We start from the raw sequence: 57,671 nt of genomic DNA, 5'->3' as shown, positions 1-57,671 counted from the left end.
CTGGTGGTGATTTTTGCCCTTGCGCTGTTGGTCAGCCACGACCGCAAACGCATTCGTCCTCGCTTTATTATTCAGCTGCTGATTGTCGAAGCCGCGCTGGGCTGGTTCTTCCTGCACTCGGCCGGCGGCCAATTGGTAGTCACTGCGGTGGGCGGCTTCTTTGAAACCTTATTAACCTACGCCGCGCAAGGAACCAACTTTGTCTTCGGCAATATGGCAGATCAGGGATTAGCCTTTATTTTCCTCGGCGTGCTCTGCCCGATTGTGTTTATTTCCGCACTGATCGGCATTTTGCAGCACTGGCGCATTCTGCCGCTGCTGATTCGCGCCGTAGGCACTCTGTTGTCAAAAGTGAATGGCATGGGCAAGCTGGAGTCGTTTAACGCCGTCAGCACCTTGATTCTCGGCCAGTCTGAAAACTTCATTGCCTATAAAGGCATTCTCGCCGATATTTCCGCGCCACGCATGTACACCATGGCGGCGACGGCGATGTCGACGGTTTCGCTGTCGATTGTTGGCGCGTATATGTCGATGATTGATGCCAAATATGTGGTTGCGGCGCTGCTGCTTAATATGTTCAGCACCTTTATTATCTTGTCGATCATCAATCCCACCCGCCCGGAAAACGAAGAGCAGATTGCGCTGGATAAGCTGCATGAAGATCAGAGCTTCTTTGAGATGCTGGGCGAATACATTCTCGCCGGCTTTAAAGTGGCGATGATCATCATGGCGATGCTGATTGGCTTTATCGCGCTGATTGCGGCGATCAATGCGCTGTTTGCGGCAGTATTTGGTTACAGCTTCCAGCAGCTGCTTGGCTACGTTTTCTATCCGTTTGCATGGCTGGTTGGCATTCCCTCCGCCGATGCTTTGCAGGCGGCGAGTATTATGGCCACCAAACTGGTAGCGAATGAATTTGTTGCGATGATCGAGCTGAAGAAAGTGGCGGCTGAAATGACGCCACGCGGACTGGGGATTCTGTCAGTGTTCCTGGTGTCGTTCGCTAACTTCGCCTCAATCGGCATCGTTGCCGGTGCGATTAAAGGCCTGAACGAGAAACAGGGCAATGTGGTTTCCCGCTTTGGCTGGAAGCTGGTGTATGGCTCCACGCTGGTGAGCTTGCTGTCGGCCGCGTTCGCCGGGCTGTTTATCTGATAACGCATGGCGGCTGCATGGCCGCCATTTTTTAAAACGCCACGCACACCAGTGAATCAACCCGCATCACCGATTCCTGCTCGAAGCGCTGTTTATACACATCACGAAGTTTGTTGATGCTGTCAGAACTCGCCACATCCGGAGTGTGAATCAGCATCAATGCTTTGCTGTTTTCCCGCGCCAGCTTACCGTTCTCGCCCAGCCACTGACCTTTGGCGTCATATACCGATAAACCGTCTTTGAAACGCGGCGTCACATCGTTATCGACAAACTGCTGCCATTCGCTGCTGCTGACGATGCCACCTTTCGGTTTGTTCATGCCAAACCACAACGTTGTTTGCATCATCACGTCACCAGAACCGCATACCGCAACCGGCGCGGTGTTGGGCGGGATCTGATGCGTTTTCGTCGACGGAGCCTGACAGCCAGCGAGCAGTAAGGTTAATAAAGCAGGAAGAGCCAGAGAGCGGAACATCACTTCATCCTTTTAAGCGAACCAGCGCTAAGCATAAGTGTCTGTCGGTAAAAGAGGTAATTTTTTGTTATTCACGCTTAAGTGCGCTTATGCCTGTTAGCGTCGAGGCTGCCTCGCTATACTTCACCCAACATTTCTGAAAAAGAGAAGACGATTATGATCCGCAGTATGACCGCTTACGCCCGCCGCGAAGCCAAAGGCCACTGGGGCAGCGCCGCCTGGGAAATTCGTTCGGTTAACCAGCGCTATCTGGAAACCTATATCCGTCTGCCGGAGCAATTTCGTGGCCTGGAGCCGGTCATCCGCGAGCGCATCCGTAATCGCCTGACGCGCGGTAAAATCGAATGCAACCTGCGTTATGATGCCGATGCCAGCGCACAAGGCGAACTGCAGCTGAATGAATCACTGGCCAAACAGCTGGTGCAGGCCGCCAACTGGGTGAAGATGCAGAGTGATGAAGGCGCGATCAATCCGCTGGATATTCTGCGCTGGCCGGGCGTGATGTCCGCGCAAGAGCAGGATCTCGATGCCATCAACGCCGAACTGCTGGTGGCGCTGGATGGCGCGTTAGATGACTTTATCGAAGCGCGTGAAAGCGAAGGCACCGCGCTGAAAGCGATGATTGAACAGCGTCTGGAAGGCGTATCGCACGAAGTCAGCAAAGTGCGCGCGCAGATGCCAGATGTGATTAAATGGCAGCGCGAGCGTCTGGTCACCAAGCTGGAAGAAGCCGAAGTGCAGCTGGAAAATAATCGCCTGGAGCAAGAGCTGGTGATGATGGCGCAGCGCACCGATGTGTCGGAAGAGCTGGATCGCCTGGATGCGCACGTTAAAGAAACCTACAACATCCTGAAAAAGAAAGAAGCCGTTGGCCGCCGCCTCGACTTTATGATGCAAGAGTTCAACCGCGAGTCGAACACGCTGGCTTCGAAATCAATTAATGCCGAGATCACGACATCAGCGATTGAGCTGAAAGTGTTGATTGAACAGATGCGTGAACAGATTCAGAACATAGAGTAATCACGCACACCATTAATAACGTCAAGTCCGTCATCCTACGGGCTTGACGATTAATGTGGGTTAACGATTTATTGAGCGTGCCATGCGCGTGTAAGTATGTCGGATACCGCGAATGGCAATGCTGTAAGCCATGATATTTTCAGGCAATGCCATCCCGATGTAACCGGTGTCACCAATATGATGAAGATCTGCGCCCGCCATCTTACTCATTAACGCGATTTGACGAATGGTATTCACATCTGCCCCCTCTTGCGATGTCCCGATCGCGGTCATCGCTAAAGCGCCATGCGAATGAATACATTCAATGAGTGAGGCAACTTTCTGCTGACTCATACCCGGTAGTGTGCCGGGTGCAGGCACCAACACCACATCAACCCCTTGCTGCACGAACTCAGCAATATCTTGCTCGGTGAGGATGTCGCTGCCACTCTCCTGAACAATGCCAGCACCATGCATCTTACCGGTGATAATGAGTGCGCTGTTACCAACCGCCTCGCGGATCATTTTCGCCGCTTTAGCCAGCGCACGATTGCTCACACCGTTATTAGGATTGCCCGTGAGAACCAAAATTTTGGCTCCCATTTGCACCAAACGGCAGGCGTTTTCCGCTGTTGCCGCGCGCCCTGGCACCATTTGTAATTCATCAAGATGCGTGGCATCAAAATCAGGATCTACCGCTTCAAGATTGACCCCAATAATACGCCCGGTCAGCCGGCATATTTCATGTAAAGTTTGTTCCGGCGCAATGTTTGCGGGCATGCCATGAATAACAGGGTTTTCACTGTCGAACATGTTGATCAATACAATATCAGCCCCCTGAGAGGCCGCCAATTCGGCGTTAGTAATATTATGCAGCAAGGGTGAAGTCATGCCGATAGTTTCGCTGACTACCACCCGTCCTTCGCTGGCACGCACAGCATATATCAACGCATCTTTATCCATCGGCAGCAGCTCGGAAGCTGAGCAATCCAGCAAACGTTTATGTGTCATAGAATTTATTCTCTTTGGTAAGCATCAGATTAAGATCGGGAAATTATGCATAAAATAACAGTTAGGGATCCAAAAGATATTCGCCCTGATCAACTCTTCGTAAATATCCCCTGTACCAGGTAGCGAAAGCTATACATGAAAAAAATGTTCATCATCAGGCAACGCCTTATTTCATTTTAAATAAGACATTTTCTTTTCCGTGTATAAGAAATGTCTCTAATTTGAAATTTTCTCCTTAATATCTCTAGCACAAAACTTATTAATGCCCTAAGGATGAAAAGAAAAATACCCTGTTTTTCTGAATATTACTTGTGATCGTAATATTTTACTTTTCCTATTAATTTTTTCGAGAAACCTGTCGCCCTTCAATTCGTGCACATGCAATGGATCGTTTAAGGAAAGCGAATTTTATGCTCATCACTGTCGCGGTTCTTTTCCTTTGCGCCTTCAAACACCCATATAGGAACAGGTAAATATTATGAGATTTAACAAGATGTCAGTCGCACTCGGCTTGGGATTGATGATGACCGCCAGCCTGGCTAACGCTGTCAATAGCCAGGGTGCAGGTACTGTCACCATTAAGGGCTCAATTATTGATGCACCTTGTTCAATCAACCCAGGCTCGCAGGATCAAACCATTGATCTGGGTCAGGTATCGAAAAAGCAGTTGGCAGCGGGTGGTAAATCAACACCGGTACCCTTCAACATCAAACTGGAGAATTGCGATTTCACCGCAGGTAAAGATGTGAGTGTGACCTTTACCGGACAGGCCTCTGCTGCCGTACCGACTCTAATTGGCATGACCGGTACCGCTAGCGGTGCCAGCATTGGCCTGACAGATGGCTCAGGCCAGCTAATTAAATTGGGTCAGCCATCAACCATGACTCTGCAGAATGGTAGCAACACTTTGTCGTTCTCTGCATATCTGCAGGGTGATGGTGCCTCTGCAACCATCACACCGGGGGTATTTCAAAGCACCGTCGACTTTAGCCTGGATTATCAGTAATCGTTTTCCACGCTAATTAGAGACATGCGTAATCTGCGCATCTCTTGTTTATTTCAACAGGGTGTTAGTAGTATGTCAGTCCATACCAGGAACTCATTTCCTTTTCAAAATAACTGGCGCTTACGCCCGTTAGTAATTGCTTTATCATTGGCTTTTTTTAGCAGTGCATTAGCAGAGGAAGTTGAGTTTAATCTGGACAACATGGATATTTCCGACCGGGAAAACATTGATATGAGTCAATTTTCCCGGGCAGGTTATATGATGCCTGGTCAATATGACATGGCAATCAAAATTAATGACAATGAATCACCCACCGAGGAGGTTACTTTTTTACCGTCTGAACATGATGAAAACGAAACTGTCGCCTGCTTAACACCAAAAATGATGGCAGGCTTCGGTTTAAAGAAGTCATGGTTAGATAAAGTTACCTACTGGAATAATGAAAAATGTGCCCGGCTTGATATCATGCCGGGTATCATTTTGCGTCCTGATCTCGCGTTATCAACGCTCTACATGAGTGTTCCTCAGGCATATATTGAATATCAAACTGCTAACTGGGATCCCCCTTCACGCTGGGACGAAGGGATTGCTGGATTTATTGCGGATTATAACACCAATTTTAATTACTCCTCCCCGGCACAAGGCAGTGAATCACGCGAATTAAGCGGTAATGGCGTGGTAGGTGTCAACGCCGGTCCCTGGCGTATGCGTGCGTTCTGGAATGGTACTCATTACACTGCCAATAACACTAAAACCTCTACTTTTAACTGGAATCAATATCAGGCATTTAGGGCAATCAAACCTTGGGGCGCAAAATTAATTATTGGTCAAAATGACCTCGCCAGTGATGTGTTTGAAAATGCACGCTATGTTGGCGCCGGCCTTATTAGTGATGATAGCCAGTTACCCCCCAATTTGCGTGGATACGCACCGGAGGTCCGTGGCGTGGCGAAGACCAATGCAAAAGTCACCATTAGTCACGCTGGACGTGTGTTATATGAAAGCCAGGTGGCTCCCGGTCCTTTTATTATTCAGGACTTGAGCGACTCTATTACTGGCACGCTGGATGTCAAAGTTGAAGAGCAAGATGGCAGCATTCAGACCTTTCAGGTCGAAACCGCATCTGTTCCCTATCTTAGTCGCCCTGGACAGGTTCGCTTTAAGGCGGCGGTAGGGCAAACGACAGACGATAGATTTCATCTGCAGAATGAAAGGTTAATGGCAGGGGAATTCTCATGGGGTATTAGTAACGGTTGGTCGCTGCTCGGGGGTGGATTATCCTCTGGAAAATATCATGCCGCGTCGTTGGGTGCAGGGCGTGACCTCTTATCGTTTGGGGCCCTGGCACTCACCGCAACCCAATCTTATGCAAAGCTGCCTAATAACCAAACGCGCTCTGGCGGCTCCTATAGCCTGAGTTATTCTAAACGCTTCGAAAACTATGACACGCAGGTTACCTTCGCAGGTTATCGCTTTACGGAGAAGAGCTATCTTAGTCTAAATCAATATCTTGAGGCGAGCCGTAAGCATTTGGTTATTCGTAATAATGCAGCGAATAAGCAGACCTATACCGTTTCACTTAATAAACAATTCCGTACACTCGGCGTCAGCGCATTTTTAAATTATAACTATCAGACTTACTGGAATCGTCAGGCGACCAGCCGCTGGAATATGTCGTTTGCGCGTTATTTCGATGTGGGAAATTTTAAAAACGTCAGTTTCAATCTCTCCGCCTATCGCGCACAAAATTCAGGTATACAAGATGACGGAGTGTTCTTAAGCCTGAACGTGCCTTTCGGGACCTCATCGGGCTTGAATATCAATGCACAAAATTCAGATGCCGGCCAAATCAATAGCCTGAGTTGGTATAACCGCATGGATGAACGCAACAGTTATCGCTTAGGCGCCAATGTCGATCGCCAACAACGAAGCGCTTATAGTGGCTACTACACCCATACCGGCGATAACACGCTAACGAACTATAGTGCCAGTTATAAACCCGGTCAGTATCGCTCCGCAGCCCTGTCCATGCAGGGAGGATTAACGGCCACAGCACATGGAGCAGCATTACATCGCACCATAATACCTGGAGGCACGCGTCTGATGCTGGATACTGAAGGTATTAGCGATGTGCCCATTAAGTCTTCTGGTGCGGCCACTCATAGCAACAAATTCGGAAAAGCGGTACTGGCGGATGTCAGTAGCTATATACGTAATCAGGCACATCTGGATATCAACCAACTCAACGATGACATTGAAGCGGAGTCGCCCGTTTTGCAATTAACCTTAACCGAAGGCGCCATTGGCTATCGTCGCTTTCGATTAATTAAAGGTCAAAAGCTAATGGCGGTTATTCGCCTAAGTGATGGCAGTTATCCGCCGTTTGGCGCGAGCGTATTAAGTAAAGGGCGTGAGACCGGCATTGTTGATGAGATGGGCAGCGTCTGGCTTAGTGGTGTAAACCCTGAAATGCTGATGGATGTCCGCTGGAACGGCAATATTCAATGCCAAATTACCTTCCCAAAAAGTATTACCCATTGATGAGAGTGGAGAAACAAACCTGCTGCTTCCGTGTACAGAAAAAGAATAATTTTGCGCATTAAAGTTTGTTGAGTATCTGTCGCTCTATTACCCCAGACATATAGAGTGAGTATTAATTTTATGAACCTGAAGGCTTCTCTCGCTACCGTGGCGATGCTGTTTGGCGCTATGATTTTTTCACAAAGCACGCTGGCTGCTGTTGCATTGGATCGCACCCGCGTCATTTATGACGGCGCTGAACGCTCAATCAGTTTGAATATCAGCAATGAAAATAAAGCGCGTCCGTATCTGGCGCAAAGCTGGCTGGAAGATGAGCAAGGAAAAAAAATAAAGTCGCCGCTTATGGCGCTCCCTCCAGTTCAGCGTATTGAGCCGGGTCATAAAAGCGCGATTAAAATCCAATCTTTACCTGCCGCAAAATCATTGCCTCAGGATCGTGAATCTTTGTTTTACTTTAATTTGCGCGAGATTCCGCCACGCAGTGAAAAACAAAACGTATTACAAATTGCGTTACAGACCCGCATCAAACTATTTTATCGTCCAGAAAAATTAATGATCGATCCACGAGCTTCAATCAAACCCGTACAAAATCAACTCACGTTGAAAAAAAACGGTGATCAATACACGGTGATAAATCCTACCGGATATTATGTCACGCTGATTACTGCAGCCAGTCATGTTGATGGTAAAGAAGAAAGTGATTTTAAACCGATCATGATTCCGCCACAAGGCAGTGCCGCTATTAACGTAAAAGCCAGTAAGTTAGGTTCGCATCCGGTATTAAGCTATATCGACGATTTCGGCGGTCGGCCAAAATTGACATTCAGTTGCAAAGCCAATGTGTGCCGTGTCACCGATAGCCGCGAATAAGCATGAACAGCATGAAGTGGCTGGTCATCTTCTTCGCACTGCTGCACTGCAAAATGCTCTTCTCAGCGCCGATCGCGCCGCATGAAGAAATTATCCCCGGCACGAATAGATATCCAATTAATGTGTCGGGGATTATCGTCAGCTCCCAATGTACTTTGAATGGTGATCGAGAAAGTCGTGTTAACTTCGGCGATATCATCATTCAACTAATTGATGGTATCCGGTTCAGTAAATCGGTGCCATTCACCGTCACGTGTCCGGGAGCTTTCAACGGGGAGCAGGAAGTTTTTATCTCAGCTACAGCGGCGGTGTTTGATAAAAATGTCATTTCTACCACCAACAGCAATGTGGGCATCAAATTAATATTAAACGGTAAAGACATCGAAATAAATAAAGCACACAACATTGATTGGCGAATATCAAACACATTGATTGCCGTGCCGGTTAAAAACAAGGCCAAAGTCACAGCGGGTAATTTTACTGCAACCGCCACCATGGTATTGAATGTTCGTTGAGGAGACACGGAATGCAGATTATAAAAATAATGCTCTGTCCACTGATCATTGCATTTGCGTTGCATAGCACGTTGTCTAATGCCAATGCAGGCGTCAACTTTTCAGGAAAGCTGATTAACGTCCCGTGTAAAATTGACAATAATAAAGATATCGATGTCAACTTTGGCGACAGTGTGGATATTAATGAAATAGATGGTCTGAAATACACTGAATTGCTGACGCTGTCGATTAAGTGCGATGAAAACTATTCCGAAAATCTTTACTTCCGTGTATCGGGTAGCGCAGCAACATTTGATAAAGCAGCAATACGCACTAACATCACTAACGTTGGGATAAAATTCATCAATGGTAAAGATGGCACACCACTCGAAATAAACAAAAAATACAATTACGTGCAGACAGGTGATTTTTCTCTAAAGGTGGTTCCTGTTAAAAAATCTGGTTCAATACCCTTGCCAGGTAAGTTAACAATAAGTGCTCAACTGATTGTCGAGCCTCAGTGAATGAAAACTGCAATACTCATACTATCACTCTTTATTTATTGTTGTAATTCACACGCTGTGAAAATAAATTTTTCAGCCACACTGATCAGTATTAATTGCGTAATAAACAATGACAAACCGGCAGACGTTGATTTTGGTGATGCAGTAGGAGTAAATCATGTTGATGGTGTGAGATATCAACAGCGTGTTCCCATCAGTATCGTATGTCGGACCCCGCCGGGAAAACAGCTGGAACTGGCATTTTTGGGCATAACCAGCAATTTTGATGCCAGCGCATTATTCACAGGGATTGATGATTTAGGTATCAGGATAATGCAAAATAATCAACCCATTATAATCAATCAGCGCTTTACGCTTGATGATCTTACGCAGCCAATATTTTATGCCGTTCCGATAAAGCGAGCTGGCAGCGCTTTGAAAAGCGGACGTTTTAAAGCGCTTGCAACGCTTGTTATTAAATACGAGTAATGATTATGCGCTTCCATATTATGTTAATAACTCTGCTATCAACATGTTCTATAAACGCCTTTGCAGCTGCTGACTTTTCTTTTACAGGCGGATTAGTGCAGGAACCCTGCATTCTCGACCCCAACAGCAGTGATATTGTTATTGATTTTGGCAGCGTCATTAATAAATTTCTTTATCGCTATCAACGTACCGCAGGTATTTCCATAACGCTTAATTTACAGGGTTGCGATACCTCAACATCCGATAAACTCTCAATCACCTTTAAGGCAACAGAAGATGTGCAACAAGCGGGCATGATGGCACTTGATCCATCCAGTACCGCAAAAGGCATCGCCATTGGCGTTGAAGAAAAAGGTATTTTTATTCCGATAAACAAAAGCGTCGAGAGGATTTTCCATTCTGGTGACAACAAAATGGTCTATCACTTATTCCTGTCTGCTAATCGTGAAAGCATTAAAAATAACGAATTACATCCCGGTACAATCAATGCCAGCGCAACCGTAGAACTGGAGTATCACTAATGAGCATTTTTAAACTCATCATTTATTTTATTTGCATAATTACTCCTGCATCAGCACAAGCCACAATCATCAGCCATAATGTTTATTTTTCCTGGGTAGGGAAATATACTACCTTTCGTGTTTATGTTGATCACTGGGATGAAGATAGCCCTTTAAAAAATCCGTGTTATAAGCAGCCGGGCTGTAAAATCGCGTCCTTTCCCGAAAATAATAATGTTCCTGCTGACATTCATGCGCCAAATGTTTTATTCGCAGAAAACTATGCAACCATTGGCGAACTGGGAAAAGCGTATAAAGCTAAATATCCCTTATCGACAGAACATACCTTCCAGATAGACGGATGGTCCACTGATTATAATTGTTTCCGACTGGCAACATTTCAAAATGATTGGCATGATGCAACCTTTCTGCCTGATAATATATGTATCAGAGATCATAAATATCCTGTTAGTTGTTCACTTTTGGGTGATACTAATCTCTATCACGGCTATGTTTCTGATAAAAGCATAAACGGTAATACTGCTCAAACGCAGTTAACACTATCCTGTAGCTCAGCGGCAACGGCAAAAATTTACGCGGTAGGGTTTAACACCAATATTGTCTCACTCCGTTCGGATGACAGTTTGCAGACTGAATTAAAAGTCAACGATCAAGATGCTTCTGAAGGCATTGAGATTGAAGTTAATTCAGCCGACTCGCTGGCAACGTTTACGCTTAGCTCAACGCTGCGTACTCATGGAGCAGTCGCACCTGGCGCATTTAATGGTGCCGGCACGCTCATCATTTCCGCTTATTGATTTGAAGAAAAACATGTTTTTTTTCCCTACTTTTCGCAAGCCCCCATTTACTACATTACTTGTGTCATTGGTCGTGGCGAGCGACTTACTATTGATGCTGCAAGTTTACGTTGCCAATATGGGCGGTTCAGGTTTTCGCCTGCCGCAAAATCTTATTACGCTCATTTTTATGGGCATCTGTATTTTTATCGTGGCAATAAAATGCCTCTTTTCGACCCCCTCGACGGACGGGGTGCGAGTGGCAAAGGTGACACCGATATGGCTGCTAGCGTTTCTGATCCTTAGCCAGCCCGTACTCTGTACGTTTTACGGCAATCATGATGTGACCTTACTCCCCCAGTTAACTGCCTATGCTCTGGCAGTGCTGTTTTACCTGGCCATGCTACAAATCCCCCTTTCGCCAAACGTTAAAAGGCTCTGGCTGGTATGCATTATTGCTGCGGCCGTGGCGCAAGCGATGCTGGCGCTATGCCAACTCTTCATGACGGGGGCAAATAACTGGATGGAATTTCCGGCAGATGGCACCCGCATCTATGGCATTTTCCAGCAGGTAAATTTACTGGGTAGTTTTCTGGCTACTGGCTGGACATTAGCCCTGTATTTTAGCTTTAAGGCGCGTCATGGCGGGCTTCGTTTACTATTGGCAGCGATCATGGCTGTATTGCTGGTGATTTTGATGATCATCCAGTCTCGCGTTGCCTGGCTTGGTGCGTCGGCCAGTAGCGCTTTACTTATCTGGACATTCCGCCGGCATCGCCATTGGCGGCAGCACCTCTTGATTGGCTTACCGATTGCATTAGCAATTGTGATAGCTTGCCAGACCCTGCTCGCGTATGCCCCCATGGCGGGATTACAAAAAGTGGATAAAACCCATTCAACGGCAGGCCGTGTGCAGATGATCACGCACAGCCTGCATATGATCGCCGAACGTCCTTTACGTGGTTGGGGTGCCGGTCGTTTTGAGCACGATTATCTGCTGCACGTACGTGAGGAAACGGCGCATCCGTTGAATTCTCGTCCCCCAACGCACCCGCATAATGAAATCCTGTTTCAGTGGGTGGAAAATGGGGTTATTGCGCTGGCGGGAGTGGCACTAATAATTTGGGCGTGGTTCAAGCCCGTCGTAACCGGTAGCCCTTATGCAAGGCGACGCGCCTTTACGTTTTGGACGATGACCTTACCTATCGTGACCCATCTGCTTTTTGAGTATCCACTCTACCAGTCCGCGCCGCATGGTCTGGTATTACTACTGCTGATCCGTCTGATGCAATCTGAGTCAGATCTGCAAAGCCTGACTCTGCGCCCGTTGGCGCATTACGCTGCGGCTGGGTTTGTCACCCTTTTTGCTCTCGCATTGATGGTTTTTGCGGCAACAGGTTTGCACACCAATGCCATCCTGACGCAAATTGAGCGCAACAGGTTTGCTGATTTTTCCCATGCTGAGCAACTTATTAATCCTTACGCCCAATGGGAGCGCTATCAGTTTGATGCAAACCTTCATCGTCTAATGACGTTCAACAGCACAAAAGATGTCGGGCAATTAATCCAATTCAAAGTGTGGGCCAGGGAATACCTGACAAAGCACCATGATGCCAATGTAACCTACTCACTGCTTAAAATTGCCATGTTGCAGGGAGACATGGAATGGCAACAGAGACTGCATCAGCGCGGTCATCAGCTTTTTCCTGAAGACAAACGCTTTAATCTTCCTGAGCAAAGTAAATAAAGCGTAAAGATTAGTGTGTCCTTATTAACAGACAGTTCTTAATCCACTACGTGATGGCTATTTTGACTTCTTTAGGACGAGTTTACCCTGCTGTTTTTAAAGGGAATGAATAAAAGGTGATAGAATGAGGCCGTTCTAACCATGAATGTGCTCAATCCTGAGGATTGCAGAGATTGGGTAACATTGACGGCACTTTTTGCTAAAGTGCTGGTCGTAATCAATACAGTTGTACCGCTCCAGGAACTCAGGGACCCTTTTTCTTCGTGCGATACATTTTTCCCCGACATGAAGGCGTTATGACGAAATCCAGGCAGTTCCGTTCCAAACTTCTGCATCCCCGTTATTGGTTTACCTGGTTTGGGCTAGGTGTGCTGTGGCTGCTGGTGCAACTTCCTTACCCCATTCTGATCCGGCTTGGTGCTGGCGCTGGCAAATTGTCGCGTCACTTCCTGAAGCGCCGCGAACGCATCACCCGTCGCAATATCGAGCTGTGCTTCCCCAATATTAAGGAAGAGAAAATCGAGGCGATGATCGCCGGCAACTTCGAATCGCTAGGAATGGCGCTGGCAGAAACCGGCATTGCCTGGTTCTGGTCTGATGCACGCGTGCGTCGTTACTTCGAAGTGCATGGTCTGGAAAACCTGCAGCACGCACAAAGCCACCAGCGTGGTGTGATGGTCATCGGTGTGCACTTTATGTCGCTGGAACTGGGCGGCCGCATTACCGGTTTATGCCAGCCAATGATGGCGATGTATCGTCCGCACAATAATCAGGCGATGGAGTGGGCACAAACCAAGGGTCGCATGCGTTCGAATAAAGCGATGATCGATCGTCGCGATTTGCGCGGCATGGTGCAGGCGCTAAAAAAAGGCGAAGCGGTCTGGTTCGCACCGGATCAGGATTACGGCCCCAAAGGCAGCGTGTTTGCTCCGCTGTTTGCGGTGAAACAAGCGGCGACCACCAACGGCACCTATGTTTTGTCTCGTCTGGCAAAACCGGCAATGCTGACCATCGTATTGATTCGTAACCAGGATAAGAGCGGTTATCAGCTGATTATTCAGCCTGAACTGGAAAATTATCCGTATGAAGATGAAGCCGCTGCCGCTGCTTACATGAATCGCGTGATTGAGAATGAAATTCTGCGCGCGCCCGACCAATATCTGTGGCTGCATCGTCGCTTCAAAACCCGTCCGCCGGGTGAAGCGTCTCTCTATATCTAATCTCTTGATGCAGCAGGTTTTCACCTGCTGCTCATTTTCTCTGCTCACATTTGACAACCATTCTTAACGAAAAACAGGTTTGTCAAAATCTGCCCCGCCTCTTGTAATGGTCGCCTTCTCCCCTCTTTGACCAGAACCATGACACAGCACTTTCACTGCAAATTTATCGCGCTGGCCGTTGCCACTGCGCTGCTGGCCAGTTGTGCCAATCCACAAGGCTTACACCCCAAAAACACGCTGCTTGATGCTAACGCTCTGCAAGCCAGTCAATCCCTGAAAAACGCGCATTTCAGCGCCGCGAATTGGCCAAAAAGCGCATGGTGGCAAGGTTTTAACGATGCTCAACTCAATCGAATGATTGATGATGCGATGGCATCCAGCCCGGATTTGCAGGTAGTCAACGCGCAAGCGGATAAAGCCAATGCACAAGTGATTGCCGCCGATGCCGAACGCTATCCGGTTGTCGATCTCAACGCGGGCATTACGCGCTCGCGTGTGGCAAAAGTGGATGATCCGCTGCTGGAGGGGAAAAGCTACAGCACGCTGCGCACCGCTAACGTTGGCTTGAGCTACACCTTCGATTTATGGGGCGGCAAAAAAGATGCCGCTGAAGCCGCATTGGGGCAAGCACGTGCCAGCGAGTTGGATCGTCAGGCCAGTCAGTTAACGCTGGCCGCGAACGTGACGCGAGCGTGGAACCACCTTAATCTCGCCTGGAATAATGCCGAACTGGCGCAGCAGAATGCCGAGCGTGCGGCGGGTATCGCCAAAATTCAGCAGCAATATGTCAGCGCTGGACTCACTTCCGATTACCAATATAAGCAGGCGCTGTCGCAGCAGAAAACCGCGCAAGCCGAATTGACGCAAGCTCAACAGCAAGTCACCGATGCCGGTATTCAGCTTTCGACGCTGATAGGTAAAGGCCCGGATTACTGGCACCAGCTAAAACCGGCGCAGATGAATGTGCCGGTCGCCGCCATGCTGCCAAACGCCATTCCGGCCGAACTGCTGGGTCGTCGTCCGGATGTGGTGGCCGCGCGCTGGCGCGTTGAAGCGGCATCGAAACAGATCGCCGCCAGCAAAACCGAGTTCTATCCCAACATCAATTTGGTGGCCGAAGCCGGCACCAAATCACTGCTCGGCGATGCCTTGTTTGGTGCACCAAGCCGCTTCTTTAATGTGGGACCGAGTTTGTCATTGCCAATCTTTGACGCGGGCAAACGTCGCGCCGATTTAGCAGAGAGCGACGCCGATTACGATCTGGCGGTAGCGCAGTACAACAAATTGCTGATTAGTTCACTGGGCAATATCAGCGACACCATTACTCAGTTGCAGTCGATTCAGGATCAGCTGGCGCAACAGGAAAGCGCCAACCAGCTGATTCACAGCGCGTGGGATGATTTGCATCGTGAATACGCAGCGGGCCTGCGTCCTTATCTTGATGTGCTGACAATCCAAAATCAGCTGATCGAATCCGACCAGAAACTGGTGGCGCTGAAGGCGCAGCAGATTAACCTTGCGGTGGTTTTGATAGAAGATTTGGGCGGCGGATTCCAGAGCTCCAACTCTAAAGTTTAAAAAGTCACCATCCATGGCGGCCCTGCGCAGGAATGTGCCGATTTTGTCGGCTGGCATTCTGCCGTGCATTGATGAATCATAGTCCGCACTGTGTAATCACCTGCGGACTATTATGATGGAACAGAATATTGAGGCTGGCTGGTTGCGGCCTCTGATTGCCGACCGACTCACACCTTACCTCGAAATTGATGCAGCGCGCCTGCAACGCAACCTGCAACAGATGCAGCAAAAAGCCGATGCCGCTGGCGTCACGCTACGTCCTCATATCAAAACCCATAAAAGCGTCTGGATTGCTGAGCAGCAGCGAAAGCTCGGCGCGCGCGGCATTACCGTATCAAAACCGAGTGAAGGCATCGCTTTTATTCTCGGTGGCGAACGCGATCTGCTGCTGGCTTACCCCGTAGTGCATGCCGAAACGCTGAAAGAATTTTTGGCGGTGGCCGCACAACATCAGGCGCGCATTACCTGCATTGCGGATTGCACGAATGGCGTGGCGGCAATAGCGGATGCACATCAGCGCCAGCCCGATTGCCAGCTGGCGTTAGCCATCAAAGTGGATGTGGGATTACATCGCATCGGTGTTGATCCGCACGGCGGTGCCGCCGTTACGCTGGCGCAGCAGATACAGGGTGCAGGCCTCACGTTTGCCGGGCTGGTTTCTCATGCCGGTCACGCTTATGGCGCAGGCAACGCCGCAGCGATTGCCGACGTTGCCCTGCAGGAAATCGCATTAATGCGTGATCTGCAGCAGCGCCTGATTGCCGCTGGTTTTGCGCACTGCCCGATTTCAGTCGGTTCAACGCCAACGGCATTGGCGGCACCCGTCGCGCAGGACAGCGATGAAATCCGCCCCGGCAATTACGCGCTGCTCGATCTTACCGCATGGCGTTTAGGTCTTTGCACGCCAGAGGCGTTGGCGCTGAGCGTGGTAACGCGCGTGGTAGCGGTCAATCCGCACTTCGCCATTATTGATGCCGGTTCCAAAATGCTTAGCTCTGACAAAGGGCCGCACGGCACCAATGCCAGCGGATTTGGTATCGCCGTCGATGAGCAAGGCAATCATTATGAAGTGTTGAAGCTGTCGGAGGAGCATGGTTTCCTGCAATATGCTGAACAGGCACCCGCCGTTGGCGCGCTGCTACGCATCTTCCCTAATCACAGCTGCGCGGTAGTTGCGCAGTCCGATCGCTTCGTGCTGCGCCATGCTGATGGTACGGGTGAAGAACAGGCTATTCAGGGACGCGGCAAGTTTATCTGATTACAGCGTTTTCACGGAAACCGCTGCTGACCCACACTTCCATGACCGGGCCGTTTGCAGCCCGGTATCAGCGTGCTTTAATGGCTGTATCACATCAGGAGGTCCCATGCTGCCATCTCAGACCGTCACACTAACGGTTCCACGCAACTGGTTAGATTTGTATGAAACCATCTGGAAACCGGAATGCTTTGCCAAATGGGCTAGCGGACTCAGCGCCAGTACGCTGACGCAGGAAGGGAACAGCTGGAAAGCCAAAGGTCCCGAGGGAACGGTAAAGATTCGCTTTACCCCACACAATCCCTTTGGCGTGATGGATCACTGGATTGATACCGGAACGGGTAAAGAGATTTATATGCCGATGCGGGTGATTGCCAATGAGCAAGGTGCGGAAGTGGTGATGGTGGTTTATCGTCGAGCATTCATGTCTGACGAGAAGTTTGCCGAGGATGTTGCATGGGTAAAACGCGATCTGGAACAGCTTCTTCATCTGTTAACTCATTAGAATCAATGTATTATGCAGAGATAGCCTCTTTAACGCATGCTGGAATCAATCAATAAAAATCGCTGACTTTTTTGCTCAGTAGCGTTTAACTGTTTTGCTCAAGCCTTCACGTATTTATCTGCTAATCACCAGTCTGGCTTAAGCATCCTCAACAGGAAAATTCCTGGTGAGGATGTGCAGAAAAATGCTGAGTGCCTCTGATTTATCAAAGTTTTTTCTATATTTCTTTATCGCCGCTTCATTCAACCGTATGGAATGAAGAAAAGCACTAATAAATAGTAAATCACTCGCCTTATATATTCTGATGCAAATTCTGAAACCATTTATTCCTGCGGTCTATTTATAGGAGTTTTCTGATGGTGTTAAATTAATTAAAACACGGTATAACTCATTTCACACACAGCAGTAACCATAATAACAACAGCAGGGAAATAACATGGATCGCTCAACCTATCCTTTGTTATCAGAAAAAGAATTTGTTGAGATTGCCAGCCGGATGCTGGCCGGGGAATATATAAACTCAAAGGGATTTTATAATGATCTTACGGATTTCCTCCGCACAGGAGGAGATACCATTAAGACAACAACATCATTAAGCGCCAGGGTCATCTTAATAAATTCAGAACATCATTTAATTGAACGCATTTTTACGTGGCAAAACCTGAAAGGTATATCAGGGCTGCGTCAGGATGCGCTGCATTGATGTAAGCTGTGCTTTGGCCTGTGGCCAGAGTAAACCCTTAATTGCACTGGTACATGTACCATAATGAGCAGAATATGGCGATAAGAGAAAAAAATCTGACCAACGCTAAATGGTCAATTTTGTCATCGATTAAAATCGTCGGCATTGGTGTTTTACAACTTTCACTTCTGGCACAAATACTCCAGGCAAACGAGTTAAATTTACTCGCCATTGCTATTGTAATGTTATTGATTATTGACACACTGGCCGATCGCGGATTTGGCAATGCCATTATCAGAACTAAAAACCTGAACAATAGCGATCTCTCAATATTATATTGGGGGAATGTATTAAGCGGACTCGCTATTTTTGCCGCGCTGTTTATTGGTAGCGATATTTCTAGTCGAATGATGAATCAACCCGAAATGGCAATAATGCTGGAAATGATTTCGGTCATCTTCATTATTATTCCGCAGGGACAACATTATCGCGCCATATTACAGCGGGAAAACCAATTTTCACGCATCGCTTTCGCGGAAACATCTTCTGTACTGGTGGGATTAAGCGTCACACTGTTTACCGTGTGGCTGACACCTTCAGTGCTGTGCGCCATCTGGGGCTACCTCGCCATGGTATCCATCAGAATGCTGATCTACTGCTACTACGGTCGCTCCTGGTTCCAGCCAGAATACCGCTTTAGCCTGAAAAGTTTCGCTAACGTGCGAGCAAGAAACGGATAATAAAAACAAGTCTGTATGGTGGGCTCTGGGCATCTGAAAAGATGCGTTCGCGTGCTGGTCGCCAGCACGCTTTTTTCTTTTTAGGCTTCCAGTAACTCTTCCAGTGACTGAAAACTGAGTTCACTTAACTTGCCGTTACGCTGCAAGCGCAGCCAACTCACTATCATGCGTAACTCATCAATCACCATGTAGAGATCGGCCATATCATTCTTGCTTTTGACCTGCAGTCGCGCCAGTGCATTGAGTTTGTGTGCATTCACTGTTTTATGACTGATGCCTAAGCGAATGCCGATGTGCTCAATGCTGTAACCCCACGCCATCATCAGTAGCACCCGTAATTGCCTGTCTGGCAAAAGAATATCCGCACCTTCTACTAACTGAATCTGGGCATTGGCATTGATGCTGGTGAGAAGACGGCTGGAAAGCATCTGACGCGAGGATTTTAAGTCCAACACCGTCAGCGAAGGCAGGTAACGACTGAGCGCATGCATCAGCGGTAACAAACGCCGCGTCAGCACCACAATTTGCATCGCGGGAAACTGCTGCTGTAAGGCGTAAAGCACTTTTAAGGTGCCGGTTAGTGGCATATTTTCATGGAAGATACACACCAGCAAACGCGGTTTCATCTTTTCGCACTTCGCCATGACCGTGCTGAGAGACCATAGCTCATGCAGCTGACACGTAATAGGTAACGAGGACAAAAGACTCTCAAGCCCCAGCGCCGCCAGTTTGTCAGAGGAGAAAAAGAGGATGTCTTCGTTACGAGTTTTCATGCCTGTCCAATAGTTGCTACACGTGATGCCTGAGAGCGAAAAGCCTGCTTTAATTGCCAGTAATCACGTACGACACAAACTGGCTAGAACTTAAGAAGAGAAGATCTGCCCCTCTTCGCATCATTTATACTTATGCGAAAAGGCCAATAACTGCAGATTTATCCCGCCTGCTAAGCCTGTTAGCATGCACGCCATCAAAAAGCCTAATCCGATAACGCTTTATTTAGAAAATCTCAGTGGTCTACACTCTGAGAAATCTTTAGCCTTGCCGCCAATTTACTGGAGTGCTCTATGTTGTTAACCGTTCTCTATATTATTGGTATTACAGCCGAAGCCATGACCGGCGCGCTGGCGGCAGGACGTCGTAAAATGGACCTGTTTGGCGTGATCATCATCGCCTCGGTCACCGCCATTGGCGGCGGTTCGGTGCGTGACATTTTGCTGGGCCACTATCCGCTCAGTTGGGTTAAAAACCCGGAGTACATCATGATCGTGGCTGCGGCTGCGGTTGTGACCACCTTTGTTGCACCGCTAATGACGCACCTGCGCAAAGTGTTTCTGGTGCTGGATGCGCTGGGTTTAGTGGTGTTCTCGATTATTGGCGCCCAGGTTGCACTGGATAGCGGGCACGCCTCCATCATTGCAGCCATCGCCGCCGTGATCACTGGCGTATTCGGCGGAGTGCTGCGCGATATGTTCTGCAACCGTATTCCGCTGGTGTTCCAGAAAGAGCTGTATGCCGGTATCGCTTTCGCCTCGGGCTGGATGTATATCCTGTTGCTGAAAACGCCGCTGGCGCATGAAGCGGTGGTGATCATCACGCTACTGTTCGGCTTCTTCGCCCGCTTGCTGGCGCTGCGTTTCCGCCTCGGTTTGCCGATCTTCAACTATCCCCATCCTGAACATTGAATCAGTTGCAGGAATCTCCTGCTGCTGCAGAAAGTGAATCAACTGCTGCAGGTGCGCATCCTGCAGCATCATCACAATCCGTTGTGCTAACACGCTACCGATACCGGGCAGTTGCTGCCAGCTTTCCGCCGTTCGCGCCAGCAACTGCGACCACTGCGCATCCGGTAAAGCCTGTAACGCTGCACGCGGCAACGGCAAGCCAAGCGCACTCACCCAGCGTCGCAGCGGCTGCTCACGCGTCAGGTTAAAGCGGTGCCAGATAAGTTGCGCGCGAGCCGGCGTGATGCCATTAGCCTGCGCAATCTGATCCGGCGTCAGTGTCAGCCAGGAAAAGAGATGGCTGATAGCGCCGCTATCCAGTAGGCGCTGCCAGCTGCTGCGCTGAACACCCGCAATATCGAGTACCGACTTCTGGCTGAGCCAGCTAAGGCGAGATAAAAACTGCGCCCGGCAGTCGGCGCTAAAGTGCAGACAGGTTAAGCCGTGGAATTCGTCCTCCTGTGGCGACGCTGGATAATCGCGCTGCGCCACACGCCAAATCACGCGCTCCAGTCGCGGAATGCCTAATCCCGCCAGCGTGAGCGTCACCTCATCACCCGCGATCACATCCAGTTCCCGCCAGCGTCGCAGGGAACCAATGTTTACCCGGCGTACCGTTTTGTCCTCCAGTTGCACCGGTATCAGATTTAGCACCACGGCGATCTTGCCCGTGCGGCCCACATTGAAATCCACTGACAGCACTTCGCTGCTGACTTCTGCTGGTTGATACTTCCATGCCGCTGACCAACTGCCCTGGCCGGGCTGCCAATCGCGCCCTGCGCTGACGGGTGATTGATGAATTACCACGCCATCGGTGACAAACGGCAGCGATTCGCGGAACCAGCGATCGCGCCATACCGCGACCTCTTCTTCATTACTCACCTGACGGCTCCAGCTCTGCGCCAGCCCAAATCCCCATTGTGTAAGCTGCGCCAGACGATCGGGCATCGAATTGGGTCCATCCGGCCACGCCCAGATAAATACGCCAAGGCGCTCAAGCAGCGGGCTGGTGTCGTGGCGCATCATCGCTCCCGCCACCTGAGCGCGCGCGTTCTTGCCGCCGTCACGCGCCTGTTGATGATCGGTCATTTGCAGAAACAGCTCACCTTGCAGCACCACTTCCTCACGCAAGGTATCCAGCCGCTGCGGGATGGAGGGAATATGTGCGGATTTGGCCAGCCACTCTTCGCCACGTAAACCATCACCGCGACTGATCAATGAGGCCAACTTACCCTGTCGATATACCAAAGTAACGGCGACGCCATCGACTTTCGGCTGCAGCCACAGCGCAGATTTGTCCTGCATCCAGTACGCCACTGCCAGCTTATCGCGCAGTTTGCGCACGCCGGTATGCGCCACCGGATGATGCGTACTGCCATCGGTGGTGAGTTGTGCATCGTAGGTGGCGTGCGCCGGAGTGAAACAGCGCTGCCACTGCTGTAATCGCAGTTGCAGGCTGTCGTAATCGGCATCGGTCACCAGATTTGTGCCCTGCCGGTAATACGCGTCATCCCACTGTCGTAGCTGGGTTTGCAGCTGTGTGATTTCCTGCCCCGCGCGCACCGGCGACCAATTCGGGCAGAGCGCTTCGGCCCAGCAACCCATACTGAATAAGCAACACAATAGACTCAGGCATCCTTTCATCTTCGCTCTCCTTTTTCGCTATTGGAGCGCGCAGCGCAGGCCTTTACCAGCCATGAAGATTGCGCGCTGGATGCTGATTCCAGAGATTAAATTGCTGTTGCAGCCTGCTACATCAGCCTCTGGCGCGGCTTCACAGAAAAAAGAATTGCCTCAGCCAAGCGGCAAACGCTGCGTGACCACCCCAAGCCGTGTATACTGTGCAGGAAATCGACTCCGCTCTTTACTCAATTCAAGATAACCATGGCTCAAGGCACGCTTTATATAGTTTCCGCCCCCAGCGGCGCGGGTAAATCCAGCCTGATTCAGGCGCTGTTAAAGACACAACCGCTGTACGATACGCAGGTGTCTATTTCTCATACCACCCGTGGCGTGCGTCCCGGTGAAGCTCATGGTGAGCACTACTTTTTCGTCTCTAAGTCCGAGTTCGAGACCATGATTGCCACAGACGACTTCCTCGAACATGCGGAAGTGTTTGGCAATTATTACGGTACGTCACGCGCTGCGATTGAGCAGGTGCTGGCGACCGGCGTGGACGTCTTCCTGGATATCGACTGGCAAGGTGCGCAGCAAATTCGCCAGAAAATGCCTGCTGCACGCAGCATCTTTGTGCTGCCGCCTTCTACCGAAGAGTTGGATCGTCGCCTGCGTGGCCGCGGTCAGGACAGCGAAGAGGTGATTGCCCGTCGTATGCAACAGGCCGTGGCGGAAATGAGCCACTACGCCGAATATGACTATTTAATTGTTAATGATGATTTCGATCTGGCGCTGTCAGATCTGAAAACCATTATTCGCGCAGAACGTCTGCGTATGGGTCGCCAAAAATCGCGACATGATGCTTTAATCAGCAAACTATTGGCAGTCTGAATTCACTTTCAGTATTATGCCCAGTCATTTCTTCATCATCTGTGGAGTAGCACACCTATGGCACGCGTAACCGTTCAGGACGCAGTAGAGAAAGTTGGTAACCGTTTTGACCTGGTGTTGGTCGCTGCACGTCGTGCACGTCAGATGCAGGTAGGCGGTAAAGATGCGCTGGTTCCGGAAGAGAACGATAAGCCAACCGTTATCGCCCTGCGCGAAATCGAAGAAGGTTTGATCACTACCCAGATTCTGGATGTCCGTGATCGTCAGGAACAGCATGAGCAGGAAGCCGCTGAGTTACAAGCCGTTACCGCTATCGCTGAAGGTCGTCGTTAACAGCACTTCGCAGGTCGCCCTTGTATCTGTTTGAAAGCCTCAATCAACTGATTGAAAAATACTTGCCTGAGGAGCAAATTAAGCGCCTCAAGCAAGCTTATCTAGTCGCGCGTGATGCCCACGAGGGTCAAACACGCTCCAGCGGCGAGCCTTATATCACCCATCCTGTTGCTGTCGCCTGCATTCTGGCCGAGATGAAACTCGACCATGAAACGCTAATGGCGGCGCTGCTGCATGATGTGATCGAAGATACGCCCGCCACTTACCAGGATATGGAACAGCTGTTTGGTAAAAGCGTTGCCGAACTAGTAGAAGGTGTATCCAAGCTCGATAAGCTGAAGTTCCGCGACAAGAAAGAAGCGCAGGCTGAAAACTTCCGCAAAATGATCATGGCGATGGTGCAGGATATCCGCGTCATCTTGATCAAACTGGCTGACCGCACGCACAACATGCGCACGCTCGGCGCGTTACGTCCGGATAAAAAACGCCGTATCGCGCTGGAAACGCTGGAGATTTACAGTCCTCTGGCGCACCGCCTTGGTATTCATCACCTGAAAACAGAACTGGAAGAGCTCGGCTTTGAAGCGCTCTACCCGAACCGTTTCCGCGTGATTAAAGAGGTGGTGAAAGCGGCGCGCGGTAACCGTAAAGAGATGATTCAGAAGATCCTTGCTGAAATCGACGGTCGCTTACAGGAAGCAGGTATTCCCTGCCGCGTAAGTGGACGCGAAAAACATCTTTACTCGATCTACCGCAAAATGCACCTGAAAGAGCAGCGTTTTCACTCGATCATGGATATCTATGCCTTCCGCGTCATCGTGAAAGATCTGGATACCTGTTATCGCGTGCTCGGACAGATGCATAGCTTGTACAAACCGCGTCCCGGACGCGTAAAAGATTACATCGCCATTCCCAAGGCCAACGGCTATCAATCGCTGCATACTTCAATGATCGGCCCACACGGCGTACCGGTTGAAGTGCAGATCCGTACTGAAGATATGGATCAGATGGCAGAAATGGGTGTGGCAGCACACTGGGCGTATAAAGAGAGCGGCGAAGTCAGCGGTACTACCGCGCAGATTCGTGCTCAGCGCTGGTTACAAAGCCTGCTGGAGCTGCAACAAAGCGCCGGTAGCTCATTTGAATTTATCGAAAGCGTGAAATCCGATCTCTTCCCGGATGAGATCTACGTGTTCACGCCGGAAGGCCGCATCGTCGAATTGCCGGCTGGCGCCACGCCGGTCGATTTCGCCTATGCGGTGCATACCGATATCGGTCATGCCTGCGTCGGCGCACGCGTCGATCGCCAGCCTTACCCGCTGTCACAATCGCTGACCAGCGGTCAAACCATTGAAATCATCACCGCGCCGGGCGCTCGTCCGAACGCTGCCTGGCTCAATTTCGTCGTCAGCTCGAAAGCGCGCGCCAAAATCCGTCAGCTGCTGAAAAACCTCAAACGTGAAGACTCCGTCAACCTGGGTCGTCGTCTGTTGAGCCACGCGCTCGGCGGCAGCAAGAAGCTGGCAGAGATTCCGGTTGAGAACATTCAGCACGAACTTGAGCGCATGAAGCTGACCGCCATCGATGATTTGCTGGCAGAAATCGGCCTGGGCAACGCCATGAGCGTGGTGGTGGCAAAGAACTTGCTGCAGTCAGGCAGTGAAGAGCCGCAGAGCAACAGCAAACGCAAAAAGCTGCCGATCAAAGGCGCGGATGGCGTGCTGATTACCTTTGCCAAATGCTGCCGTCCAATTCCTGGTGACCCGATTGTGGCGCACGTTAGTCCCGGCAAAGGTTTGGTGGTGCATCACGAATCCTGCCGTAACATCCGTGGCTACCAAAAAGAGCCTGAAAAGTTCATGCCGGTTGAGTGGGATAAAGTGACCGACCAGGAATTTGTCGCAGAGATTAAAGTCGACATGTTCAATCATCAGGGCGCACTGGCGAATCTGACCGCTGCAATCAACACTGCCAGTTCCAATATTCAGAGCCTGAATACCGAAGAGCGTGATGGTCGCGTGTATAGCGCCTTTATCCGCCTCACCGCGAACGATCGCGTCCATCTGGCGAATATTATGCGCAAAATTCGCGTAATGCCGGACGTGATCAAAGTTCACCGCAACCGTAACTAGCCCATGAACGCTCAACGTTTTGCCCGAATTCAGGAGATGCTGGCCCTGCGCCAGCACGATCTCACCGTCTGCATGGAACAGGTGCATAAACCGCATAACGTCTCGGCAGTGATCCGTACCGCCGATGCGGTGGGCATTCATGAAGTGCACGCCGTCTGGCCAAGCGTGCGTATGCGCACCATGGTTTCCGCTTCGGCCGGCAGCAACAGTTGGGTGAAGGTTAAAACGCATCAGCATATTGCAGATGCAGTGCGTCATCTGAAGAATGAAGGCATGCAGGTGCTGGCGACCAATCTGTCCGCCAAAGCGGTAGATTTTCGCGACATCGATTACACCAAACCGACCTGCATTCTGATGGGTCAGGAAAAAACAGGTATTACCGCTGAAGCGCTGGCGCTGGCCGATCAGGACATCGTTGTGCCGATGGTGGGCATGGTGCAGTCGCTCAATGTCTCGGTGGCTTCCGCGCTGATTTTGTATGAAGCGCAACGTCAGCGACAGAATGCCGGTATGTATCAGCGCACCTACAGCCTGCTGGATGAAGATGAGCAGCAGCGTTTGCTATTCGAAGGCGGTTATCCGGTGCTGGCACGCGTCGCCAAGCAGAAAGGCCTGCCGTATCCGCACATCAATGGTCAGGGCGAAGTAGAAGCCGACGCCGAGTGGTGGGCCACCATGCAATCTACAGGTAGAAAATGAAAGGCCGTCTGCTGGATGCCATCCCGCTCAGTACCCTGACCGGCGTCGGCGCCAGTCAGGCGGGCAAGCTGGCCAAACTTGGCCTGTTCACCATTCAGGATCTACTGCTGCATCTGCCACTGCGTTACGAAGATCGCACCCAACTGTATAAAATCAATGACCTGCTGCCCGGCGTTTATGCCACGGTGGAAGGTGAAGTGCTGAGCAGCGAAATCACTTTCGGTCGCCGCCGCATGTTGGTGTGCCAGATCAGCGATGGCAGCGGCATGCTGACCATGCGCTTCTTTAATTTCAATGCCGGGATGAAAAACAGCCTGGCGCCGGGCCGTCGCGTTACCGCCTACGGCGAGATTAAGCGCGGTCAGCGCGGTGCTGAAATCATTCATCCCGAGTATCGCGTACAGGGCGAACAAGGCGGCGTTGAGCTGCAGGAAACCCTGACGCCGGTTTATCCCACTACCGAAGGCATTCGCCAGGCGACACTGCGCAATCTCACCGATCAGGCGTTGACGTTGCTGGAGAGCTGCCCAATTGCCGAGCTGCTACCATCGGAGCTGAGCGGCGGGCTGATTAGCCTGCCGGATGCACTACGCACGCTGCATCGTCCACCGCCGGATCTGCGTTTAAGTGAGCTGGATACTGGCCGCCATCCAGCACAGAAACGCTTAATTCTGGAAGAGCTACTGGCGCATAACCTCAGCATGCTAGCCGTACGCGCCGGTGCGCAGCGCCATCATGCATTGCCGATGACGGCGCGCCACGAGCTGGTTGATCAGCTACTGGCGGCGCTGCCCTTCTCGCCAACCGGTGCGCAACAGCGTGTGGTGGCAGAAATTGAAAAGGATTTGGCCAACGATTTTCCGATGATGCGTTTGGTGCAGGGCGATGTCGGCTCCGGTAAAACGCTGGTGGCCGCACTGGCGGCACTGAACGTCATCGCACACGGCAAACAGGTAGCGCTGATGGCACCGACCGAGCTGCTGGCCGAGCAGCATGCCAACAACTTCCGCCAGTGGTTTGCTCCGCTGGGAATTGAAGTGGGCTGGCTGGCGGGCAAGCAGAAAGGCAAAGCGCGTGAAGCGCAGCAGGAAGCCATTGCCAGCGGTCAGGTCGCGATGGTGGTCGGCACCCACGCGCTGTTCCAGGAACAGGTGAAATTCAACGGCATGGCGCTGGTGATCATTGATGAGCAGCATCGCTTTGGCGTGCACCAGCGCTTAGCGCTGTGGGAAAAAGGCGAGGAGCAAGGTTTCCATCCGCATCAGCTGATCATGACCGCTACGCCGATTCCGCGCACGCTGGCGATGACGGCTTACGCCGATCTCGATACCTCCACCATCGACGAACTACCGCCAGGTCGTACGCCGGTGACCACGGTGGCGATTCCCGATAGCCGCCGCAGTGAGATCATCACGCGCGTGCAAAGCGCCTGTCACGAAGGACGTCAGGCTTATTGGGTATGTACGCTGATTGAAGAGTCGGAAGTGCTGGAAGCGCAGGCGGCAGAAGCAACCTGGGAAGAGCTGAAAGTGGCGCTGCCCGATTTGCAGGTTGGCTTGGTACACGGCCGCATGAAGCCTGCCGAAAAGCAGGCGGTGATGGCGGCGTTTAAGGCCAATGAAATCCAGCTGCTGATCGCCACCACGGTGATCGAAGTGGGCGTGGATGTGCCGAATGCCAGCCTGATGATTATCGAAAACCCGGAACGTCTCGGTTTGGCTCAGTTACATCAGCTGCGCGGCCGCGTGGGCCGTGGTGCTGTCGCCTCACACTGCGTGTTGCTTTACAAAGCGCCGCTCAGCAAAACCGCGCAGAAGCGGTTGCAGGTGCTGCGCGATAGCAACGACGGCTTCGTGATTGCCCAGCACGATCTGGAGATTCGCGGTCCGGGTGAAATGCTCGGCACACGTCAAACCGGCAACGCCGAGTTTAAAGTAGCGGATTTGCTGCGCGATCAGGGCATGATTCCCGAAGTTCAGCGCGTGGCGCGTCATATCCACCAGCACTATCCAGAGCAGGCGCAGGCACTGATTGAGCGCTGGCTGCCGGAAACCGAGCGCTACAGTAACGCTTAATCCGCCGTCTTGCTTTTATCGATGGCAATAAAATCCCCGACAAATTTCTGCAGCAGACGCGCCAGCTCGGCGCGCTCTTCATCCGGCCAGCTGGCAAACAGGTTCTGATAAATTTGCGCGCGCGCCGCATCGATTTTGTCAGTCATCGCTTTACCTGCCGCAGTGATCACCGCTTCATTCACCCGTTTGTCTTTGGCATTTTTCTGGCGCTGCGCCAGCCCTAACTCCTCCAGCTTCGCCACCTGACGACTGACGGTGGTGTAATCGCGTCCGGCCCGCTCCGCCAGCTCCACCACGCCAATTGGCCCGAAGCGACCGATTTGAATCAGTAGCGGAAACAGCGCACGATCGAGCTGAATATTTGACTCTTTTATCAATAATTCATCACGTTGTGGACGATTGAAAGTTCCTACAATCATCAGCAGCGCGTTGTGCAGATCATCAAATGCAGCACCATTATGTGTATTTTGCACACTTTTCATTGACGTTATCCTGAGGTAAGCCTAATGTGTGCATATTACACATAGTTTCCGCTTAACTGAAGGTGAAAGCATGAAAGCAGCGATAGTTTCCGCGGCAGGTGAACTGCCCGTTTACGGTGATTTTCCTGAACCGCAGGCTGATGAAAGCCATGTGGTGGTAACAGTGAAAGCCGCCGCCGTTAGCCAGCTGGCAAAAGCACGCGCCGCCGGAACGCATTACAGCGCGGCCGCGCACTATCCCTTTATTACCGGCATCGATGGTACCGGCACGCTGAGTAATGGCGATCCGGTTTACTTCCTTGCCTTTAATGCACCTTGGGGCAGCATGGCGGAGAGAACCTTAGTGCCCGCCGACAGCATCGTTTCGTTGCCGCCGAAATTGGATCCGGTGCTGGCCGCTGCGCTGGCGAATCCGGGCATGTCATCCTGGGCGGCATTAACCCGACGCGCCCAGCTGCGCACCGGTGAAACCGTATTGATCAATGGCGCAACCGGCACGTCGGGCGGTTTAGCGGTGCGTATCGCACAGCATCTGGGTGCAGGCAAAATTATCGCCACCGGTCGTAATCGCGCCGCGCTGGATCAACTGCGCGCGCAGGGCGCCGACCTCACTTTCACGCTGGATGAATTGCCGGACGCGTTACCGGCGTTGATGAAAGAAGGTGTTGATGTGGTACTCGATTATCTGTGGGGCCAGAGCGCACTCGATATCATGCACGCCGCCGTAGCGGGCGGAGAGAAAACGGTACGCTTTGTGCAAATCGGTTCCTTAAGCGGACAGGAAATTACCCTGCACAGCAAACTGCTGCGCTCGTCCGGGCTGACATTAATGGGCAGCGGCCTCGGCAGCGTGTCGGATAAAGAGTTGATCGCCTGCATCGGCGAAATGCTGACGGCCGCCGCCGAGAGCGATTTTTCGATCGCCTTCCAAATGCGCCCGCTGAGCGACGTCGCGCTGGCGTGGCAGGAAGATGACAGCCGTTGCCGTACGGTGTTTACGCTTTAGATCAACGGAAGTAAAAAGGGGCATTGCAAACGATTGCTTTCACAACGCAACCGTTTAAAATCGCCCCTTTGTTGTAATTGAGAACGTCCACCATGTCCGTCAACACCGCTGAAACTCGCCAGCCTGCCAGCGCTGCAAGCCCGAAAAGTGAACTGATTTACCGCCTCGAAGACCGTCCACCGTTACCGCAAACCTTGTTTGCTGCCTGTCAGCATTTGCTGGCGATGTTTGTCGCGGTGATTACGCCAGCGCTGCTGATTTGCCAGGCGCTGGGTTTACCGGCACAGGATACGCAACACATCATCAGCATGTCGCTGTTTGCCTCGGGCGTGGCATCCATTCTGCAAATCAAAACCTGGGGACCGGTGGGCTCTGGCCTGTTGTCGATTCAGGGCACCAGCTTTAACTTCGTGACGCCGCTGATCATGGGCGGCATGGCGCTGAAAAATGGTGGCGTTGATGTGCCGACCATGATGGCGGCGCTGTTTGGCACGCTGATGGTGGCGTCTTGTACCGAAATGGTGCTGTCACGCGTGTTGCACCTGGCGCGCCGCATCATTACGCCGCTGGTTTCCGGCATTGTGGTGATGATTATTGGCCTGTCGCTGATTCAGGTCGGTTTGACCTCCATCGGCGGCGGCTTTGCGGCGATGAGCGATCACACGTTTGGCGCTCCGAAAAACTTGTTGCTGGCAGCTTCGGTCTTGGTGGTGATTATCCTGCTTAATCGTCAGCGTAATGCTTATCTGCGCGTGGCTTCGCTGGTGATCGCGATGGCGGTAGGTTATGCGCTGGCCTGGGCGCTGGATATGCTGCCCACCACCAGCACGCCAGCCGATCAGCCGCTGATTGCCGTGCCATCGCCGCTCTACTACGGCCTGGGCTTTGACTGGAATCTGCTGATCCCGCTGATGTTGGTGTTTATGGTGACCTCGCTGGAAACCATCGGCGACATCACCGCGACTTCTGATGTTTCCGAGCAGCCGGTAAGTGGCCCGCTGTATATGAAGCGTCTGAAAGGCGGCGTGTTGGCCAACGGTCTTAACTCCTTTGTCTCAGCGCTGTTCAACACCTTCCCGAATTCCTGTTTTGGCCAGAACAACGGCGTGATTCAGCTTACCGGTGTTGCCAGCCGCTATGTGGGCTTTGTCGTGGCGCTGATGCTGATCGTGCTTGGCCTGTTCCCAGCCGTGAGTGGTTTTGTGCAGCATATTCCAGAACCGGTGCTGGGCGGTGCCACCATTGTGATGTTTGGTACCATCGCCGCATCTGGCGTGCGCATCGTTTCGCGTGAACCGCTGAATCGTCGTGCCATCATGATTATCGCGCTGTCGCTGGCGGTAGGTTTGGGCGTTTCTCAGCAGCCGCTGATTCTGCAATTTGCCCCGGACTGGCTGAAAACCCTGCTTTCATCTGGCATTGCGGCCGGTGGTATTACCGCCATCGTGCTGAACCTGATCTTCCCGCAAGAAAAGTAATCCTGCAGGCAGGCTTCGGCCTGCCTGATATTTATCCGCATTTACATCCAGGCTGTTGAGCTGTAACGGTAATTCAGGCATAACAACCACTCACCGGATAAATATCGGGATGGATGAGTGCGATGAAATTTTTAGGCAAGTTTTTCCTTACCTTACTGCTGCTAATTCTGCTGGCGCTGGTAGTGCTGTATGTGTTGCTACAAACACAATGGGGCGCAGGTTGGTTTAGCCGCTGGGTAAGCGATAAAACCGCCTGGCATCTCTCTCTCAGCAAGATTGAGCACGACTTCTCCTCCCCTTCGCATATCATTCTCGATGACTTCAGCTTTGGTCATGATGGTCAACCCGCCGTGTTAGTGGCGAAACGCGTTGATCTTGGCCTTGCGCTGGTTCAGTTCAGCGATCCACTGCACTTCAACAGCATCGAAGTGCGCGACGGTGAAATCAATCTCGCCAATCAAGCGCCCGATACCACGCTGCCGATTCAGGCCAATCGCCTGCAGCTGAATAATGTGCGTATTGAGAATCCGCACAGCGCATTGCCGATGACCGCTCAGCGCGTGAACGGCGGTCTTCTGCCGTGGAAACCGCTGCCTAACGACGTGCTGGGCAGCGATGCGCAGTTCCAGATTAGCGCTGGCACCCTGACGCTGGATGGCGTACCGGGTAACAACGTGCTGCTGCAGGGCAGTATCAAGCAACGTCGTCTGGTGCTGAGCAATATCGGCGCCGATCTGGCGCGCGGTTCGATGACCGGCAACGCCGAGCGCGATGCGCTGGGTAACTGGAAGATCGACCAACTGCGCCTCAACGATATCCGCATGCAAACCCATCAAAGCCTGAGCGACTTCCTCAATCCGCTGCGCGCTGTGCCTTCTGTGAGCATCAACCGTCTGGATATGACCGATGCACGCCTGCAAGGACCTGACTGGGCGGTGACCGATCTCGATTTAACCCTGAAAAATGTCACCCTGCGCGGCGATGATTGGGAAAGCGATGGCGGTTCTCTCTCCATGAATGCCGGGAATTTTATTAACGGTGGCTTTGAGCTCAACGATCCTATCGTCAATGCCGATCTCTCGGCGCAGGGCATCGCGCTGACGCAGTTCAGTTCGCGCTGGGTGAATGGCGTGGTGCGCGCCAGTGGCAACTGGACGCGCAGCGACAAACGTCTGACGCTGGATGAACTGGCGATCGCCGGGCTGGAATATACTTTGCCGCAAAACTGGCGTGAACGCTGGCAGCAAACCTTACCGGACTGGCTGGATAGCGTGCTAATAACCCGCGCTACTGCCAACCGTAACCTGATTATTGATATCAATCCGGCGTTCCCGTTCCAGATGACGTCGCTGGATGGCAGCGCGAATAATCTGTTACTGGCGCGTCAACATCAGTGGGGAATCTGGTCCGGTAAAGCCAGCTTCAACGCGGCCGAAGCCACCTTCAATCGCACCGATCTGCGTCATCCGTCCATTGCGCTGAATGCCAACGATCAACAGATTCAGGTAACAGAATTGAGCGCCTTTAACGGCAGCGGTTTACTGGAAGGATCAGCAACGGTTGGGCAGGACGCGCAACGTCCGTTGACGCTGAATCTGAAAGGCCAGGCTGTGCCGGCAAACGTGCTGGGCAATTGGGGTTGGCCAACGCTGCAGTTGAGCGGTAACAGTAATTTACAGCTGCAGCTGAAAGGTTCGCTGAACGCCAGCGCGCCGCTGCGCCCCAGCGTGGATGGCACGTTGTCGGTAACCACCGATGCCCAAGCTGTACAGCAAACGATGCGGGGCGGGCAAGTGCAATAATTCTGTAGCGGCGCGATTCATTGCGCTCTTTTGACTTTAAAAAGCGATGCGCAATAAATTGCGCCGCTACAGTATGTAAAAAAATTGCAGGACTAATCGATACGGGCGCCGGAGCCGCCCTCTTCCAGTGCTCCGTCAGAATCGGCGGGCAGCACGATATACACACCTTCGAATACCGCGCCCAGCTCATCATCCCCAAACAGCTCCACTTCCATCTGCACGCGCGCTTTGCGGCCACGCGCCAGACGATCAAGATCGCCGCTGAGCGAGCCGAGATCGGCAATCGCGCCCGGACGGCCGCTGATCGGTTTGCTGTAGCGAATATGCGCATCCGCCAGAATAATGGTGCCACCGAGATGGCGCTCGCGCAGCAGCAGCCAAATTAAACCCCAACCGGTGAGCGTGGCGAGCGAAAACAAGCTGCCCGCAAATAGGGTGTGATGGGGATTCTGGTTGCCCGCTTCGGGCATGGTGGTAACGAATTTCTGCCCGGTATATTGCAGAATGCGCACGCCCATTTTTTCACTCAGCGGAATGTGCTCGTACCAGGCTTGTTGCAGCTGTCCGCACCAGTCGGCGCGATGCAGAATATCGTCGAGCGTCACGACCGGTTTTATCATCAGGAAGTGGCGCACTGGCGTAGTTTGCGGCGCGGTGATTTCGCCCTGGTTGACGTAGCCGAGCTTGGCAAAAAATTCGACGGCGTCTTCACGCGCGCTACAGGTGACGCGTTTTGCCCCTTCCTGACGCGCGACCGATTCCAGCGTCATTGCCACCAGCGTGCCAAGACCTTTGCCCTGCACCGAAGGATGCACGGCAAGGAAGCGAATCGCGGCTTCGTTCTCGGCATTGATGTACAGACGGCCGATTGCCACCGGTTTGCCTTGCTCATCCACCACCATTTGATGATGCGCCAGCGCATCCCAGGCATCACGCTCAGAACCCTGCGGCTGACGCAGCGGCTTTCGTAACATTTCCCAGCGGAACTGGTAATACATATCCAGCTCTTCCGCCGTTTGCGGTACGCGAAGATGATACATAAAGTGATTCTCTCGTTCGAAGCTTGCGTGGCTAAGTCCTTGCCGCTCGGCTGAAACCCTCACACCTGTAACCAGAAGGTCACCGGACCATCGTTTACCAACGAAACCTGCATATTGGCGGCGAAGCGCCCGTTTGCGGTGGCCACACCCTGTGCACGGCAGCAATCGCTAAAGTATTCATAGAGGCGCTCGGCTTCCGCCGGTTCTGCGCCGCCAGAGAAAGAGGGACGCATACCTTTATTGGTATCTGCGGCGAGGGTGAATTGCGACACCACCAGCACGCTGCCACCTGCCTGCTGTACATTGAGATTCATTTTGTCGTTCTCATCCGCAAAGATGCGGTAGCCCAGCACGCGCTCGGTTAATCGCTGCGCTTTTTGTTCATCGTCGCCCTTTTCCACACCCAATAACACCAGCAAGCCGGCGCCAATTTCGCCCACTGTCGCGTCGTCAACGCTGACACTGGCGCGGCTGACGCGCTGAATCAAAGCAATCATGTTTCCTCACGTTCTTTTTCGCGTTCCTGCTGTTTTAGCTGGCGATAGTCATCCAGCGTGACGGTGATTTCCGCGCCTAACAACACAATACACCACGACCAATAGACCCATAGGAACAGAATGGGGATGACCGCCAGAACGCCGTAAATTAACTGATACGAAGGGAACATCGTAACATAGAGCGCAAAGCCTTTTTTACCCAGCTCGAACAGCAATCCGGCAACAATGGCGCCGATCAGTGCATCACGCGTCGGCACGCGCCGCGTCGGCACAATGCTATACAGCAGCCAGAAAGCGAGGATCGAGAGGCACAGCGGGAATATGCGCAGCAGATGATCGATCAAGCTGGTGACGCCCGTGACGTTCACCCAGCGCAGCGACAGCAGATAGGAGCTGAGCGCTAAACTTGCGCCGGCCAGCAGCGGGCCCAGCGTTAAGATCATCCAGTAAACAGCAAAGGAGTAGACCATTGGACGCGGTTTATCGCTGCGCCAGATGGCGTTCAACGCGCTGTCCACCGAATGCATCAGCAGCAGCGCGGTGACGATCAACCCCACAATGCCGACCGCCGTCATCTTATTGACGTTGGCGACAAACTGATCGAGATAACGCTGAATCACGTCGCCCGTTGCCGGAATGAAGTTGGTAAAGATGAAGTTCTTCAACTGCACGCTGATGTCCGAGAACATCGGAAAAGCAGCAAACAGAGCGAACACCACGGCAATCAGCGGCACCAATGCCAGCAATGAGACGTAGGCGAGATTACCCGCCTGCGTCGTCATGTTGTCATCGTCAACGCGTCGCCACAGCAGTTTTACCCACAAATAAAAGGCATGCGCCGAGTGGCGCAGATGTCGATGGTTCAGCACTCAGAGACGACCTGCAAACCAGTCCGGCACAGTTTTCTCATCAACCACCAGCACGCTCTCAATGCCGAGTGCGCGCGCAGCGTCGATATTGGCCTGATTATCATCGAAAAATACCGCCTGATCGGCCTGATAACCTTCGTGCTGCAGCACATAGTTGTAGATGCGCGCTTCCGGCTTACGCATGCCGATATCCTGCGACATATAAAGATGATCGGCCGCCTGTTGAACATCGGGATATTGGGTTGGCCAGAACTCGAAGTGCAGCTGATTGGTATTGGACAGGATCACCACGCGCTCGCCATTGGCACGCAGCTTGTTCATGATCGCCAGCGTTTCCGGACGCACGCCGACAAAGACCGCCTGCCAGCCAGCAGTGAATTGCGGATAGCTCAACGCGATATCCAGCTGGTCGCAAATGCGCGCAGCGAATTCTGGATCGCTGATTTCGCCACGTTCGTGTTTCTCAAAAGCCTCATCCATGCGGAAACGACTTTGTAGCGTGGATAACGGCACGCGCCCTAAGTCGCTCCAGACGCCGAGCACACGATTGAAATCGATATCAACAATCACATTGCCTAAATCAAAGATGTACAGCATGACGCCTCTCCTTTTCGTTCCCTGGATCATTCACTTTAGCGGCAAAAGTGGGAGCTGAACAGGGACGAGGGGCGGGAAATCAGTAATCTGGAAGCGGAGGCAAACTTCATTAAGCGAGCGTTGCAGCGGGTTGCAGGCATAAAAAAGCCCCGCGGGTGCGGGGCTCAATATCAGACTGTTTCGCTTACTCTTTGCTGCCGCGAGAAGAACGTTTACGATCGTTCTCGGTCAGATGACGTTTACGAATACGGACTGACAGCGGAGTCACTTCTACCAGTTCGTCATCATCGATGAACTCGATAGCCTGTTCCAGGGTCATTTTCTGCGGTGGAACCAGAGTGGTGGCTTCGTCAGTACCTGACGCACGCATGTTGGTCAGTTTCTTACCGGTCAGGCAGTTTACTGTCAGGTCGTTAGAACGGCTGTGAATACCAATGATCTGGCCTTCATACACTTCCGCACCGTGACCGAGGAACAGCTTGCCGCGATCCTGCAGACCGAACAGGGCGAACGCTACCGCTTTACCCTGACCGTTAGAGATCAGCACGCCGTTCTGACGCTGGCCCACTTCGCCCGGACGAACATCGTCATAGTGGCTGAAGGTGGAGTACAGCAGACCGGTACCTGAAGTCATGGTCATGAATTCGTTACGGAAGCCGATCAGACCACGGCTTGGGATCATGTAGTCGAGACGTACACGGCCTTTACCATCTGGATCCATGTTTTTCAGGTCGCCTTTACGCTCACCCATCGCTTGCATCACAGAACCCTGATGGGTTTCTTCGATGTCGAGGGTCACGTTTTCGAATGGCTCCTGCTTACGGCCTTCGTGCTCGCGGAAGATAACTTTCGGACGGGATACCGCCAGCTCGAAACCTTCACGACGCATGTTTTCGATCAGAACCGACAAGTGCAGCTCACCACGACCGGAAACGCGGAACGCATCCGAATCTTCGGTTTCTTCAACGCGCAGTGCCACGTTGTGTACCAGCTCTTTGTTCAAACGCTCCAGGATCTGGCGCGAGGTCACGAACTTACCTTCTTTACCGCAGAACGGTGAGGTGTTCACGTTGAAGAACATGGTAACGGTTGGCTCATCAACGCTCAGGGCTGGCAGCGCTTCCACATTCTGCGTGTCGCAGATGGTGTCAGAAATGTTCAGCTCGCCCAGACCGGTGATCGCGATGATGTCGCCCGCTTCCGCCAGAGTGCTTTCAATGCGCTCCAGACCAAGGTGGCCCAGCACTTTACCGACTTTACCGTTACGGGTTTTGCCTTCGCTATCAATGATAGTGACCTGCTGGTTCGGCTTCACAGTACCGCGCTTGATGCGGCCGATGCCGATCACGCCCAGATAGTTGTTTTGTAGTCCAGCTGCGAGATCTGCATCTGCAGTGGCGCTTCAACTTCAACCTGAGGTGGAGAAACGTGGTCAACGATCGCCTGATACAGCGGGGTCATGTCGTCAGCCATGTCGGTATGTTCCAGACCCGCGATACCGTTCAGCGCCGAAGCGAAGATAATCGGGAAGTCCAGCTGCTCGTCAGTCGCATCCAGGTTAACGAACAGGTCAAATACCTGATCAACAACCCAATCAGGACGCGCGCCCGGACGGTCAACTTTGTTGATAACCACAATCGGCTTCAAACCATGAGCAAATGCTTTCTTGGTTACGAAGCGGGTTTGCGGCATAGGGCCATCCATCGCATCTACAACCAGCAGCACCGAATCCACCATGGACATGACGCGCTCCACTTCACCACCGAAGTCGGCGTGTCCTGGGGTATCAACGATGTTGATACGGTAGTCATTCCATTTGATGGCGGTGTTTTTTGCGAGGATGGTAATCCCACGCTCTTTCTCCAAATCGTTGGAGTCCATTACGCGCTCAGTCGCTTCGGTACGAGCATCAAAAGTACCGGACTGTTGGAGCAGCTTGTCAACCAGGGTGGTCTTACCATGGTCAACGTGCGCGATGATGGCGATGTTACGCAAATTTTCGATCACAGCTTTGCCTCAGGCATTATAGAAATAACGCGGTATTGTACACGGATTAAGCGGAAGACTGAACATGATCACAGATTTCGCCGAAAGTTTCTTATAGCGCTGGTTTTTAGCACCGTTTTCGGTGCATTAATCTGCACTGCGATAGTAATTTGCACCAAATTGGTGCTTAACTTCACCTGTGGCGCACCATAACGATGCATGCAATCCATCCTGGTGCAGCCTTCGACTCACGAAAGGGCGCATTGTAGCGCCATTTTCGCCATTGTCATAAAGTTGGCACAGAATTCGCTTTATATATTTTAAGCGAAAACGACAGTTATAAAACGGTTGAAAGAGCTTGCCGAGATCTTTGGTTAGGAGTGGTCAGCAGTCGTGACACATTCCCGGCAACGAAGTTCTCTCACCATGACGATAATGACCATTTCCAGGAGAGTTGAGTATGTCCGCTGAACACGTTCTCTCGATGATGAACGAGCATGAAGTTAAGTTTGTTGACCTGCGTTTTACCGATACCAAAGGTAAAGAACAGCACGTTACTATCCCTGCTCACCAGGTTAACGCTGACTTCTTCGAAGAAGGCAAAATGTTCGATGGCTCCTCCATCGGTGGCTGGAAAGGCATTAACGAATCAGACATGGTGCTGATGCCGGATGCAACCACTGCAGTCATGGATCCGTTCTTCGAAGACTCGACCCTGATCATCCGTTGCGACATCCTTGAGCCAGGCACACTGCAGGGCTACGACCGTGACCCACGCTCCATTGCTAAGCGTGCAGAAGAGTTCCTGCGTTCTTCAGGCATCGCGGATACCGTGCTGTTTGGACCAGAGCCAGAGTTCTTCCTGTTCGATGACATCCGTTTCGGTTCTTCTACTTCAGGTTCACACGTGGCTATCGACGATATCGAAGCAGCCTGGAACACCGGTAAAGAGTACGAAGGCGGTAACAAAGGTCACCGTCCAGGTCTGAAAGGCGGTTACTTCCCAGTGCCACCGGTTGACTCAGCACAGGACATCCGTTCTGCTATGTGTCTGACCATGGAGCAGATGGGTCTGGTGGTTGAAGCACATCACCACGAAGTAGCCACAGCTGGTCAGAACGAAGTGGCAACCCGCTTCAACACCATGACCAAAAAAGCTGACGAAATTCAGATCTACAAATACGTGGTGCACAACGTTGCTCACGCGTACGGCAAAACGGCAACCTTTATGCCTAAGCCAATGTTCGGCGATAACGGTTCTGGTATGCACTGCCACATGTCTCTGTCAAAAGGCGGCGTGAACCTGTTCTCTGGCGACAAGTACGGCGGCCTGTCTGAAACTGCTCTGTTCTATATTGGCGGTATCATCAAGCACGCTAAAGCGATCAATGCCCTGGCGAACCCAACCACCAACTCTTACAAGCGTCTGGTCCCAGGCTACGAAGCGCCAGTTATGCTGGCTTACTCTGCCCGTAACCGTTCTGCTTCTATCCGTATCCCAGTGGTTGCCAGCCCGAAAGCACGTCGTATCGAAGCACGCTTCCCGGATCCAGCGGCTAACCCATACCTGGCATTCACAGCGCTGCTGATGGCCGGTCTTGATGGTGTTATCAACAAGATCCACCCTGGCGATGCGATGGACAAAAACCTGTATGACCTGCCACCGGAAGAAGAAGCTGAGATTCCAAAAGTTGCAGGTTCTCTGGAAGAAGCACTGAACGCACTGAACGAAGACCGCGAGTTCCTGACCCGTGGCGGCGTGTTCACTGATGACGCTATCGATGCATACATCGAACTGCGTAAGCCAGAAGTTGACCGCGTGCGTATGACTCCGCACCCAGTTGAGTTCGAACTGTACTACAGCGTTTAATTTAAAAATTTCAGCTCCCTGTTCACGCACTCTTTTTGCTGCGTGAACAGCCTGAAAGATTTTTTAATTGCCGTGGAAACTTTAGCCCATCTCCGGATGGGCTTTTTTCTCCGCGCATTCATGGTTCGAAGCACAGATTTCCGTCCTGAATGGCTATAATGCACTAAATTAGTGCAGAGGAACGCTGTATGGCAACTGGCACGCTGCCCGACGCGGGGCAGATTCTCAACTCCCTGATCAACAGTATTTTGCTGGTCGATAACGATTTAGTTATCCATTACGCCAATCCGGCGGCTCAGCAATTACTGGCGCAAAGCTCACGTAAATTGTTCGGCACGCCATTACCGGAATTAACCGGCTATTTTTCGCTGAATATTGAGGTGATGAGCGAGAGTCTCGGAGCTGGCCAGGGCTTTACCGATAGCGAAGTCACTCTGGTGGTTGATGGCCGTGCGCACATTATGTCGCTCACGGCACAGCGCCTACCGGATGGCTTAATTCTGCTGGAAATGGCGCCGATGGATAATCAACGTCGTCTTAGCCAGGAACAAATTCAGCATGCTCAGCAGGTCGCTGCCCGCGATTTAGTGCGCGGTCTGGCGCATGAGATTAAAAACCCGCTGGGAGGATTACGTGGCGCCGCGCAGCTACTGACTCGCGCGTTACCCGATCCTTCCCTGCATGAATATACGCGCATCATCATTGAGCAAGCCGACCGCCTGCGTAATCTGGTTGATCGTCTGCTTGGCCCGCAACAGCCGGGCTTGCACGTGACGCAAAGCATTCATCAGGTCGCCGAACGCGTGGTGAATCTGGTGTCGATGGAGCTGCCGGATAACGTTTCGCTGGTGCGTGATTACGACCCAAGCCTGCCAGAACTGCCGCACGATCCCGACCAGATTGAACAAGTGCTGTTGAATGTGGTGCGAAACGCGCTGCAGGCATTGGGCGATGAAGGCGGCACCATTGTGATTCGTACGCGTACCGCCTTCCAGCTCACGCTGCACGGCACGCGTTACCGCTTAGTCGCGCGTATTGATATTGAAGATGACGGCCCGGGCATTCCGGCCCAGCTACAAGATACCCTGTTCTATCCGATGGTTAGCGGACGCGAAGGCGGCACCGGTTTAGGTCTGTCCATCGCCCGTAGCCTGATCGATCAGCATTCAGGAAAAATAGAATTTAACAGTTGGCCAGGTCACACCGAATTCTCGGTTTACCTGCCTATTCGCCAGTGAGGTTTCTATGCAACGAGGGATAGTCTGGATCGTCGATGACGATAGCTCCATCCGCTGGGTGCTTGAAAGGGCACTCACTGGAGCCGGTTTGAGCTGTGCAACCTTTGACAGCGCTAACGAGGTATTGGACGCGCTCGCAAGCAAAACCCCAGACGTATTATTGTCAGACATTCGTATGCCTGGCATGGATGGACTTGCGCTGCTGAAACAGATTAAGCAGCGCCATCCGATGCTACCGGTGATCATTATGACCGCACACTCCGATCTGGATGCGGCCGTCAGCGCTTATCAGCAAGGTGCGTTTGATTACCTGCCAAAGCCGTTTGATATTGATGAAGCGGTCGCGCTGGTTGAACGTGCGATTAGCCATTATCAGGAGCAGCAGCAGCCGCGTAATCAGCCCGTCAGCGGCCCAACAACCGACATTATCGGCGAAGCGCCGGCAATGCAGGATGTGTTCCGCATCATTGGTCGTCTTTCACGCTCCTCAATTAGCGTGCTGATCAATGGTGAATCCGGTACCGGTAAAGAGTTGGTGGCACATGCGCTGCATCGCCACAGTCCACGCGCGAAATCTCCTTTTATCGCGCTGAACATGGCGGCGATTCCCAAAGATTTGATTGAATCTGAGCTATTTGGTCACGAGAAAGGCGCGTTCACCGGTGCCAACCAGATTCGTCAGGGACGTTTTGAGCAGGCCGATGGCGGCACGCTGTTCCTTGATGAAATTGGTGATATGCCGCTTGATGTGCAAACCCGCTTATTGCGCGTATTGGCCGATGGCCAGTTTTATCGCGTTGGCGGCTATGCGCCGGTGAAAGTGGATGTGCGTATCATCGCGGCAACCCACCAGAATCTTGAGCTGCGCGTGCAGGAAGGCAAATTTCGTGAAGACTTGTTCCATCGTCTTAACGTGATCCGCGTTCATCTGCCGCCGCTGCGTGAACGACGTGAAGATATTCCGCGCCTGGCGCGTTACTTCCTGCAGGTTGCTGCACGTGAGTTAGGGGTGGAAGCGAAGATTCTGCATCCCGAAACCGAAACCGCGCTGACGCGTCTGCATTGGTCCGGTAACGTGCGTCAGTTGGAAAATACCTGTCGCTGGTTGACGGTGATGGCAGCTGGCCAGGAAGTGTTGATTCAGGATCTGCCGCCTGAACTGTTTGAATCCAGCACGCCAGACAATCCGGTGCAATCGTTGCCGGACAGCTGGGCTACGCTGCTGGCGCAGTGGGCAGATCGCGCCTTGCGTTCCGGTCATCAAAACCTGTTGTCGGAAGCACAGCCGGAGATGGAGCGCACGCTGCTCACCACCGCGCTGCGTCATACACAAGGGCACAAACAGGAAGCGGCACGCTTGCTCGGCTGGGGACGAAATACCCTGACGCGTAAGTTGAAAGAGCTGGGGATGGAATAACGCGCACGTTTTGCGTTTTGAAACCGGGGAGCGAATGGGCTCCCCGTTTTTTTATATCACTCGCGAGAATTGCTGCATGCGCACCTTTTGGCGCATATACACATCGAAGCACATACAGATGTTACGAATCAGCAACCGACCGACGCCGGTAACGTGCAGGCTGCGACCGCGCTGCTCCACCAATCCATCCGCCACCAGCGGCGCTAACAGCGCTAAATCCTCGGCAAAATAGCTTTCAAACTCAACCGGGTATTGCGCCTCTACCGCGGCAAAATCCAGTGCGAAATTACAGATTAAGGCTTTAATCACATCGCGGCGCAAACAATCATCGTTACTCAAGGTAAGCCCGCGCCACAGCGCATTGCCGCGCTGCTCGACATCTGCGTAATAGGCTTTCAACTCTTTGTGATTTTGCGCATAGCTGTCGCCCAGCATGCTGATGGCCGACACGCCCAAACCGAGCAAATCGGTTTCGCCCTGTGTGGTGTAACCCTGAAAATTACGATGCAGTTCGCCAGCGCGTTGTGCCACCGCCAGTTCATCATCCGGACGCGCGAAGTGATCCATACCGATAAACTGATAGCCTTCTCCGGTTAAGGTGGCGATGGTTTCCTGCAGGATCTGCAGTTTCTGTGCTGCACCTGGCAGCTCCTCATCTTTAATTTTACGCTGCGCAGCGAACAGTGAAGGCATGTGCGCATAATTGAAGACGCTGAGGCGATCGGGATTGAGTGCAATAACGCGCTGTAAAGTAAAGGCGAAGCTTTCCGGCGTTTGCAGCGGTAAGCCATAAATCAGATCAAGGCTGACCGAACGGAAGCCTTGCTCACGCGCACGCTGCACCAGAGCGAAGATGGTTTCTTCCTCCTGCACGCGATTCACGCGCTCCTGCACCGCTTTATTAAAGTCCTGCACGCCCATGCTCAGGCGATTAAAACCTTCCGCGCGCAGATGATCGATCATCTCCAGTTCGATTTCACGTGGATCAACCTCGATCGACATTTCGACGTCATCGGCAATCGTAAAATGCTCGCGTAGCAGCGCCACCAGCCGGCTCACCTGCTGCTGGTTGAGGAATGTCGGCGTGCCACCACCCCAGTGCAATTGAGTGACGCAGCGGCCCGCAAATAAGGGCGCACGCTGACGAATTTCCAGCTCCAGCACATCAAGGTAGCGATCGGCTTTATGCAGCTGGCGCGTCACGATTTTATTGCAGCCACAAAAATAACAAAGCCGATGGCAAAACGGGATGTGCACATACAGCGATAACGGACGATCGGGATAGCGCTGCACGGCTTGCTGAAAATCTGCCTCACCAAATTTCTCACTGAATTCGAGCGCGGTGGGATAAGAGGTATAACGTGGGCCAGCGTAATTGTATTTTTCGATGAGGCGCTGATCCCAATCAATCTGCTGCGATGACATGCTCACTCCTTACGGTGACGTCGTCTGAGAGAGGGTCGCGTAGCAGAAGAGTGGACGAAGCGATGGGCTGAACGCCGACGTAAACGCGACTTCAGACGCGACAGGCGGCGTAGTTTAAACAATAACCAGAGCAGATAACATGTCAGCAGCAGCGCGAAAATTGATCCAGGCCAAAACATAGGTGAATACCTGTTTAGCGCGGCATGCGCGAAAACGCATGCCGATCAAAATTTGCCTTAATTACCTTTTAGCAGGCGCATCATATCTTCTTCAGCCTGCTCATCTTCCGCTTCGTCATCCAGCGCGATGCCCAGCGTTTCCATCAGCTCATCGATGCGGTCTAAGGTTTGATCCAGCCAGGCCTGATCTTCTCCACTCAAGGTTTCACCGTTTTCCAGGCGATCCAGCAGCGTATCCAGACGTTCGTCATTTTCCAGCTTCGCCAGCTCTTCTTGCGGCGTCAGGCGAACTTTTTCTGCTTTTGGCTTTGGTTTCGCTTCAGGCTTTTTTGCCGGCTGGGTTTTACCATCAGCAACTAATGCGATCGGCTTTTTGCTGCCCAGGCGTGGATCCTGAGCTTTTTTACCCTGACCTTTGCCAGCGGCTTGCGTTTCAGGATTGGCGCGGCTGCCAGATTTATGGCCGCTATGTTTTTTATCGCGTTTGCGATCGCGCGCTTCCTGATTAAGGTCTTCACGCGATTTGCGTTTGGCTTTCGCAGCAGGTTTGCCACGCGGGGCTGATGCAGGTTGCTTCATGGTGTCCGGTCTCGGCGGTGCTTTGTGAGTTCAGTATAGAATTGCGGCGAAATCTAGCAGAAAGTAAGCAAAGAAAAAAGGCGATAGCCTATGCTATCGCCTTTTATCGCACCTTCATATGAAGGAAACACTGAATAAATCCTTTACGGCTCACAACGTCCCGGTTGCTCCATCGCCACATCGCTCCTGCGATTAATCCCTGTCCTTGTTCGATTCCTGCCTGAATCGCTTCCCGCCATGCTCTTGGTCATCCCCGACACTCCTGAGCTCATCATCCTGATGGGTGCTGCCGTGCACTGACAACAAATGTAGACTAATAGGTAAAATGAACAAGTGAGACTTGTCTCTATTTTAGAGTGGTATTTCCTAAATTCATTTCAAATCATTGAAATATAACATCTAAATGGATTGTTAATATTCCATGAAGCGGTAATCGCTGGCAGTAAAAATCATAGATCTCTTACAAAATGGCGCATTTGGACGCTATCGGGCACTTTTGCGCCATTACAGGTATAATCAGCCCAATTGCCCGATTCATTTTGCTGGAGTTTCACTTTGTCTGCTTTGAACTATCACATGACCCATTTCATGCTCAGCGCCCCCGATATTCGCCACTTACCGGCGGATGTGGGTATTGAAGTTGCTTTTGCCGGGCGCTCAAATGCAGGCAAATCCAGCGCGCTGAACACCATCACTAACCAAAAAGGTCTGGCCCGTACCAGTAAAACGCCAGGTCGTACTCAGCTGATTAACCTGTTTGAAGTGGTTGAAGGTAAATGTCTGGTCGATTTACCCGGTTATGGCTATGCCCAGGTTCCGGAAGAGATGAAGCGCAAATGGCAGCGCTCGCTGGCGGAATATTTGCAAAAACGTCAGGCGCTGAAGGGTCTGGTGGTATTGATGGATATTCGCCATCCGCTGAAAGACCTCGATCAAAACATGATTGAATGGGCCGTGCAGAGCCAGATTCCCGTGCTGGTCTTACTGACCAAAGCCGACAAACTGGCATCCGGCGCACGCAAAGCACAGCTGACGATGGTGCGCGAAGCGTCGCTGGCCTTTAACGGTGATGTGCAGGTGGAAATGTTCTCGTCGCTGAAGAAGATGGGCGTTGATATTGTGCGTAAGAAGCTAGACAGCTGGTTTAGCGAACTGGAGCCAGCGCAAGAAGGCGACGGCGAAGAAACAGCAGAGTGATTTTGTTGCGGCTTTTGAGAAAAAGCCCAATAAAAAACGCCCCAGTCATAAATGACTGGGGCGGCTAAATATTCAGCCAAATCCGATTACGTGAAGTAAAAGGTCTGAAAGATAGAACATCTTACCTCTGTACCCTACGCGACAAACTTTACCTGATTTTCAGCGCCCTACAAAGGGTTTTTTGTTGTTAAGTTTCAGGATTCGACATCTTTTTTACTAAGCTCATCACACTTTCACGCGTTCGATGTAGTTTAATTACTAAAAAAATGCTTAGCCGATAGGCAGTTACAAAACGCGCATTTAATAGACCGCTTTGTGAGGTTGCTGAACCGATTAAGTAAACTTTTTTCTTATGATGATGCCAGCGGCACGCAAATACCGCTGAATCAGCATGATCAGTGTGCCTCATCCCAGTTATCGCCGGTGCCTACTTCCACCTGCAGCGGCACATCCAGCTTCATGCTGTTCTCCATCAGATCACGGATGGTCTTAATGGCGCTATCCACTGCATCGCTGCGGATCTCAAACACCAGTTCATCGTGTACCTGCATAATCATGCGCACGGCATCGTCTTTTTGCTCCAACAGCCAGCCATCCACCGCAATCATCGCGCGTTTGATGATGTCTGCCGCCGTGCCTTGCATTGGGGCATTAATCGCCGCTCGCTCCGCCGCTTTACGACGAATCGCATTGCTGGAGGTGATATCAGGCAGCCACAAACGACGACCATCGAGCGTTTCTACATAGCCTTTCTCTGCTGCCTTCGCGCGCGTCTCTTCCATATAACGCAGCACGCCCGGATAGCGTTCAAAGTAGAGATCCATGTATTTCTTCGCCTCACCCGCACCGATATTGAGCTGGCGGGAAAGACCAAACGCGCTCATTCCGTAGATCAGACCAAAGTTGATCGCCTTGGCACTGCGACGCTGCTCACCTGAAACTTTGCTTAACGCCACACCAAACACTTCTGATGCGGTGGCACGGTGGATATCTTCGCCCTGGGCAAACGCATCCAGCAGGCCTTTGTCTTGCGACAGATGCGCCATGATACGCAGTTCAATCTGTGAGTAGTCCGCGGCGACAATACGATTGCCCGATCCGGCGACAAACGCCTGGCGGATTCGGCGCCCTTCTTCGTTGCGCACCGGGATATTCTGCAGGTTAGGATCGGTAGACGAGAGTCGTCCCGTCGCCGTTACCGCCTGATGATAGGATGTATGTACGCGGCCGGTAAGCGGATTGATCATCAGTGGCAGCTTATCGGTGTAAGTCGATTTCAACTTTGATAAACCACGATGTTCCAGAATTACTTTAGGCAGTGGATAATCGAGAGCCAGTTCAGCCAGCACTTCTTCGCTGGTCGACGGCGCGCCGCCCGGCGTTTTCTTGGTCGGTTTAATACCCTGCTTTTCAAACAAAATGGTTTGCAGCTGTTTGGGTGAAGAGAGATTAAACGGTTCGCCTGCCAGCTCGTGCGCCTTCAGCTCCAGCTCGGCCACACGCGTGGTCAGCTCCTGCGAGTGTTTCGCCAGGATATTCTGGTCAATCAGCACGCCGTTGCGCTCAATCCGCGATATCACCTTCAACAACGGCATTTCGATCTCTTCAAATACCTGTTTCGGCCCCGCTTCCGGCTCCAGTTTCTCCCACATTTTCAGATGCAATTGCAGCGTGACATCGGCATCTTCCGCCGCGTAGTGGCCGGCTTGTTCGATAGCAATCTGATTAAAAGTGAGCTGATTTTTACCTTTACCCGCGATCTCTTCGAAAGTCACCGTTTTATGGTTTAGCCAGCGCGCGGCCAGACTGTCCATATCGTGTTTTCCGCCCACGCTATTCAGGCAATAAGATTCCAGCATGGTGTCAAATTTGATGCCGTTCAGTTCAATGTCGTAATTCTTCAGCACGCCGCGATCGTATTTGAGATTCTGCCCAACCTTCGCCGCGTTACCATCTTCCAGCAGCGGTTTTAGCTGCTTCAGCACTTCGCTGCGATCCAGCTGATCTGGCGCATCCAGATAATCGTGGGCGACCGGCAGATAAGCGGCTTCACCCGGCGCGACGGCAAAACCAATGCCGACAATATTGGCGCTTAAAGTATCCAGCGAGTCGGTCTCAAGATCGAAAGCGAAGAGCTCGGCGCTTTTCAGCTTTTTAAGCCATGCGGCAAATGTCGCTTCATCGAGGATAGTGACGTAGCCATCCGCAGAGAGCACGCTGGTCGCTTCGGCAGCGGGCGCAGCAGGTTCGCTGAGCTGCGGTTTCTTAGCCTGCGCGTTGCTCTTCTTACCTTGTTGCAGCCATGAACCATCCTGCAAATCGGTGATCCAGCGCTTAAATTCATAACGGCTAAACAAGGTTTGCAGCGCTTCGACATTAGGTTCATTGACGACAAGCTGATCGCAGGTCAGATCCAACTCAACGTCGGTTTTGATGGTTGCCAGCTGATAAGACAGGAACGCGACGTCGCGATTTTGCTCCAGCTTCGCCGCCATGGTTTTCGCACCGCGGAACGAGAGATCGGCCACTTTATCGAGATTGTCATAGATTGACTGCATACCGCCCAAGCCTTGCAGCAACGCCTGCGCGGTTTTCTCACCGACTCCCGGCACGCCTGGAATGTTATCGGAGCTGTCGCCCATCATGGCGAGGAAATCGATAATCAGTGCTGGCGGCACGCCATATTTCTGCTCGACCTCTTCCGGACCGAGCACGATATTCGTCATGGTGTTGATCAAGGTAATCGCAGGCGTCACTAACTGCGCCATATCTTTATCGCCGGTGCTGATCAACACCGGACGGCCGAGTTTTTCCGCCTCTAGCGCCAGCGTACCGATAACGTCATCCGCCTCAACGCCAGATACCGCCAACAGCGGCAGGCCCATCGCCTTCACCATTTCATGCAGCGGCTCAATCTGCGCACGCAGATCGTCTGGCATCGGCGGACGGTGCGATTTGTAGTGTTCAAAAAGCTCATCGCGGAAGGTTTTGCCTTTCGCATCGAAGACCACAGCCACATGGCTTGGCTGATACTGCATCAACAGGCTTTTCAACATGTTGAGCACACCATACATGGCGCCAGTTGGCTCGCCTGCACTGTTCGTTAGCGGCGGAAAGGCATGATATGCACGGTACAGATAAGATGAGCCGTCGACCAGAATCAGGGGATTTTCTGCAATTTGCGCCATAGGTTCGTATTTTCTTCGTTGCGATAATGAGGGCTATAAGGATGCCACAACCAGAGGAGAATGTTGAATGCACTCGGGGAAGTCAGGATCTTTTTCGTCGTTACGCGGCACAGATCGCAAGGATCAAACTGTGGATAAGTTTGTGCGTAAAAATCATAACGTATTGTTATTTACGTTAATTGCAATTACTTTAATATTAAAAAATCATTTATATCAGCAAGTTAAATACTTATCGTGATCTTGCTCGCCCTAATGAAAAGACGATCGTCCATGTGGATATTAAGCGAAGGGTTAATAAATACATCGCATAAATAAGAGAATGAAGGCAATAAAAAACGCCGGCAGTGCCGGCGTTCTAAAAACTAAATTACTTCTTTTCTACCAGGAACTTCACTACATTGGCGTAATCAGCAACGAAGTTGTCCATTGAGCTGGTATCCAGGCCGCCGTTGTTAACCATATATTTGCCGTTAACGAAGATCGCTGGCACACCTTGCAGATTGACGTCTGCTGCTGCTTTCTGCTGCTGCGCAACCAGCGCTTTTACTGCGAAGCTATTCCACGCCGCATCGTAATCTTCTGAAGAGATACCCGCCGCTTTAATAAAAGTCTCTTTCAGGCTTGCTGCATCGGTAACGGTTTGGGTTTTCTGAATACCGTCGAAAATCGGTGCAGTAACTTTGCTTTCTACGCCTAGCGCCATGGCAACAGCCCATGCCTGAGTGACAACCGGACCGAATGGACCACCCAGGAAATCAACGTGGTATTTGGTCACTTTCGTGTCCGCCGGCAGGTTCTTTTTCACTGCCTCGCTCACGTGATAAACGCGTTCGAACTGGTAGCAATGTGGGCAGAAGAAGGAGAAGAACTCCAGAACCTGCGGCTCACCCGCCACTGGCTTTGGCAAAGTAACGAACTGCTTACCATCGTTGAACTGTGCCGCCGAGGCGCCAAATGCCAGCATTAAACCTACCAGCGCAAACATGATCTTTTTCATCGTGAAACAATCTCCTGAGTACTTCATTAATATTGCGGGCTAAGCTGCAACGGCGGTTCGTGTAACAGCCTTTCCTGCTCGATAAATAATGCAATCTGCCGGCGCCAAAAATCCTCATCTGTCATCCAGGGGAAGGCGCGCGGAAAAGCGGGATCCTGCCAGCGGCGTACTACCCAGGCCAAATAATAAACCATGCGCATAGCGCGTAAAGGTTCAATCAGTGACAATTCATGTAAATCAAAATCACCGAATTCATTATAGGCTTCCAGCAAAATGTCCCATTGAATCAACTGTTCCTGACGATCGCCATTGACCAGCATCCATAAATCCTGCACTGCTGGCCCGTTACGGGCATCATCAAGATCGACAAACATCGGGCCTTCACGCCACAGAATATTGCCGGGATGGCAATCGCCGTGCAACCTTAACGGCTGCCAATGGCTATGCCAGCGCTGCTGCAGCGTCGCGCTGAGCTTATCAACGGCAGCAAGCAGCAAGTCTTTAAGTGAAGCCGGTACTAACGCGCTTTGTTCCAGCTCCCGACGCGGTTGAAAAATATACTCTTCAAGGCCGAAGGTGGGTCGCTGCTGAAACAGGCTTTGCCTGGCGGTTTGATGGATGCGCCCCAGAAAGCGGCCAACCCATTCCATCTGATCCTCGTTATCAGTTTCATACTGCCGTCCGCCTAAACTGGGGAAGACCGCGAACATGAAGCCGGCATGATGATTCAACGTGCTGCCCTGCAGAACGAGCGGCGCGGCAACCGGCACTTCATCCTCTAATAAATGCTGAGTGAACTGATGCTCTTCAAGGATCTGTTGCGCGCTCCAGCGCTGCGGACGATAAAACTTAGCCACATAGCGGCGTTTATCATCGTCGCTGAACTGATAGACGCGGTTTTCATAGCTATTGAGGGCGGTTAAGCCTGATTCGACACGCAGACCCGCATCCCAAAGTGCATCAAGGATGACATCGGGATTCAACGTCTGGAAATTAAAGGCGGCTTCGCTCATCTTTTTGCCTGTGTGTTACCTTTGCGATTAATGCGCAAGGATAACATTACTCATCATCCTTAATCACACCGCGTGCACGTAATAGCGCGGTTTTGAAGTCCACTTCATAATCCTTTTTCAGGCCGGGAATGGCACTCTGGCTATCTGTGTCACGCATTTTGAGATGGTAAATCAATACATCATCGGTTAATTCACTTAATGAGCCACTGAAACCAGATTCCTGCGCCAGTTTTTGCAAAAATGCCAGCAAGTTGAGATCGGCATCCTTCTGCCATGCGGGTTGCAGAAGCTCGAGCAGTTCATTGAGTCGGTGATATTTCATCATTGATTCCTTTATGCAGATGGTACGCTGCCGCTAAGTAAGTATCGTCCAGAATGAAGCAAGGAGACGAATATGACAGCATTTACCGGCGTGATCCTCGCGGGTGGCCAAGGCAGTCGTATGGGAGGCCAGGATAAGGGGTTATTGATGTTACAGGGTGAACACCTTTATCAGCACGTTTTGCGGCGATTCCGGCCGCAGGTCAATATTGTGTTGATAAGCGCTAACCGTAACATTGATCGCTATCAGGCAAGCGGTTGTCAGGTGGTTATCGATACATTGCCCGATTATCCCGGACCGCTGGCTGGCATGCTCAGTGGTTTACGCAGCAGTAAAAACGAATGGGTCGCTTTCTGCGCTTGTGATACGCCATGGATCCCCAATGACTTTGTCGCGCGTCTGTGGCAACAGCGTAATGATGCGCCCGCTGTGTGGGTGAAATCCTCCCAGCGTGATCATCCAGCCTTAGCGCTGGTCAATTGCGCATTGGCTGATGATCTTGAAACCTGGCTACTGCGCGGCGAGCGACGTTTAATGCAGTTCTTACATGAGCATGGCGGGCATGCTATTGCGTTTTCAGACCCAGAATCTGCGTTCCGCAATATCAATACGCCAGACGATCTCATGAATGAGGAAAAGTATTTATGAGTGTGCGCTTACTGGCGATTTCCGCATGGAGCGGGACAGGAAAAACCACTTTGCTTGAGCAAGTCATTCCACTTCTCAAAACTCAGGGGATTCGATCAGGCTTAATTAAGCACACACATCATCAGATGGATATCGATACGCCGGGGAAAGACAGTTATTTGCTGCGTAAAGCTGGGGCGGATCAGGTGATCGTCGCCAGTAATCAGCGCTGGGCATTGATGGTTGAATCACCTAATAAGCCTTTAAGCCTAATGCAATTAGCATCACAGATGGATAGCTCAACGTTGGATCTGGTGCTGGTCGAGGGCTTCAAAGATGAGCCGGTCCCCAAAATTGCACTTTGGCGGCGTGGCGTTAAAGGTGAGATTAAGGATTTGCTGGATCAGTATGTGATTGCCGTCGCTACTGATGAGGATATGGAACTGAATTTGCCCATATTGGATATTAATCAGCCAATGCAGGTTGCCGATTTTATTGTTCAGTGGCTTAAAAAGCATTGAAATAGCCAGTTTTTAGCTAACATTCAGACGTAAAAAAGCCCCGGACTTTCGTCCGGGGCTTCTTCACTATTTGATGCCTGGCAGTTCCCTACTCTCGCATGGGGAGACCCCACACTACCATCGGCGCTACGGCGTTTCACTTCTGAGTTCGGCATGGGGTCAGGTGGGACCACCTCGCTAAAGCCGCCAGGCAAATTCTGTTTCGTCCGCAGCCCCCTCTCAGGCGCCGCAGACCAGTCCGTAAACAAGCTGAAAATATCCGGTCTCTCAGACCAAAACGCCTCTGGCGTTGTAAGGTTAAGCCTCACGGGTCATTAGTACCGGTTAGCTCAACGCATCGCTGCGCTTACACATCCGGCCTATCAACGTCGTAGTCTTCAACGTCCCTTCAGGACTCTCAAGGAGTCAGGGAGAACTCATCTCGGGGCAAGTTTCGTGCTTAGATGCTTTCAGCACTTATCTTTTCCGCACTTAGCTACCGGGCAGTGCCATTGGCATGACAACCCGAACACCAGTGGTGCGTTCACTCCGGTCCTCTCGTACTAGGAGCAACCCCCCTCAATTCTCCAGCGCCCACGGCAGATAGGGACCGAACTGTCTCACGACGTTCTAAACCCAGCTCGCGTACCACTTTAAACGGCGAACAGCCGTACCCTTGGGACCTACTTCAGCCCCAGGATGTGATGAGCCGACATCGAGGTGCCAAACACCGCCGTCGATATGAACTCTTGGGCGGTATCAGCCTGTTATCCCCGGAGTACCTTTTATCCGTTGAGCGATGGCCCTTCCATTCAGAACCACCGGATCACTATGACCTGCTTTCGCACCTGCTCGAGCCGTCACTCTCGCAGTCAAGCTGGCTTATGCCATTGCACTAACCTCCTGATGTCCGACCAGGATTAGCCAACCTTCGTGCTCCTCCGTTACTCTTTGGGAGGAGACCGCCCCAGTCAAACTACCCACCAGACACTGTCCGCAGCCCGGATTACGGGCCTACGTTAGAACATCAAACATTAAAGGGTGGTATTTCAAGGTTGGCTCCACGCAGACTGGCGTCCACGCTTCAAAGCCTCCCACCTATCCTACACATCAAGGCTCAATGTTCAGTGTCAAGCTATAGTAAAGGTTCACGGGGTCTTTCCGTCTTGCCGCGGGTACACTGCATCTTCACAGCGATTTCAATTTCACTGAGTCTCGGGTGGAGACAGCCTGGCCATCATTACGCCATTCGTGCAGGTCGGAACTTACCCGACAAGGAATTTCGCTACCTTAGGACCGTTATAGTTACGGCCGCCGTTTACCGGGGCTTCGATCAAGAGCTTCTCCTTGCGGATAACCCCATCAATTAACCTTCCGGCACCGGGCAGGCGTCACACCGTATACGTCCACTTTCGTGTTTGCACAGTGCTGTGTTTTTAATAAACAGTTGCAGCCAGCTGGTATCTTCGACTGCCTTCAGCTCCATCCGCGAGGGACTTCACCTGATGACAGCGTGCCTTCTCCCGAAGTTACGGCACCATTTTGCCTAGTTCCTTCACCCGAGTTCTCTCAAGCGCCTTGGTATTCTCTACCTGACCACCTGTGTCGGTTTGGGGTACGATTTCGTGTTACCTGGAGCTTAGAGGCTTTTCCTGGAAGCAGGGCATCAGTTACTTCACCACCGTGGTGGCTCGTCGTCACGCCTCAGCCTTAAGATACCCCGGATTTACCAAAGGTATCAGCCTACACGCTTAAACCGGGACAACCGTCGCCCGGATAACCTAGCCTTCTCCGTCCCCCCTTCGCAGTAACACCAAGTGCAGGAATATTAACCTGCTTCCCATCGACTACGCTTTTCAGCCTCGCCTTAGGGGTCGACTCACCCTGCTCCGATTAACGTTGAACAGGAACCCTTGGTCTTCCGGCGAGCGGGCTTTTCACCCGCTTTATCGTTACTTATGTCAGCATTCGCACTTCTGATACCTCCAGCATGCCTCACAGCACACCTTCAACGGCTTACAGAACGCTCCCCTACCCAACAACACATAGTGTCGCTGCCGCAGCTTCGGTGCATGGTTTAGCCCCGTTACATCTTCCGCGCAGGCCGACTCGACCAGTGAGCTATTACGCTTTCTTTAAATGATGGCTGCTTCTAAGCCAACATCCTGGCTGTCTGTGCCTTCCCACATCGTTTCCCACTTAACCATGACTTTGGGACCTTAGCTGGCGGTCTGGGTTGTTTCCCTCTTCACGACGGACGTTAGCACCCGCCGTGTGTCTCCCGTGATAACATTCTCCGGTATTCGCAGTTTGCATCGGGTTGGTAAGCCGGGATGGCCCCCTAGCCGAAACAGTGCTCTACCCCCGGAGATGAGTTCACGAGGCGCTACCTAAATAGCTTTCGGGGAGAACCAGCTATCTCCCGGTTTGATTGGCCTTTCACCCCCAGCCACAAGTCATCCGCTAATTTTTCAACATTAGTCGGTTCGGTCCTCCAGTTAGTGTTACCCAACCTTCAACCTGCCCATGGCTAGATCACCGGGTTTCGGGTCTATACCCTGCAACTTAACGCCCAGTTAAGACTCGGTTTCCCTGCGGCTCCCCTATACGGTTAACCTTGCTACAGAATATAAGTCGCTGACCCATTATACAAAAGGTACGCAGTCACCCCATTAAAGAGGCTCCCACTGCTTGTACGTACACGGTTTCAGGTTCTGTTTCACTCCCCTCGCCGGGGTTCTTTTCGCCTTTCCCTCACGGTACTGGTTCACTATCGGTCAGTCAGGAGTATTTAGCCTTGGAGGATGGTCCCCCCATATTCAGACAGGATACCACGTGTCCCGCCCTACTCTTCGAACTCACAGAATGTGCACTTTCGTGTACGGGACTATCACCCGGTATCGTGCGACTTTCCAGACGCTTCCACTAACGCACAAACTGATTCAGGTTCTGGGCTGTTCCCCGTTCGCTCGCCGCTACTGGGGGAATCTCGGTTGATTTCTTTTCCTCCGGGTACTTAGATGTTTCAGTTCCCCGGGTTCGCCTCGCAACACTATGTATTCATGTTGCGATGATGCACTGGGTGCACCGGGTTTCCCCATTCGGACATCGTCGGCTGTAGCGGTTCATATCACCTTACCGACGCTTTACGCAGATTAGCACGTCCTTCATCGCCTCTGACTGCCAGGGCATCCACCGTGTACGCTTAGTCGCTTAACCTCACAACCCACAGGCGTTTTGCAACGCGCGCAGACTGCAAGCATTTGAGAGACTCGAACATATCGCCGCTTCATTCTTATTACGGAGAATGAAGACGATACGTCGTTTCAATTTTCAGCTTGTTCCGGATTGTTAAAGAGCAGTATCTCAGACGCAGCTCGTAAGCTTCGTTTGAGATACATCGTGGAGACACCTTTCACCTGTCACCAAGCAAGTGGCGTCCCCTAGGGGATTCGAACCCCTGTTGCCGCCGTGAAAGGGCGGAGTCCTAACCGCTAGACGAAGGGGACACGATAGTGTCACGACTTCGCAGCCGTCTTGCTCATTACTTTCTATCAGACAATCTGTGTGAGCACTTCGCGGGAAGGTATCTTCAGGTAAGGAGGTGATCCAACCGCAGGTTCCCCTACGGTTACCTTGTTACGACTTCACCCCAGTCATGAATCACAAAGTGGTAAGCGCCCTCCCGAAGGTTAAGCTACCTACTTCTTTTGCAACCCACTCCCATGGTGTGACGGGCGGTGTGTACAAGGCCCGGGAACGTATTCACCGTAGCATTCTGATCTACGATTACTAGCGATTCCGACTTCACGGAGTCGAGTTGCAGACTCCGATCCGGACTACGACGCACTTTATGAGGTCCGCTTGCTCTCGCGAGGTCGCTTCTCTTTGTATGCGCCATTGTAGCACGTGTGTAGCCCTACTCGTAAGGGCCATGATGACTTGACGTCATCCCCACCTTCCTCCAGTTTATCACTGGCAGTCTCCTTTGAGTTCCCGGCCGAACCGCTGGCAACAAAGGATAAGGGTTGCGCTCGTTGCGGGACTTAACCCAACATTTCACAACACGAGCTGACGACAGCCATGCAGCACCTGTCTCAGAGTTCCCGAAGGCACCAAAGCATCTCTGCTAAGTTCTCTGGATGTCAAGAGTAGGTAAGGTTCTTCGCGTTGCATCGAATTAAACCACATGCTCCACCGCTTGTGCGGGCCCCCGTCAATTCATTTGAGTTTTAACCTTGCGGCCGTACTCCCCAGGCGGTCGACTTAACGCGTTAGCTCCGGAAGCCACTCCTCAAGGGAACAACCTCCAAGTCGACATCGTTTACGGCGTGGACTACCAGGGTATCTAATCCTGTTTGCTCCCCACGCTTTCGCACCTGAGCGTCAGTCTTTGTCCAGGGGGCCGCCTTCGCCACCGGTATTCCTCCAGATCTCTACGCATTTCACCGCTACACCTGGAATTCTACCCCCCTCTACAAGACTCCAGCCTGCCAGTTTCGAATGCAGTTCCCAGGTTAAGCCCGGGGATTTCACATCCGACTTGACAGACCGCCTGCGTGCGCTTTACGCCCAGTAATTCCGATTAACGCTTGCACCCTCCGTATTACCGCGGCTGCTGGCACGGAGTTAGCCGGTGCTTCTTCTGCGGGTAACGTCAATCGGTGAAGCTATTAACTTCACCGCCTTCCTCCCCGCTGAAAGTACTTTACAACCCGAAGGCCTTCTTCATACACGCGGCATGGCTGCATCAGGCTTGCGCCCATTGTGCAATATTCCCCACTGCTGCCTCCCGTAGGAGTCTGGACCGTGTCTCAGTTCCAGTGTGGCTGGTCATCCTCTCAGACCAGCTAGGGATCGTCGCCTAGGTGAGCCATTACCCCACCTACTAGCTAATCCCATCTGGGCACATCCGATGGTGTGAGGCCCGAAGGTCCCCCACTTTGGTCTTGCGACGTTATGCGGTATTAGCTACCGTTTCCAGTAGTTATCCCCCTCCATCGGGCAGTTTCCCAGACATTACTCACCCGTCCGCCACTCGTCACCCGAGAGCAAGCTCTCTGTGCTACCGTTCGACTTGCATGTGTTAGGCCTGCCGCCAGCGTTCAATCTGAGCCATGATCAAACTCTTCAATTTAAGTTTGATTTGCTGAAACAAGTTCAGCGATGCTCATCTGTAAAACGTCATAATGAATTTCATTATGTGTTCACTCGTGAGGCTTTGATATTTTTTTGCGTCCGGAGACGCGGATATCAATCCTGCGAGTGCCCACACAGATTGTCTGATAAATTGTTAAAGAGCGTTGCGAACAGCGGCTGAACCGTCT

The 57,671-nt window shown here is 51.9% G+C and carries 47 protein-coding genes, 1 tRNA gene, 3 rRNA genes and 1 pseudogene (1 of these 52 running past the window's edge); 32 read left to right on the top strand and 20 right to left on the bottom strand.

Translation table 11 applies throughout. From position 1 onward, the window contains the following. Positions 1 to 1,155, top strand: the 3' portion of a protein-coding gene (locus tag Q3H59_RS00260) for a nucleoside transporter C-terminal domain-containing protein (protein ID WP_309836592.1). It extends 30 nt beyond the left edge of the window; 1,155 of the gene's 1,185 nt are visible here — the last part of the coding sequence; its start codon lies beyond the left edge, outside the window; the stop codon is at positions 1,153 to 1,155. Positions 1,156 to 1,186: 31 nt separating this feature from the next. Here the strand turns inward: Q3H59_RS00260 and Q3H59_RS00255 are convergent, their stop codons facing one another. Beyond that, entirely contained in the window at positions 1,187 to 1,630 is a 444-nt protein-coding gene (locus Q3H59_RS00255) for a DUF3574 domain-containing protein (RefSeq protein ID WP_210081787.1), read from the bottom strand. A 156-nt stretch (positions 1,631 to 1,786) separates the two neighbouring features. On the opposite strand from Q3H59_RS00255, the gene Q3H59_RS00250 reads away from it, so the two are divergent. Continuing rightward, the gene (locus tag Q3H59_RS00250) at positions 1,787 to 2,650 is read left to right on the top strand and encodes a YicC/YloC family endoribonuclease (RefSeq protein ID WP_280172222.1); all 864 of its coding nucleotides are present in this window, start codon (positions 1,787 to 1,789) and stop codon (positions 2,648 to 2,650) included. Positions 2,651 to 2,710: 60 nt separating this feature from the next. On the opposite strand, the gene Q3H59_RS00245 is transcribed toward Q3H59_RS00250, so the two are convergent. Further along, positions 2,711 to 3,640, bottom strand: coding sequence for a haloacid dehalogenase-like hydrolase (locus Q3H59_RS00245; protein ID WP_192415289.1), 930 nt, complete (start codon positions 3,638 to 3,640; stop codon positions 2,711 to 2,713). Positions 3,641 to 4,118: 478 nt separating this feature from the next. Here Q3H59_RS00245 and Q3H59_RS00240 point away from each other — a divergent pair, with 478 nt between their 5' ends. The 15 genes from Q3H59_RS00240 (at position 4,119) to Q3H59_RS00170 (ending at position 18,567) form a co-directional block, all read left to right on the top strand. Beyond that, a complete protein-coding gene (locus Q3H59_RS00240) occupies positions 4,119 to 4,646 on the top strand; it encodes a fimbrial protein (RefSeq protein WP_101760694.1) in 528 nt (175 codons plus the stop codon). 72 nt (positions 4,647 to 4,718) lie between these two features. Beyond that, on the top strand, positions 4,719 to 7,187 hold the full coding sequence (locus tag Q3H59_RS00235) for a fimbria/pilus outer membrane usher protein (protein WP_309832493.1): 2,469 nt from the start codon (positions 4,719 to 4,721) through the stop codon (positions 7,185 to 7,187). A 120-nt stretch (positions 7,188 to 7,307) separates the two neighbouring features. After that, a complete protein-coding gene (locus Q3H59_RS00230; RefSeq protein ID WP_271461475.1) occupies positions 7,308 to 8,057 on the top strand; it encodes a fimbria/pilus periplasmic chaperone in 750 nt (249 codons plus the stop codon). 11 nt (positions 8,058 to 8,068) lie between these two features. Then, the gene (locus tag Q3H59_RS00225; RefSeq protein ID WP_158238592.1) at positions 8,069 to 8,572 is read left to right on the top strand and encodes a fimbrial protein; all 504 of its coding nucleotides are present in this window, start codon (positions 8,069 to 8,071) and stop codon (positions 8,570 to 8,572) included. 11 nt (positions 8,573 to 8,583) lie between these two features. Beyond that, positions 8,584 to 9,075 carry a fimbrial protein gene (locus Q3H59_RS00220; RefSeq protein WP_110868222.1) on the top strand — a complete coding sequence of 164 codons (492 nt, stop codon included), beginning with the start codon at positions 8,584 to 8,586 and terminating at the stop codon, positions 9,073 to 9,075. Next, entirely contained in the window at positions 9,076 to 9,543 is a 468-nt protein-coding gene (locus tag Q3H59_RS00215; RefSeq protein WP_309832489.1) for a fimbrial protein, read from the top strand. It abuts the gene before it with no gap. A 5-nt stretch (positions 9,544 to 9,548) separates the two neighbouring features. Beyond that, complete coding sequence (locus Q3H59_RS00210) at positions 9,549 to 10,064, top strand: fimbrial protein (protein ID WP_277974287.1); 516 nt, start codon at positions 9,549 to 9,551, stop codon at positions 10,062 to 10,064. Then, positions 10,064 to 10,861, top strand: coding sequence for a hypothetical protein (locus Q3H59_RS00205; protein WP_309832487.1), 798 nt, complete (start codon positions 10,064 to 10,066; stop codon positions 10,859 to 10,861). Before Q3H59_RS00210 ends, Q3H59_RS00205 begins: the two co-directional genes overlap by 1 nt. Continuing rightward, on the top strand, positions 10,800 to 12,587 hold the full coding sequence (locus tag Q3H59_RS00200; RefSeq protein WP_309832485.1) for a Wzy polymerase domain-containing protein: 1,788 nt from the start codon (positions 10,800 to 10,802) through the stop codon (positions 12,585 to 12,587). The genes Q3H59_RS00205 and Q3H59_RS00200 overlap by 62 nt, the downstream gene beginning before the upstream one ends. A gap of 296 nt (positions 12,588 to 12,883) precedes the next feature. Beyond that, positions 12,884 to 13,807, top strand: a complete 924-nt coding sequence (gene lpxP, locus Q3H59_RS00195; RefSeq protein ID WP_101760701.1) for a kdo(2)-lipid IV(A) palmitoleoyltransferase — start codon at positions 12,884 to 12,886, stop codon at positions 13,805 to 13,807. Positions 13,808 to 13,945: 138 nt separating this feature from the next. Next, positions 13,946 to 15,385 (top strand): efflux transporter outer membrane subunit, encoded by a 1,440-nt coding sequence (locus Q3H59_RS00190; RefSeq protein ID WP_309832482.1) that lies wholly within the window; start codon positions 13,946 to 13,948, stop codon positions 15,383 to 15,385. Positions 15,386 to 15,497: 112 nt separating this feature from the next. Further along, positions 15,498 to 16,643, top strand: a complete 1,146-nt coding sequence (locus Q3H59_RS00185) for an alanine racemase (RefSeq protein WP_405041643.1) — start codon at positions 15,498 to 15,500, stop codon at positions 16,641 to 16,643. Between the two features lie 106 nt (positions 16,644 to 16,749). Next, positions 16,750 to 17,145, top strand: a complete 396-nt coding sequence (locus Q3H59_RS00180) for a polyketide cyclase (protein ID WP_309832480.1) — start codon at positions 16,750 to 16,752, stop codon at positions 17,143 to 17,145. A 436-nt stretch (positions 17,146 to 17,581) separates the two neighbouring features. Beyond that, on the top strand, positions 17,582 to 17,848 hold the full coding sequence (locus Q3H59_RS00175; protein ID WP_137386792.1) for a hypothetical protein: 267 nt from the start codon (positions 17,582 to 17,584) through the stop codon (positions 17,846 to 17,848). A 74-nt stretch (positions 17,849 to 17,922) separates the two neighbouring features. Continuing rightward, entirely contained in the window at positions 17,923 to 18,567 is a 645-nt protein-coding gene (locus Q3H59_RS00170) for an oligosaccharide flippase family protein (protein WP_137386793.1), read from the top strand. An 80-nt stretch (positions 18,568 to 18,647) separates the two neighbouring features. Here the strand turns inward: Q3H59_RS00170 and Q3H59_RS00165 are convergent, their stop codons facing one another. Continuing rightward, positions 18,648 to 19,340, bottom strand: a complete 693-nt coding sequence (locus Q3H59_RS00165) for a LuxR C-terminal-related transcriptional regulator (protein WP_309832477.1) — start codon at positions 19,338 to 19,340, stop codon at positions 18,648 to 18,650. 291 nt (positions 19,341 to 19,631) lie between these two features. On the opposite strand from Q3H59_RS00165, the gene Q3H59_RS00160 reads away from it, so the two are divergent. Continuing rightward, positions 19,632 to 20,249, top strand: coding sequence for a trimeric intracellular cation channel family protein (locus Q3H59_RS00160; protein WP_008109765.1), 618 nt, complete (start codon positions 19,632 to 19,634; stop codon positions 20,247 to 20,249). Here the strand turns inward: Q3H59_RS00160 and ligB are convergent. Continuing rightward, positions 20,163 to 21,932, bottom strand: a complete 1,770-nt coding sequence (gene ligB / locus Q3H59_RS00155) for an NAD-dependent DNA ligase LigB (RefSeq protein ID WP_309832475.1) — start codon at positions 21,930 to 21,932, stop codon at positions 20,163 to 20,165. The two genes, Q3H59_RS00160 and ligB, sit on opposite strands and share 87 nt — an antisense overlap. Before the next feature lie 240 nt (positions 21,933 to 22,172). On the opposite strand from ligB, the gene gmk reads away from it, so the two are divergent. The 5 genes from gmk to recG are packed head-to-tail and all read left to right on the top strand — an operon-like array spanning position 22,173 to position 28,035. Then, complete coding sequence (gene gmk, locus Q3H59_RS00150; protein ID WP_008109768.1) at positions 22,173 to 22,796, top strand: guanylate kinase; 624 nt, start codon at positions 22,173 to 22,175, stop codon at positions 22,794 to 22,796. Between the two features lie 57 nt (positions 22,797 to 22,853). Beyond that, positions 22,854 to 23,129: a DNA-directed RNA polymerase subunit omega gene (gene rpoZ / locus Q3H59_RS00145; RefSeq protein ID WP_007885265.1), complete on the top strand. Its 276-nt coding sequence runs from the start codon at positions 22,854 to 22,856 to the stop codon at positions 23,127 to 23,129. Between the two features lie 20 nt (positions 23,130 to 23,149). Further along, complete coding sequence (spoT, locus tag Q3H59_RS00140; protein ID WP_101760709.1) at positions 23,150 to 25,261, top strand: bifunctional GTP diphosphokinase/guanosine-3',5'-bis pyrophosphate 3'-pyrophosphohydrolase; 2,112 nt, start codon at positions 23,150 to 23,152, stop codon at positions 25,259 to 25,261. Positions 25,262 to 25,264: 3 nt separating this feature from the next. Then, on the top strand, positions 25,265 to 25,960 hold the full coding sequence (gene trmH / locus Q3H59_RS00135; protein WP_309832471.1) for a tRNA (guanosine(18)-2'-O)-methyltransferase TrmH: 696 nt from the start codon (positions 25,265 to 25,267) through the stop codon (positions 25,958 to 25,960). Next, the gene (gene recG, locus Q3H59_RS00130) at positions 25,957 to 28,035 is read left to right on the top strand and encodes an ATP-dependent DNA helicase RecG (protein WP_309832469.1); all 2,079 of its coding nucleotides are present in this window, start codon (positions 25,957 to 25,959) and stop codon (positions 28,033 to 28,035) included. The genes trmH and recG overlap by 4 nt, the downstream gene beginning before the upstream one ends. Here recG and Q3H59_RS00125 read toward each other — a convergent pair. Next, positions 28,032 to 28,517: a MarR family winged helix-turn-helix transcriptional regulator gene (locus Q3H59_RS00125; protein WP_192415283.1), complete on the bottom strand. Its 486-nt coding sequence runs from the start codon at positions 28,515 to 28,517 to the stop codon at positions 28,032 to 28,034. The genes recG and Q3H59_RS00125 overlap by 4 nt on opposite strands. Positions 28,518 to 28,587: 70 nt before the next feature. On the opposite strand from Q3H59_RS00125, the gene Q3H59_RS00120 reads away from it, so the two are divergent. The 3 genes from Q3H59_RS00120 (at position 28,588) to Q3H59_RS00110 (ending at position 32,803) form a co-directional block, all read left to right on the top strand. Then, positions 28,588 to 29,523, top strand: a complete 936-nt coding sequence (locus Q3H59_RS00120; protein ID WP_309832466.1) for a zinc-binding alcohol dehydrogenase family protein — start codon at positions 28,588 to 28,590, stop codon at positions 29,521 to 29,523. A 92-nt stretch (positions 29,524 to 29,615) separates the two neighbouring features. Continuing rightward, positions 29,616 to 31,001, top strand: coding sequence for a uracil-xanthine permease family protein (locus tag Q3H59_RS00115; protein WP_309832464.1), 1,386 nt, complete (start codon positions 29,616 to 29,618; stop codon positions 30,999 to 31,001). A 122-nt stretch (positions 31,002 to 31,123) separates the two neighbouring features. Continuing rightward, positions 31,124 to 32,803 carry an AsmA family protein gene (locus Q3H59_RS00110; protein ID WP_309832461.1) on the top strand — a complete coding sequence of 560 codons (1,680 nt, stop codon included), beginning with the start codon at positions 31,124 to 31,126 and terminating at the stop codon, positions 32,801 to 32,803. Between the two features lie 92 nt (positions 32,804 to 32,895). Here the strand turns inward: Q3H59_RS00110 and fabY are convergent, their stop codons facing one another. The 5 genes and pseudogenes from fabY to typA all read right to left on the bottom strand — a co-directional run bounded on the left by fabY (position 32,896) and on the right by typA (position 37,813). Next, positions 32,896 to 33,843 (bottom strand): fatty acid biosynthesis protein FabY, encoded by a 948-nt coding sequence (gene fabY, locus Q3H59_RS00105; protein WP_101760715.1) that lies wholly within the window; start codon positions 33,841 to 33,843, stop codon positions 32,896 to 32,898. Positions 33,844 to 33,902: 59 nt separating this feature from the next. Continuing rightward, a complete protein-coding gene (gene dtd, locus Q3H59_RS00100; RefSeq protein ID WP_101760716.1) occupies positions 33,903 to 34,340 on the bottom strand; it encodes a D-aminoacyl-tRNA deacylase in 438 nt (145 codons plus the stop codon). After that, positions 34,337 to 35,209: a virulence factor BrkB family protein gene (locus tag Q3H59_RS00095; RefSeq protein ID WP_101760717.1), complete on the bottom strand. Its 873-nt coding sequence runs from the start codon at positions 35,207 to 35,209 to the stop codon at positions 34,337 to 34,339. Before Q3H59_RS00095 ends, dtd begins: the two co-directional genes overlap by 4 nt. After that, positions 35,210 to 35,806, bottom strand: coding sequence for a glucose-1-phosphatase (gene yihX, locus Q3H59_RS00090; RefSeq protein ID WP_101760718.1), 597 nt, complete (start codon positions 35,804 to 35,806; stop codon positions 35,210 to 35,212). It abuts the gene before it with no gap. A gap of 184 nt (positions 35,807 to 35,990) precedes the next feature. Beyond that, positions 35,991 to 37,813 (bottom strand): annotated as a pseudogene (gene typA, locus Q3H59_RS00085) (ribosome-dependent GTPase TypA). A 439-nt stretch (positions 37,814 to 38,252) separates the two neighbouring features. On the opposite strand from typA, the gene glnA reads away from it, so the two are divergent. The 3 genes from glnA (at position 38,253) to glnG (ending at position 42,317) form a co-directional block, all read left to right on the top strand. Continuing rightward, positions 38,253 to 39,662 carry a glutamate--ammonia ligase gene (gene glnA / locus Q3H59_RS00080; protein WP_007885243.1) on the top strand — a complete coding sequence of 470 codons (1,410 nt, stop codon included), beginning with the start codon at positions 38,253 to 38,255 and terminating at the stop codon, positions 39,660 to 39,662. A 188-nt stretch (positions 39,663 to 39,850) separates the two neighbouring features. Next, positions 39,851 to 40,900 carry a nitrogen regulation protein NR(II) gene (gene glnL / locus Q3H59_RS00075; protein ID WP_277974296.1) on the top strand — a complete coding sequence of 350 codons (1,050 nt, stop codon included), beginning with the start codon at positions 39,851 to 39,853 and terminating at the stop codon, positions 40,898 to 40,900. Between the two features lie 7 nt (positions 40,901 to 40,907). Further along, positions 40,908 to 42,317, top strand: coding sequence for a nitrogen regulation protein NR(I) (gene glnG / locus Q3H59_RS00070; RefSeq protein ID WP_008109800.1), 1,410 nt, complete (start codon positions 40,908 to 40,910; stop codon positions 42,315 to 42,317). A gap of 51 nt (positions 42,318 to 42,368) precedes the next feature. On the opposite strand, the gene hemN is transcribed toward glnG, so the two are convergent. Both hemN and yihI read right to left on the bottom strand, forming a co-directional pair. Then, positions 42,369 to 43,742, bottom strand: coding sequence for an oxygen-independent coproporphyrinogen III oxidase (hemN, locus tag Q3H59_RS00065; RefSeq protein ID WP_309832454.1), 1,374 nt, complete (start codon positions 43,740 to 43,742; stop codon positions 42,369 to 42,371). A gap of 236 nt (positions 43,743 to 43,978) precedes the next feature. Beyond that, positions 43,979 to 44,500 carry a Der GTPase-activating protein YihI gene (gene yihI, locus Q3H59_RS00060; protein WP_101760720.1) on the bottom strand — a complete coding sequence of 174 codons (522 nt, stop codon included), beginning with the start codon at positions 44,498 to 44,500 and terminating at the stop codon, positions 43,979 to 43,981. 555 nt (positions 44,501 to 45,055) lie between these two features. Here yihI and yihA point away from each other — a divergent pair. Next, positions 45,056 to 45,697 (top strand): ribosome biogenesis GTP-binding protein YihA/YsxC, encoded by a 642-nt coding sequence (gene yihA, locus Q3H59_RS00055; RefSeq protein ID WP_101760721.1) that lies wholly within the window; start codon positions 45,056 to 45,058, stop codon positions 45,695 to 45,697. Positions 45,698 to 46,092: 395 nt separating this feature from the next. On the opposite strand, the gene polA is transcribed toward yihA, so the two are convergent. The 4 genes from polA to Q3H59_RS00035 form a co-directional block, all read right to left on the bottom strand. Then, the gene (polA, locus tag Q3H59_RS00050; protein ID WP_192415274.1) at positions 46,093 to 48,885 is read right to left on the bottom strand and encodes a DNA polymerase I; all 2,793 of its coding nucleotides are present in this window, start codon (positions 48,883 to 48,885) and stop codon (positions 46,093 to 46,095) included. Between the two features lie 367 nt (positions 48,886 to 49,252). Further along, positions 49,253 to 49,882, bottom strand: coding sequence for a thiol:disulfide interchange protein DsbA (gene dsbA, locus Q3H59_RS00045; RefSeq protein ID WP_110868418.1), 630 nt, complete (start codon positions 49,880 to 49,882; stop codon positions 49,253 to 49,255). A 26-nt stretch (positions 49,883 to 49,908) separates the two neighbouring features. Then, a complete protein-coding gene (locus tag Q3H59_RS00040) occupies positions 49,909 to 50,895 on the bottom strand; it encodes a serine/threonine protein kinase (RefSeq protein WP_309832448.1) in 987 nt (328 codons plus the stop codon). A 46-nt stretch (positions 50,896 to 50,941) separates the two neighbouring features. Next, a complete protein-coding gene (locus Q3H59_RS00035; protein ID WP_309836589.1) occupies positions 50,942 to 51,217 on the bottom strand; it encodes a YihD family protein in 276 nt (91 codons plus the stop codon). Between the two features lie 72 nt (positions 51,218 to 51,289). Here Q3H59_RS00035 and mobA point away from each other — a divergent pair, with 72 nt between their 5' ends. Beyond that, entirely contained in the window at positions 51,290 to 51,865 is a 576-nt protein-coding gene (mobA, locus tag Q3H59_RS00030) for a molybdenum cofactor guanylyltransferase MobA (RefSeq protein ID WP_101760726.1), read from the top strand. After that, positions 51,862 to 52,365 carry a molybdopterin-guanine dinucleotide biosynthesis protein MobB gene (mobB, locus tag Q3H59_RS00025; protein ID WP_309832445.1) on the top strand — a complete coding sequence of 168 codons (504 nt, stop codon included), beginning with the start codon at positions 51,862 to 51,864 and terminating at the stop codon, positions 52,363 to 52,365. Before mobA ends, mobB begins: the two co-directional genes overlap by 4 nt. Before the next feature lie 75 nt (positions 52,366 to 52,440). Here mobB and rrf read toward each other — a convergent pair. The 4 genes from rrf to Q3H59_RS00005 form a co-directional block, all read right to left on the bottom strand. Next, positions 52,441 to 52,556, bottom strand: a 5S ribosomal RNA gene (rrf, locus tag Q3H59_RS00020). 102 nt (positions 52,557 to 52,658) lie between these two features. Continuing rightward, positions 52,659 to 55,563 (bottom strand): 23S ribosomal RNA (locus tag Q3H59_RS00015). A gap of 215 nt (positions 55,564 to 55,778) precedes the next feature. Continuing rightward, positions 55,779 to 55,853 (bottom strand) — tRNA-Glu (locus tag Q3H59_RS00010). Positions 55,854 to 55,941: 88 nt separating this feature from the next. After that, positions 55,942 to 57,481: ribosomal RNA gene (locus tag Q3H59_RS00005) — 16S ribosomal RNA — on the bottom strand. Together the 16S, 23S and 5S rRNA genes with 1 tRNA gene alongside form the textbook arrangement of a ribosomal RNA operon. Positions 57,482 to 57,671: the final 190 nt, after the last annotated feature.

The organism is Pantoea sp. SORGH_AS_0659 (genome assembly GCF_031453915.1).
Classification (GTDB): Bacteria; Pseudomonadota; Gammaproteobacteria; order Enterobacterales; family Enterobacteriaceae; genus Pantoea; species Pantoea leporis.
The sequence above is the reverse complement of the archived record's forward strand: the minus strand, read 5'-3'. Positions and strand labels throughout refer to the sequence as shown.

Coding starts and splice junctions, on each gene's coding strand:
- Q3H59_RS00170 (WP_137386793.1), top strand. CDS start 17,923: ATGGCGATAAGAGAAAAAAATCTGACCAACGCTAAATGGTCAATTTTG.
- Q3H59_RS00250 (WP_280172222.1), top strand. CDS start 1,787: ATGATCCGCAGTATGACCGCTTACGCCCGCCGCGAAGCCAAAGGCCAC.
- Q3H59_RS00200 (WP_309832485.1), top strand. CDS start 10,800: ATGGAGCAGTCGCACCTGGCGCATTTAATGGTGCCGGCACGCTCATCA.
- dsbA (WP_110868418.1), bottom strand. CDS start 49,882: ATGAAAAAGATCATGTTTGCGCTGGTAGGTTTAATGCTGGCATTTGGC.
- Q3H59_RS00185 (WP_405041643.1), top strand. CDS start 15,498: ATGATGGAACAGAATATTGAGGCTGGCTGGTTGCGGCCTCTGATTGCC.
- Q3H59_RS00230 (WP_271461475.1), top strand. CDS start 7,308: ATGAACCTGAAGGCTTCTCTCGCTACCGTGGCGATGCTGTTTGGCGCT.
- lpxP (WP_101760701.1), top strand. CDS start 12,884: ATGACGAAATCCAGGCAGTTCCGTTCCAAACTTCTGCATCCCCGTTAT.
- recG (WP_309832469.1), top strand. CDS start 25,957: ATGAAAGGCCGTCTGCTGGATGCCATCCCGCTCAGTACCCTGACCGGC.
- Q3H59_RS00255 (WP_210081787.1), bottom strand. CDS start 1,630: ATGTTCCGCTCTCTGGCTCTTCCTGCTTTATTAACCTTACTGCTCGCT.
- Q3H59_RS00035 (WP_309836589.1), bottom strand. CDS start 51,217: ATGAAATATCACCGACTCAATGAACTGCTCGAGCTTCTGCAACCCGCA.
- Q3H59_RS00205 (WP_309832487.1), top strand. CDS start 10,064: ATGAGCATTTTTAAACTCATCATTTATTTTATTTGCATAATTACTCCT.
- Q3H59_RS00210 (WP_277974287.1), top strand. CDS start 9,549: ATGCGCTTCCATATTATGTTAATAACTCTGCTATCAACATGTTCTATA.
- ligB (WP_309832475.1), bottom strand. CDS start 21,932: ATGAAAGGATGCCTGAGTCTATTGTGTTGCTTATTCAGTATGGGTTGC.
- polA (WP_192415274.1), bottom strand. CDS start 48,885: ATGGCGCAAATTGCAGAAAATCCCCTGATTCTGGTCGACGGCTCATCT.
- hemN (WP_309832454.1), bottom strand. CDS start 43,742: ATGTCATCGCAGCAGATTGATTGGGATCAGCGCCTCATCGAAAAATAC.
- Q3H59_RS00160 (WP_008109765.1), top strand. CDS start 19,632: ATGTTGTTAACCGTTCTCTATATTATTGGTATTACAGCCGAAGCCATG.
- glnA (WP_007885243.1), top strand. CDS start 38,253: ATGTCCGCTGAACACGTTCTCTCGATGATGAACGAGCATGAAGTTAAG.
- Q3H59_RS00115 (WP_309832464.1), top strand. CDS start 29,616: ATGTCCGTCAACACCGCTGAAACTCGCCAGCCTGCCAGCGCTGCAAGC.
- yihI (WP_101760720.1), bottom strand. CDS start 44,500: ATGAAGCAACCTGCATCAGCCCCGCGTGGCAAACCTGCTGCGAAAGCC.
- Q3H59_RS00240 (WP_101760694.1), top strand. CDS start 4,119: ATGAGATTTAACAAGATGTCAGTCGCACTCGGCTTGGGATTGATGATG.
- mobB (WP_309832445.1), top strand. CDS start 51,862: ATGAGTGTGCGCTTACTGGCGATTTCCGCATGGAGCGGGACAGGAAAA.
- Q3H59_RS00120 (WP_309832466.1), top strand. CDS start 28,588: ATGAAAGCAGCGATAGTTTCCGCGGCAGGTGAACTGCCCGTTTACGGT.
- glnL (WP_277974296.1), top strand. CDS start 39,851: ATGGCAACTGGCACGCTGCCCGACGCGGGGCAGATTCTCAACTCCCTG.
- Q3H59_RS00110 (WP_309832461.1), top strand. CDS start 31,124: ATGAAATTTTTAGGCAAGTTTTTCCTTACCTTACTGCTGCTAATTCTG.
- fabY (WP_101760715.1), bottom strand. CDS start 33,843: ATGTATCATCTTCGCGTACCGCAAACGGCGGAAGAGCTGGATATGTAT.
- Q3H59_RS00180 (WP_309832480.1), top strand. CDS start 16,750: ATGCTGCCATCTCAGACCGTCACACTAACGGTTCCACGCAACTGGTTA.
- Q3H59_RS00190 (WP_309832482.1), top strand. CDS start 13,946: ATGACACAGCACTTTCACTGCAAATTTATCGCGCTGGCCGTTGCCACT.
- Q3H59_RS00235 (WP_309832493.1), top strand. CDS start 4,719: ATGTCAGTCCATACCAGGAACTCATTTCCTTTTCAAAATAACTGGCGC.
- trmH (WP_309832471.1), top strand. CDS start 25,265: ATGAACGCTCAACGTTTTGCCCGAATTCAGGAGATGCTGGCCCTGCGC.
- Q3H59_RS00165 (WP_309832477.1), bottom strand. CDS start 19,340: ATGAAAACTCGTAACGAAGACATCCTCTTTTTCTCCTCTGACAAACTG.
- Q3H59_RS00245 (WP_192415289.1), bottom strand. CDS start 3,640: ATGACACATAAACGTTTGCTGGATTGCTCAGCTTCCGAGCTGCTGCCG.
- Q3H59_RS00125 (WP_192415283.1), bottom strand. CDS start 28,517: ATGAAAAGTGTGCAAAATACACATAATGGTGCTGCATTTGATGATCTG.
- dtd (WP_101760716.1), bottom strand. CDS start 34,340: ATGATTGCTTTGATTCAGCGCGTCAGCCGCGCCAGTGTCAGCGTTGAC.
- Q3H59_RS00175 (WP_137386792.1), top strand. CDS start 17,582: ATGGATCGCTCAACCTATCCTTTGTTATCAGAAAAAGAATTTGTTGAG.
- Q3H59_RS00225 (WP_158238592.1), top strand. CDS start 8,069: ATGAAGTGGCTGGTCATCTTCTTCGCACTGCTGCACTGCAAAATGCTC.
- gmk (WP_008109768.1), top strand. CDS start 22,173: ATGGCTCAAGGCACGCTTTATATAGTTTCCGCCCCCAGCGGCGCGGGT.
- yihX (WP_101760718.1), bottom strand. CDS start 35,806: ATGCTGTACATCTTTGATTTAGGCAATGTGATTGTTGATATCGATTTC.
- Q3H59_RS00215 (WP_309832489.1), top strand. CDS start 9,076: ATGAAAACTGCAATACTCATACTATCACTCTTTATTTATTGTTGTAAT.
- glnG (WP_008109800.1), top strand. CDS start 40,908: ATGCAACGAGGGATAGTCTGGATCGTCGATGACGATAGCTCCATCCGC.
- Q3H59_RS00220 (WP_110868222.1), top strand. CDS start 8,584: ATGCAGATTATAAAAATAATGCTCTGTCCACTGATCATTGCATTTGCG.
- rpoZ (WP_007885265.1), top strand. CDS start 22,854: ATGGCACGCGTAACCGTTCAGGACGCAGTAGAGAAAGTTGGTAACCGT.
- Q3H59_RS00040 (WP_309832448.1), bottom strand. CDS start 50,895: ATGAGCGAAGCCGCCTTTAATTTCCAGACGTTGAATCCCGATGTCATC.
- mobA (WP_101760726.1), top strand. CDS start 51,290: ATGACAGCATTTACCGGCGTGATCCTCGCGGGTGGCCAAGGCAGTCGT.